The sequence below is a fragment of the Campylobacter peloridis LMG 23910 genome (assembly GCF_000816785.1).
Classification (GTDB): Bacteria; Campylobacterota; Campylobacteria; order Campylobacterales; family Campylobacteraceae; genus Campylobacter_D; species Campylobacter_D peloridis.
This window is the reverse complement of record NZ_CP007766.1, coordinates 749,727-807,397: the sequence shown is the minus strand read 5'-3', so window position 1 is coordinate 807,397 and position 57,671 is coordinate 749,727. Positions and strand designations below refer to the sequence as shown.

The 57,671-nt window shown below is 28.5% G+C and carries 60 protein-coding genes (2 of these 60 cut by a window edge); 20 read left to right on the top strand and 40 right to left on the bottom strand.

What is annotated here, in order from left to right; translation table 11 throughout:
- The 4 genes in view from metG to mobB are tightly spaced (at most 14 nt apart) and all read right to left on the bottom strand, a layout consistent with a single transcriptional unit that may run on beyond the window.
- Positions 1-325, bottom strand: partial view of a methionine--tRNA ligase gene (gene metG / locus CPEL_RS03995; RefSeq protein ID WP_044598709.1) — the 5' portion only. The gene continues 1,562 nt to the left of window position 1, outside the view; the window shows 325 of its 1,887 coding nt (coding positions 1-325); it begins with the start codon at positions 323-325; its stop codon lies beyond the left edge, outside the window.
- 14 nt (positions 326-339) lie between these two features.
- Positions 340-534, bottom strand: a complete 195-nt coding sequence (locus tag CPEL_RS03990; RefSeq protein WP_044598708.1) for a hypothetical protein — start codon at positions 532-534, stop codon at positions 340-342.
- Complete coding sequence (locus CPEL_RS03985; RefSeq protein WP_044598707.1) at positions 534-1,382, bottom strand: class 1 fructose-bisphosphatase; 849 nt, start codon at positions 1,380-1,382, stop codon at positions 534-536. Before CPEL_RS03985 ends, CPEL_RS03990 begins: the two co-directional genes overlap by 1 nt.
- 8 nt (positions 1,383-1,390) lie before the next feature.
- The gene (gene mobB / locus CPEL_RS03980) at positions 1,391-1,870 is read right to left on the bottom strand and encodes a molybdopterin-guanine dinucleotide biosynthesis protein B (protein WP_044598706.1); all 480 of its coding nucleotides are present in this window, start codon (positions 1,868-1,870) and stop codon (positions 1,391-1,393) included.
- Positions 1,871-1,960: 90 nt separating this feature from the next.
- Between mobB and CPEL_RS09110 the strand changes: the two genes are divergently transcribed.
- A complete protein-coding gene (locus tag CPEL_RS09110; protein WP_148308769.1) occupies positions 1,961-2,455 on the top strand; it encodes a hypothetical protein in 495 nt (164 codons plus the stop codon).
- On the opposite strand, the gene CPEL_RS03975 is transcribed toward CPEL_RS09110, so the two are convergent.
- The 3 genes from CPEL_RS03975 to gltX are packed head-to-tail and all read right to left on the bottom strand — an operon-like array spanning position 2,343 to position 5,565.
- On the bottom strand, positions 2,343-3,980 hold the full coding sequence (locus tag CPEL_RS03975) for a soluble lytic murein transglycosylase (RefSeq protein WP_044598705.1): 1,638 nt from the start codon (positions 3,978-3,980) through the stop codon (positions 2,343-2,345). The genes CPEL_RS09110 and CPEL_RS03975 overlap by 113 nt on opposite strands.
- A complete protein-coding gene (locus tag CPEL_RS03970; RefSeq protein WP_012661430.1) occupies positions 3,981-4,268 on the bottom strand; it encodes a YggT family protein in 288 nt (95 codons plus the stop codon).
- Between the two features lies 1 nt (position 4,269).
- A complete protein-coding gene (gene gltX, locus CPEL_RS03965) occupies positions 4,270-5,565 on the bottom strand; it encodes a glutamate--tRNA ligase (RefSeq protein ID WP_044598704.1) in 1,296 nt (431 codons plus the stop codon).
- Positions 5,566-5,703: 138 nt separating this feature from the next.
- Between gltX and CPEL_RS03960 the strand changes: the two genes are divergently transcribed.
- Positions 5,704-6,126: a PepSY-like domain-containing protein gene (locus tag CPEL_RS03960; protein WP_044598703.1), complete on the top strand. Its 423-nt coding sequence runs from the start codon at positions 5,704-5,706 to the stop codon at positions 6,124-6,126.
- Positions 6,127-6,148: 22 nt separating this feature from the next.
- Here the strand turns inward: CPEL_RS03960 and CPEL_RS03955 are convergent, their stop codons facing one another.
- The 5 genes from CPEL_RS03955 to CPEL_RS03935 all read right to left on the bottom strand — a co-directional run bounded on the left by CPEL_RS03955 (position 6,149) and on the right by CPEL_RS03935 (position 13,003).
- Positions 6,149-6,682, bottom strand: a complete 534-nt coding sequence (locus tag CPEL_RS03955) for a HyaD/HybD family hydrogenase maturation endopeptidase (RefSeq protein ID WP_044598702.1) — start codon at positions 6,680-6,682, stop codon at positions 6,149-6,151.
- Positions 6,679-7,371, bottom strand: coding sequence for a Ni/Fe-hydrogenase, b-type cytochrome subunit (gene cybH / locus CPEL_RS03950; RefSeq protein WP_044598701.1), 693 nt, complete (start codon positions 7,369-7,371; stop codon positions 6,679-6,681). The genes CPEL_RS03955 and cybH overlap by 4 nt, the downstream gene beginning before the upstream one ends.
- A gap of 17 nt (positions 7,372-7,388) precedes the next feature.
- The gene (locus CPEL_RS03945; RefSeq protein WP_044598700.1) at positions 7,389-9,104 is read right to left on the bottom strand and encodes a nickel-dependent hydrogenase large subunit; all 1,716 of its coding nucleotides are present in this window, start codon (positions 9,102-9,104) and stop codon (positions 7,389-7,391) included.
- A gap of 2 nt (positions 9,105-9,106) precedes the next feature.
- The gene (locus CPEL_RS03940) at positions 9,107-10,246 is read right to left on the bottom strand and encodes a [NiFe] hydrogenase, small subunit (protein WP_044598699.1); all 1,140 of its coding nucleotides are present in this window, start codon (positions 10,244-10,246) and stop codon (positions 9,107-9,109) included.
- Positions 10,247-10,423: 177 nt separating this feature from the next.
- Positions 10,424-13,003, bottom strand: coding sequence for an ATP-dependent Clp protease ATP-binding subunit (locus CPEL_RS03935; protein ID WP_044598698.1), 2,580 nt, complete (start codon positions 13,001-13,003; stop codon positions 10,424-10,426).
- A gap of 188 nt (positions 13,004-13,191) precedes the next feature.
- Here CPEL_RS03935 and CPEL_RS03930 point away from each other — a divergent pair, with 188 nt between their 5' ends.
- The 10 genes from CPEL_RS03930 to CPEL_RS03885 are packed head-to-tail and all read left to right on the top strand — an operon-like array spanning position 13,192 to position 20,918.
- The gene (locus CPEL_RS03930) at positions 13,192-14,529 is read left to right on the top strand and encodes a S41 family peptidase (protein WP_375154889.1); all 1,338 of its coding nucleotides are present in this window, start codon (positions 13,192-13,194) and stop codon (positions 14,527-14,529) included.
- 1 nt (position 14,530) lies between these two features.
- Complete coding sequence (gene purC / locus CPEL_RS03925; RefSeq protein WP_044598696.1) at positions 14,531-15,244, top strand: phosphoribosylaminoimidazolesuccinocarboxamide synthase; 714 nt, start codon at positions 14,531-14,533, stop codon at positions 15,242-15,244.
- An 8-nt stretch (positions 15,245-15,252) separates the two neighbouring features.
- Positions 15,253-15,489 carry a phosphoribosylformylglycinamidine synthase subunit PurS gene (gene purS, locus CPEL_RS03920; protein WP_044598695.1) on the top strand — a complete coding sequence of 79 codons (237 nt, stop codon included), beginning with the start codon at positions 15,253-15,255 and terminating at the stop codon, positions 15,487-15,489.
- Complete coding sequence (purQ, locus tag CPEL_RS03915; RefSeq protein ID WP_044598694.1) at positions 15,486-16,133, top strand: phosphoribosylformylglycinamidine synthase subunit PurQ; 648 nt, start codon at positions 15,486-15,488, stop codon at positions 16,131-16,133. The genes purS and purQ overlap by 4 nt, the downstream gene beginning before the upstream one ends.
- Complete coding sequence (locus tag CPEL_RS03910) at positions 16,130-17,338, top strand: SH3 domain-containing protein (protein ID WP_049984579.1); 1,209 nt, start codon at positions 16,130-16,132, stop codon at positions 17,336-17,338. Before purQ ends, CPEL_RS03910 begins: the two co-directional genes overlap by 4 nt.
- A complete protein-coding gene (locus CPEL_RS03905; protein ID WP_044598693.1) occupies positions 17,316-18,005 on the top strand; it encodes a lysophospholipid acyltransferase family protein in 690 nt (229 codons plus the stop codon). The genes CPEL_RS03910 and CPEL_RS03905 overlap by 23 nt, the downstream gene beginning before the upstream one ends.
- A complete protein-coding gene (gene crcB, locus CPEL_RS03900) occupies positions 18,002-18,367 on the top strand; it encodes a fluoride efflux transporter CrcB (protein WP_044598692.1) in 366 nt (121 codons plus the stop codon). The genes CPEL_RS03905 and crcB overlap by 4 nt, the downstream gene beginning before the upstream one ends.
- A gap of 12 nt (positions 18,368-18,379) precedes the next feature.
- A complete protein-coding gene (htpG, locus tag CPEL_RS03895) occupies positions 18,380-20,209 on the top strand; it encodes a molecular chaperone HtpG (RefSeq protein WP_044598691.1) in 1,830 nt (609 codons plus the stop codon).
- The gene (locus CPEL_RS03890; protein WP_044598690.1) at positions 20,206-20,541 is read left to right on the top strand and encodes a rhodanese-like domain-containing protein; all 336 of its coding nucleotides are present in this window, start codon (positions 20,206-20,208) and stop codon (positions 20,539-20,541) included. Before htpG ends, CPEL_RS03890 begins: the two co-directional genes overlap by 4 nt.
- 2 nt (positions 20,542-20,543) lie before the next feature.
- Positions 20,544-20,918, top strand: coding sequence for a rhodanese-like domain-containing protein (locus CPEL_RS03885; RefSeq protein WP_044598689.1), 375 nt, complete (start codon positions 20,544-20,546; stop codon positions 20,916-20,918).
- A 12-nt stretch (positions 20,919-20,930) separates the two neighbouring features.
- On the opposite strand, the gene mog is transcribed toward CPEL_RS03885, so the two are convergent.
- The 16 genes from mog to CPEL_RS03805 all read right to left on the bottom strand — a co-directional run bounded on the left by mog (position 20,931) and on the right by CPEL_RS03805 (position 40,268).
- Positions 20,931-21,458: a molybdopterin adenylyltransferase gene (mog, locus tag CPEL_RS03880; RefSeq protein ID WP_044598688.1), complete on the bottom strand. Its 528-nt coding sequence runs from the start codon at positions 21,456-21,458 to the stop codon at positions 20,931-20,933.
- 2 nt (positions 21,459-21,460) lie between these two features.
- Positions 21,461-23,059 (bottom strand): ATP-dependent metallopeptidase FtsH/Yme1/Tma family protein, encoded by a 1,599-nt coding sequence (locus CPEL_RS03875; RefSeq protein ID WP_044598687.1) that lies wholly within the window; start codon positions 23,057-23,059, stop codon positions 21,461-21,463.
- Positions 23,049-24,305 (bottom strand): tRNA (N(6)-L-threonylcarbamoyladenosine(37)-C(2))-methylthiotransferase MtaB, encoded by a 1,257-nt coding sequence (gene mtaB, locus CPEL_RS03870; protein WP_044598686.1) that lies wholly within the window; start codon positions 24,303-24,305, stop codon positions 23,049-23,051. The genes CPEL_RS03875 and mtaB overlap by 11 nt, the downstream gene beginning before the upstream one ends.
- Positions 24,302-25,825 (bottom strand): mechanosensitive ion channel family protein, encoded by a 1,524-nt coding sequence (locus CPEL_RS03865; protein WP_044598685.1) that lies wholly within the window; start codon positions 25,823-25,825, stop codon positions 24,302-24,304. Before CPEL_RS03865 ends, mtaB begins: the two co-directional genes overlap by 4 nt.
- Positions 25,822-26,880, bottom strand: a complete 1,059-nt coding sequence (aroB, locus tag CPEL_RS03860; protein WP_044598684.1) for a 3-dehydroquinate synthase — start codon at positions 26,878-26,880, stop codon at positions 25,822-25,824. Before aroB ends, CPEL_RS03865 begins: the two co-directional genes overlap by 4 nt.
- Positions 26,881-26,887: 7 nt before the next feature.
- Entirely contained in the window at positions 26,888-28,294 is a 1,407-nt protein-coding gene (locus CPEL_RS03855) for a TrkA C-terminal domain-containing protein (protein ID WP_044598683.1), read from the bottom strand.
- A gap of 107 nt (positions 28,295-28,401) precedes the next feature.
- Positions 28,402-31,212 (bottom strand): two-partner secretion domain-containing protein, encoded by a 2,811-nt coding sequence (locus CPEL_RS08850; protein WP_065757276.1) that lies wholly within the window; start codon positions 31,210-31,212, stop codon positions 28,402-28,404.
- A 133-nt stretch (positions 31,213-31,345) separates the two neighbouring features.
- The gene (locus tag CPEL_RS03845) at positions 31,346-32,602 is read right to left on the bottom strand and encodes an MFS transporter (RefSeq protein ID WP_049984619.1); all 1,257 of its coding nucleotides are present in this window, start codon (positions 32,600-32,602) and stop codon (positions 31,346-31,348) included.
- On the bottom strand, positions 32,602-33,429 hold the full coding sequence (locus CPEL_RS03840) for a cysteine ABC transporter substrate-binding protein (RefSeq protein ID WP_044598681.1): 828 nt from the start codon (positions 33,427-33,429) through the stop codon (positions 32,602-32,604). The genes CPEL_RS03845 and CPEL_RS03840 overlap by 1 nt, the downstream gene beginning before the upstream one ends.
- Before the next feature lie 76 nt (positions 33,430-33,505).
- Positions 33,506-34,243, bottom strand: coding sequence for a pathogenesis-associated glutamine ABC transporter, ATP-binding protein (locus tag CPEL_RS03835; RefSeq protein WP_044598680.1), 738 nt, complete (start codon positions 34,241-34,243; stop codon positions 33,506-33,508).
- Position 34,244: 1 nt separating this feature from the next.
- On the bottom strand, positions 34,245-34,904 hold the full coding sequence (locus tag CPEL_RS03830) for an amino acid ABC transporter permease (RefSeq protein ID WP_044598679.1): 660 nt from the start codon (positions 34,902-34,904) through the stop codon (positions 34,245-34,247).
- Positions 34,897-35,544 (bottom strand): amino acid ABC transporter permease, encoded by a 648-nt coding sequence (locus tag CPEL_RS03825; RefSeq protein ID WP_044598678.1) that lies wholly within the window; start codon positions 35,542-35,544, stop codon positions 34,897-34,899. The genes CPEL_RS03830 and CPEL_RS03825 overlap by 8 nt, the downstream gene beginning before the upstream one ends.
- A gap of 43 nt (positions 35,545-35,587) precedes the next feature.
- On the bottom strand, positions 35,588-36,190 hold the full coding sequence (locus tag CPEL_RS03820) for a nitrosative stress-response regulator, Crp/Fnr family (protein WP_044598677.1): 603 nt from the start codon (positions 36,188-36,190) through the stop codon (positions 35,588-35,590).
- Complete coding sequence (gene recG / locus CPEL_RS03815; RefSeq protein WP_044598676.1) at positions 36,183-38,012, bottom strand: ATP-dependent DNA helicase RecG; 1,830 nt, start codon at positions 38,010-38,012, stop codon at positions 36,183-36,185. Before recG ends, CPEL_RS03820 begins: the two co-directional genes overlap by 8 nt.
- Positions 37,993-39,222 carry a M16 family metallopeptidase gene (locus CPEL_RS03810; protein WP_044598675.1) on the bottom strand — a complete coding sequence of 410 codons (1,230 nt, stop codon included), beginning with the start codon at positions 39,220-39,222 and terminating at the stop codon, positions 37,993-37,995. Before CPEL_RS03810 ends, recG begins: the two co-directional genes overlap by 20 nt.
- Positions 39,222-40,268 (bottom strand): dehypoxanthine futalosine cyclase, encoded by a 1,047-nt coding sequence (locus CPEL_RS03805; protein WP_044598674.1) that lies wholly within the window; start codon positions 40,266-40,268, stop codon positions 39,222-39,224. Before CPEL_RS03805 ends, CPEL_RS03810 begins: the two co-directional genes overlap by 1 nt.
- Before the next feature lie 110 nt (positions 40,269-40,378).
- Between CPEL_RS03805 and CPEL_RS03800 the strand changes: the two genes are divergently transcribed.
- Positions 40,379-41,572 carry an MFS transporter gene (locus CPEL_RS03800; protein WP_044598673.1) on the top strand — a complete coding sequence of 398 codons (1,194 nt, stop codon included), beginning with the start codon at positions 40,379-40,381 and terminating at the stop codon, positions 41,570-41,572.
- On the opposite strand, the gene CPEL_RS03795 is transcribed toward CPEL_RS03800, so the two are convergent.
- The gene (locus tag CPEL_RS03795; RefSeq protein WP_044598672.1) at positions 41,569-42,351 is read right to left on the bottom strand and encodes an MCP protein methyltransferase; all 783 of its coding nucleotides are present in this window, start codon (positions 42,349-42,351) and stop codon (positions 41,569-41,571) included. The two genes, CPEL_RS03800 and CPEL_RS03795, sit on opposite strands and share 4 nt — an antisense overlap.
- A 9-nt stretch (positions 42,352-42,360) precedes the next feature.
- Entirely contained in the window at positions 42,361-42,912 is a 552-nt protein-coding gene (locus CPEL_RS03790; protein ID WP_044598671.1) for an MCP protein-glutamate methylesterase, read from the bottom strand.
- Positions 42,913-43,052: 140 nt separating this feature from the next.
- On the opposite strand from CPEL_RS03790, the gene rpiB reads away from it, so the two are divergent.
- From rpiB to ychF, 6 genes are read left to right on the top strand one after another with little or no spacing between them, the layout of a single operon-like run.
- Positions 43,053-43,490 (top strand): ribose 5-phosphate isomerase B, encoded by a 438-nt coding sequence (rpiB, locus tag CPEL_RS03785; RefSeq protein WP_044598670.1) that lies wholly within the window; start codon positions 43,053-43,055, stop codon positions 43,488-43,490.
- Positions 43,487-43,819, top strand: coding sequence for a hypothetical protein (locus CPEL_RS03780; protein ID WP_044598669.1), 333 nt, complete (start codon positions 43,487-43,489; stop codon positions 43,817-43,819). The genes rpiB and CPEL_RS03780 overlap by 4 nt, the downstream gene beginning before the upstream one ends.
- Positions 43,819-44,358, top strand: coding sequence for an adenine phosphoribosyltransferase (gene apt / locus CPEL_RS03775; RefSeq protein WP_044599523.1), 540 nt, complete (start codon positions 43,819-43,821; stop codon positions 44,356-44,358). The genes CPEL_RS03780 and apt overlap by 1 nt, the downstream gene beginning before the upstream one ends.
- Positions 44,359-44,362: 4 nt before the next feature.
- Positions 44,363-44,956 carry a DedA family protein gene (locus CPEL_RS03770; protein WP_044598668.1) on the top strand — a complete coding sequence of 198 codons (594 nt, stop codon included), beginning with the start codon at positions 44,363-44,365 and terminating at the stop codon, positions 44,954-44,956.
- The gene (locus tag CPEL_RS03765; RefSeq protein ID WP_044598667.1) at positions 44,953-46,404 is read left to right on the top strand and encodes a leucyl aminopeptidase; all 1,452 of its coding nucleotides are present in this window, start codon (positions 44,953-44,955) and stop codon (positions 46,402-46,404) included. The genes CPEL_RS03770 and CPEL_RS03765 overlap by 4 nt, the downstream gene beginning before the upstream one ends.
- The gene (ychF, locus tag CPEL_RS03760; RefSeq protein WP_044598666.1) at positions 46,401-47,501 is read left to right on the top strand and encodes a redox-regulated ATPase YchF; all 1,101 of its coding nucleotides are present in this window, start codon (positions 46,401-46,403) and stop codon (positions 47,499-47,501) included. The genes CPEL_RS03765 and ychF overlap by 4 nt, the downstream gene beginning before the upstream one ends.
- Before the next feature lie 16 nt (positions 47,502-47,517).
- Here the strand turns inward: ychF and cmoA are convergent, their stop codons facing one another.
- Genes cmoA through CPEL_RS03715 form a run of 9 tightly spaced genes read right to left on the bottom strand, consistent with a single transcriptional unit; the run spans position 47,518 to position 55,689 of the window.
- Positions 47,518-48,222: a carboxy-S-adenosyl-L-methionine synthase CmoA gene (cmoA, locus tag CPEL_RS03755; protein WP_044598665.1), complete on the bottom strand. Its 705-nt coding sequence runs from the start codon at positions 48,220-48,222 to the stop codon at positions 47,518-47,520.
- Positions 48,212-49,063, bottom strand: coding sequence for a bifunctional riboflavin kinase/FAD synthetase (locus CPEL_RS03750; protein ID WP_044598664.1), 852 nt, complete (start codon positions 49,061-49,063; stop codon positions 48,212-48,214). Before CPEL_RS03750 ends, cmoA begins: the two co-directional genes overlap by 11 nt.
- Positions 49,029-49,751, bottom strand: coding sequence for a 23S rRNA (cytidine-2'-O)-methyltransferase TlyA (gene tlyA, locus CPEL_RS03745; protein ID WP_044599522.1), 723 nt, complete (start codon positions 49,749-49,751; stop codon positions 49,029-49,031). The genes CPEL_RS03750 and tlyA overlap by 35 nt, the downstream gene beginning before the upstream one ends.
- Positions 49,741-51,696 carry an NAD-dependent DNA ligase LigA gene (gene ligA / locus CPEL_RS03740; RefSeq protein ID WP_044598663.1) on the bottom strand — a complete coding sequence of 652 codons (1,956 nt, stop codon included), beginning with the start codon at positions 51,694-51,696 and terminating at the stop codon, positions 49,741-49,743. The genes tlyA and ligA overlap by 11 nt, the downstream gene beginning before the upstream one ends.
- A gap of 2 nt (positions 51,697-51,698) precedes the next feature.
- Positions 51,699-52,841: a dihydropteroate synthase gene (folP, locus tag CPEL_RS03735; protein WP_044598662.1), complete on the bottom strand. Its 1,143-nt coding sequence runs from the start codon at positions 52,839-52,841 to the stop codon at positions 51,699-51,701.
- Positions 52,828-53,484 carry a DNA polymerase III subunit delta' gene (locus CPEL_RS03730; RefSeq protein WP_084083561.1) on the bottom strand — a complete coding sequence of 219 codons (657 nt, stop codon included), beginning with the start codon at positions 53,482-53,484 and terminating at the stop codon, positions 52,828-52,830. Before CPEL_RS03730 ends, folP begins: the two co-directional genes overlap by 14 nt.
- Positions 53,481-54,017: a HobA family DNA replication regulator gene (locus CPEL_RS03725; RefSeq protein ID WP_044598661.1), complete on the bottom strand. Its 537-nt coding sequence runs from the start codon at positions 54,015-54,017 to the stop codon at positions 53,481-53,483. Before CPEL_RS03725 ends, CPEL_RS03730 begins: the two co-directional genes overlap by 4 nt.
- Positions 54,017-55,219: an aspartate kinase gene (locus tag CPEL_RS03720; RefSeq protein WP_044598660.1), complete on the bottom strand. Its 1,203-nt coding sequence runs from the start codon at positions 55,217-55,219 to the stop codon at positions 54,017-54,019. Before CPEL_RS03720 ends, CPEL_RS03725 begins: the two co-directional genes overlap by 1 nt.
- Positions 55,219-55,689, bottom strand: coding sequence for an RNA pyrophosphohydrolase (locus CPEL_RS03715; RefSeq protein ID WP_044598659.1), 471 nt, complete (start codon positions 55,687-55,689; stop codon positions 55,219-55,221). The genes CPEL_RS03720 and CPEL_RS03715 overlap by 1 nt, the downstream gene beginning before the upstream one ends.
- Positions 55,690-55,769: 80 nt before the next feature.
- Here CPEL_RS03715 and hemW point away from each other — a divergent pair, with 80 nt between their 5' ends.
- On the top strand, positions 55,770-56,819 hold the full coding sequence (gene hemW, locus CPEL_RS03710; protein ID WP_044598658.1) for a radical SAM family heme chaperone HemW: 1,050 nt from the start codon (positions 55,770-55,772) through the stop codon (positions 56,817-56,819).
- On the opposite strand, the gene arsB is transcribed toward hemW, so the two are convergent.
- Positions 56,809-57,671, bottom strand: the 3' portion of a protein-coding gene (gene arsB / locus CPEL_RS03705) for an ACR3 family arsenite efflux transporter (RefSeq protein ID WP_044598657.1). Its footprint extends 151 nt past the window's final position; the window shows 863 of its 1,014 coding nt (coding positions 152-1,014); its start codon lies beyond the right edge, outside the window; the stop codon is at positions 56,809-56,811. The two genes, hemW and arsB, sit on opposite strands and share 11 nt — an antisense overlap.

Genomic DNA, 57,671 nt, shown 5'->3' with positions numbered 1-57,671 from the left:
ACATTTTTTTAAAAACTTGTTGCACGCTTAAGATATGATTTTCATCTGTAGTTCTAATAAAATAATCATAAGAAATTTCAAATTCATCCCAAAGTTTTTTAAATTTAGCACTGACTTCATCTGCATATTCTTTTGGGCTAAAATTTCTAGCACTAGCAGCTTGCTCTATCTTTTGGCCATGTTCATCAGTTCCTGTTAAAAAAAAAGTTCTATGTCCTTGCAAACGATAAAATCTAGCTAAAGTATCTGCTATGATAGTCGTATAAGCATGGCCAATATGTGCAACATCATTTACATAATATATAGGAGTAGTTATATAACGCATTTTTACCTCTTTAATTAAAAATCAAAACCACCTGTTTTACCTTTTGACATACTTTTATATACAGCTTCTACATATTCTTTTCTCAAAGAGCATTCAAAAACCATAGAACAAGGTAAACAAGATTTTAAGTTTTTTTCATTTTGACAAACTTGAAGTTCGTTCTTTTTTAGCTCTAAAGCTAGTTCAAATTCATCTTTAACTTCACTCATTAAAGACCTTTATAAGTTTGCTTTAGTTTTTCAATTTCATATTTTGAACCTAAAAAACAAGGAGTACTTGCATGAATTTTTTCAAATTCCAAATCAAGTAAAGAATTATTTTCTCCATTAGTTGAAAACCCACCTGCTTTTTCAAATATAAATGCAAAAGGAAAAACTTCAAAATAAGCTCTTAACTTTCCTTCTGGTGCATCTTTTGTTGCAGGATATGAAAATAATCCGCCACCTTTAAGTAAAATTTGATGCAAATCACTCACCATAGCACCAGAATATCTTAAGCGATATCCTTCATCAAACAAAGTTTTTATAAAATTTCTATGGATATTTGACCAGTTTTTTTGTGTTCCGCCAGTAGCGTTTAATTTTCCTTTTTCATTTAATTTTAAATCTTTTACAAAAATAAATTCATTATTTTGATTTAATCTAAAAAGCTTAGGAGTATCTATACAAACTACAAATTCTAAACGCACCCCATAAATTGCATAAACAGCTGCTTTTAGCTCTTTTGCACTTGCCTTTTGCTCATAAATAGCAAAAATAGAACCTATAGCAAAATTCACATCTACCAAAGAAGAACCATCTAAAGGATCATAAGCAATAATATATTTTTCATTTTCATTAATTAACATTTGCTCTTGTTTTTCTTCGCTAATTAAGCTTTTAACTCCTTTAGTTTGCTTTAAAATTCTAGTAATAATCTCATCGCTTTTAACATCAAGTTTTAATTGATTATCTCCAGTTGCATTTTGAGAACTTGTATAATCAAAATCTGTTAAATATCTAAGCTCGTGTGAAATTTCAATCACAGCTTTTTGTATATCTTTTATAAGCTCTTGCATATTTACTCCTATACTTTTTTTGAATTTTTTAATATAAAATCACAAATACTTTCTAAATCATCTAAATGAAGCCATGTTAAATTTTCACAAGAAATTTTTTCATAACTAGCTATAGCATTAGAATATGCAAAATATGACCTATCTATCTCTTTACAAAAGACACTAATTCTAGGTATAGGTAGAGTTTTTAAACCTTCTACAAATAAAAAATCAAAATCCCCTAGTTTAACTATCGCTTCATTTAAATCACTTGGAGAGTGAGTAAATAAAGTTGTTCTTGTAGGACTCAATACCATCACATCAGCACCACTTTGAAAAAATTTAAAACTATCTTTTTTTGCTATATCAAAACTTGCTTTATCTTTTGGATCATGTTTTATAATACAAACTTTATAATTTTGTTCCATAAAGTATTTAGCAACTTGAGTGATTAAAGTCGTTTTTCCCGAATTAGACGGCCCACTAAAAGCCATTGCTAATCTTTTCACTTTTACATTCCTTAAAACAAAGAAAATAAGTATAATTATATCTTTTTAAAAGTTAAAAGCTTATAATTATAAAAAAATTAGGATAAAAATATGAAAAAACTTTTTACTATTATTTTTTTAACATTTATTTTTACTGCATGTTCATATAAAAATCAAGAACAAAGTATAATAAATTTAAAAAGTCAAACTCTAATGTATGCACAAAAAATAAATTTTCAATATAAAAACGACAAAATAGCAGCTGTATTTAGCTATCTAAACCCTGTTCTTGATGAAAAAAGTCAAAAAGAAATATTTATACTTAGCTTTATACCCAATGCTAATATAGCTCAAGATCAAATTTCTATTCTTATAGATGGTAAAAAAACATTGCTAACACCTCTAAAAAAAGATGATAAATTGTTTAAATATATAATCAAGAGTGATTATGCAAGTTATTATAAAATCACCCTTGATGAATTAATACAAAAACCTATTTTGCAGCTAAATTCCTGTTTTGATAGTCAGTGTTTTGAATTAAAGTTTCAAAAAATTTCGAAATCGGTGTATTATCGTTCAGAAGATGCAAATATACAACATAATTAGCTAAAACTTTTTTAGCATATACCCTACTTTCAGCATAAGGAACAAGTTCCATAGATAAAAATGGTTCATATTTTCCTGTTTTAAACATATCTTCTCTTTTTAACATTCTTGTGGTAAAACCTATACCACCATTATAAGCATATGCCACAAAAACAGGAGAATTAAGCTTAGATTCCAAATAATCTAAATGATGATTTGCAAACATATATGCAGTTTTAGGCTCAAAAAGCATATCCTGATCAAAATTTGGAATTTGTAATTCTTTATTACCTATATGATTTGCTAAAAACGGAATAAATTGCATCATACCTAAAGCATATGAAGTAGAAATGGCTGTTGGTATAAAACGACTTTCTTGTCTAGCTAAAGCTAGTATCATTGCTTGTCTTTGAATACTATAATCTTTTAAAAGATTAAAATATGGCATTATAAAATAATGCTTTTTAAAACCTTCAGCTCTTTCTTTCATATAAGCATAAATAGCAATATTTTCTTTAGTATAAAATTCTTGAGCAAGTTTTTCTAATTCTTTTGGTGAGCTTTGACTAATTTGTTTAGATAGTTTTTGCCAAGCAAATGGATCTTTCATGTCAAAATCATTTTTTTGTTTTTTAGGTTTTAAATTTTCTATTTTAGGTAAAGGCAATCCTTTTAACTCTCTTGCATAAAGACTATATATATTTAAAGATTCACTTTGTGCGAGTTCATCGAGGTATTTTTTATCATGAGTGATTAAATAAAGCCAAAAAGTAGCATTGTCAATTAAAGCTTTACTTTTAAAAGTATCTTTTGCAACTTGAAAAAATTCTAAAGCCTTTTTTTCATCATTTTCTAAAATTGCATTTACACCCAAATAAAATGCATTATCTTGAAAAGTTAGTTTTGCATCAACATTAACCAAAGATTTTCTTATCAAAGGACTTTTTTTCTTAATGATAATTTCTTTAACAAAATTTGTAAATTCCTTTTCTTTGGCAAGTTCATCAACAAAATCTTTTTCTAAGAAAAAATCTTTTTTATCTTTTAAAAAGCTATAAATTTTATAAAAATTGACACTATCATAATTTAAAACTGCATAACTTAAAGGATCTTTAGCATTAAAAGCCTCTAAAAGTTTTGCTAAATTTGAATTATCCTGTGGAATATTTTTTTTTATCTCATTACGCGTTGAAGTATTAAGATCTTGTATAAAGGTTAAGCTATTTAATCTTACAAGCTGACAGGTAACATTAGCATCTAAAATATTTTGCGTATTAAATTTATAACAAGCTTCATATTCTTTATTATAGCCTAAAGGTGGAATAATAGCCTCAATAGCGTTTTTAATACGCCCAGCATAACGATAAATATGCTCTTTTAAACCTTCTATTTCATCTTTTTTAAATTCATTTTTTTCTAATAAACGATATAAATAATAATCCTTAGCCAAAGAATTTGGTTTTTCTTCCAATTCTTTGTAAGAATATACAGCAGAATTTGCAAAAACCACTCCAACTAAGAGCAATGCTATACTTTTTTTTAACACTTATAAACTTCCTAAAATTAAATTTGATAAAAATATTTGTATAAATTTAAGCCCTAAAATTATAATCAAAGGTGCTAAATCAATACTTCCTATAGTAGTAGGAATAAACCTTCTTACAAAAGCATAAGCAGGATTGGTTAAACGATATAAAATTTGCACTATAGGATTATATGGATCAGGTCTAACCCAAGAAATTAAAGCAGCAATAATGATAATCCATACATAAATTTCAATCACTAAAGAAAAAATTTGCACCAAAGATACAATCAAGCTTGTTCCAACTCCCATTTTACTCCTTTATAATTTCTTTAATAAAAGGTTTAATTAAAATATAAATCTCACTCATTTCAGGCCCATGAGTAGCCCCTGTCAATACCAAACGCAAAGGCATAAAGAAATTTTTACCTTTTAAATTTGTTTTTTCCATTAAAATCTTTTTAAATTCATCATAATCTTGAGGCAATTCTAACTCTTTTAAAATTTCTTTAATCAACTTGCATTCATTTTCAAATTCATCATAATTTTTAACTGCAAAAATTGCTTGTATTTTTTCTTTGATTTCATTTAATGTGCTAGCTTCTTGGGTATAAAATTTTGCAAGTTTAGCTACATCTTTGCCTAAATTTAACAAAGTATTTAATTTATCATTATCAAGCATTTTAATATGCTCGCGATTAATTTGCATTAAACGCTTAGTATCAAATCTTGCAGGAGATTTTGAAACTTTTTTCAAATCAAACCATTCTATAGCTTCATCTAAAGTAAAAATTTCTTTTGGAGTTTTATTACCTAAAAGGATTAAATAATTTGCAATAGCACTTGCTAAATATCCATTATCAAGCATCCATTTCACACTAGAGTGAGCCTCTCTTTTACTCATTTTAACGCCTTCTTCATTTAAAATGATAGGCAAATGTGCATAAGTCATGCTTTTATCATAACCCAAACTTGCTCTAATATGCTCTTGCTTAGGAGTATTTGAAACATGATCTTCACCTCTTATAATACAAGTAACACCTTCTAACATATCATCAACTGCACAAGCAAAATTATAAGTTGGAGTTTTATCAGCCCTCATAATCACAAAACTATCAATATCTTCAGGATTAAAACTAATCTCACCTTTAATATAATCAACAAATTTCATTTGTGATTGAGGTTTTTTAAGGCGAATCACAAAAGGTTTTTCACAATTTAATACATCAATATCTGCAAGTTTTTCACAAGTTCCATCATATCTATAGGCTTGGTTTTTACTTTTGGCTAATTCTTTTTTATGAGCTAATTCATCTTCAGTGCAAAAACACGCAAAAGCTTTTTTCTCACTTACTAGTTTTAAAGCCATTTGGCGATGAAATTTCAAATTCTCACTTTGTATATAATAATGTTGCCAAGTTATACCAAATTCTTTTAAAATAGCTTTTATTTCCTCTTCTTTTCCAGCAATATTTCTAGCATTATCAGTATCTTCAATACGCAAAATAAAATCAGTATTTTCTTGTCTTGCTTTAATATAATTAAACAAAGCTGCTCTTAAATTTCCAATATGCATATCTCCAGTTGGCGATGGTGCAAACCTATACATTAAAAAATCCTTTTATATTATTTTTATAATTATACAATTAAATACTTTCTATTTCTTTACAAAAATACACAAAAGTTCACATAAAATTCACTTATAATAAATAATATTCTCAAAACAAATCAATTCAAAGGATAAAAAATGAAAACAAAAATAATTTTAGCGGCTTTAGTTTTATCAAGCGTTGCTTTTGCAAGAGATATTGTTGTAGGCGTAAATGCACTACCAGCAAATTCTAAAAGCTTTATACAAAAATACTTTACAGGTTCAAATATAGCTTTGGTTAAACAAGATATTGATAGTTTTGATGTTTATTTAGACAATGGAACTGAACTTGAATTTTTTACAAATGGAGATTGGAAAGAAATTGATGCTAAATATAGACCAATTGATACTTCTTTTTTAAATCCTAATATTTTAGCAACTATCAAAAAAATGCATCCAAATGCAAGTATAATTAAAGTTGAAAAGGAAATTCAAGGTTATAAATTTAAACTCAATAACATGATGGAAATTTATACAGATATGAATGGAAATTTCTTAGGACAAAAATTTGATGATTAAAAATTAAGCTAAGCTTTTTTGCTTAGCTTTTATAAGAATTTAATGCAAGCTCTTGTATGTTATAATTAGCAATTCTCTCATAAGTAAAGCCTTTTTTCTCTAAAAAATCAAGTAAAATTTTCTCCATTTTTTCTAAAGCATTCAAGACTTCTTTTGAAAGTTCAAAACTTAATGGCTCTATGCGTTTTGGCACACAAGCTAAAATTTGAGTTTTAGGTAAATCTCCCATAAGCTCCATGTATTGTAGAGTTTGAAGCATTTCAACCTCATGTGCACTACCACTCCAATTGACTTTTTTTGGCATTGCATCATAAGGAAAGAAAAATACATCTCCAATATTAGCATCATCTGCTGCAATACAATCAATCACAACCATTTCATCATACTTAGCAATGATATAGCTAAGCTGCAAAGCTAAAGTTCCACCATCTACAAAATCAACACAATCTTTTTCATGATAAAACTTATAATTTTTTTCTAAAAGTTTGCAAAGATGAACGCCTAAGCCCTCATCTGCAAACATAATATTACCAATACCTAAAATCAATAATTTCAATGATTTTCTCTTACAAATTTGTAACCACTAAAGATAGCATCTAAAGCACCATCTTTACCTTTAACTGAGTTGAACACAGCCATATAAATATGCACTGGAACAAAAATTAACACAATCCACATTAAAATTCTATGGTAAGTTCTAACATCAGCTAATCCGCCTAACATTATTTCAATAGGTCTTAAAATATTATACAAAAACCCACCTAAACCTTCATGATATACATGCATATAAAGAATCAAGCCTGTTAAAATAAGTCCAAACATAACAAGATAAAAGAATAAATAAGTCACAAATTGCAAAGGATTATACACACCTTGCAAATGAGGATGTTTTCCTAAAAAAATGTAAAATTTAATTTGCTCTATCCATAATTTTACATTAAAAATATCTCTTATACTTCTTCTTTCATTTGCACTTTTAGAATCAAAAAAGAACAAGTAAGTCTTAAAAATAACACACGCAATCAAAATAAATCCAAAAATTTGATGAACCATGCGATATTTTGCTTGCATAAATAAAGTCGGCTCTGATGATATAGAAGGGGTTTGAAATACATATGAAATATAATATCCTGTTCCTACTAAAATCACAATTGCAACTGCTCTTAACCAATGTGTAAAACGAAGGCCTATACTAAATTCGTATTCGGCCTTTCTATTTGATTTTAAGGAATGTTTAGAATCCATACTAAAGTCCTCTTTCCTTATAAATTTACATTTACTTTATACTCGCTAAGATTATTACCTTTAGTATCCATAACATGCACAGCACATGCTATACAAGGATCATAAGAATGAATAGCTCTTATTACTTCTAAAGGCTGTTTAACATCAGCTAGTTTTGTACCTATAAGACATTGCTCGTAACTTCCACCTACTCCATTTGCATCTTTAGGACTTGCATTCCAAGTAGAAGGAACAACTGCTTGCCAATTTTCAATTACACCATTTTTAATTCTACACCAATGGCTCAATGCACCACGAGGTGCACTACCCATAAATCTACCTTTGTATTCTTTATTTTTATCAATCACATAAGTAGCACAAGTGCTTTCATCTGTTTTTAAATTTTCTACTAAAGAATTAAAAGCTTTTAAACCATGATCAGCAATAATTTTTGCTTCTATTGCTCTAGCACCTGTTCTTCCTAAAGTACTCATCAATGCTTGAACTGGTAAATTTGTAGCTTTTAAGAATGAATCAACCGCTTCTACTACGATTTTATTTCCTTTTGCATAATTTACTAAAATATTTGCTAAAGGCCCTACTTGCATAGGTAAATTTTCATATCTTGGAGCTTTAATCCAACTATATTTTCCTTTGGTATCAAATACTTTACTATGGACCATATTGCCTTTATCATCAATACTTTCACCATCAACCAAGCCTGTGTAGTTTGGATTTGTTTTACCATCATATGGGTGTAATGCTTCATTATCTGCATACCAAGCTCTTGTAGCTTCTTCAGTAATTTTTGCTTCATCTACCTCTTCTACTTTACTTAAATCACCATTTCTAATAATACCACCTTCAAATAACCATTCATCTTTAGAAACTTGGAATTCTTTTTCGGTATAGAAATTATTTACCCCTACATCATTTAGCACACTTGCTTCTTTAGAATAAGCTTTTGCAGCCATAATTAAATCAGGATAATAAGCACGATTAATAAAATCAGCCACTTCTTGGAATTTAACCATATATTCAGCCATTCTAGAAGGATTTAAAAGATCCATAACACAAGTTACACCACCAACGGTTAAACTTTGTGGATGAGGATTTTTAGCACCAAAAATTGCCATTGCTTGTGCTATTGTTCTTTGAATTCTTAAACACTCTAAATAATGTGAAAGCGCTATTAAGTTTTGCTCTGGAGTAAAGCGATAAGTTGCATGTCCATAATAAGCATTAGCAAATGGCCCAAGATTTCCTTTATCTACAAAAGTTTTAAGTCTTTGCTGAACTTCTAAAAGTTTATCTGCACCTGTTGCATAAGGCGTATCAGTATATTTAAATGCTTCGTCACTTGCTTTTTTTACATCAGCGCTTAAAGCACTTACAACATCAACAAAATCAAGCCCATGAAGTTGATAAAAATGAACCGGATGATCATGCATATATAAAGCTGCATTCATTAAAGTTCTAGTTAATACAGCATTTAATGGTGGAGTAATTCCTAAAGCATTTTCTACTGCTATTATACCTGCTCTATAATGAGAGAAAGTACAAACTCCACAAATTCTTTGTGTTAAAAAGCCTGCATCTCTTGGATCGCGTCCTTTTACGATAGTTTCCAAACCTCTCCATAATGTTGAACCTGAATATGCTTCTTTGATGACATTATTTTCATCAACCACCACTTCAACTCTTAAATGTCCTTCTATTCTAGTAAGCGGATCTATAATAATTCTTTTTGACATTCTTAATCCTTATTTTTTTCTAATGAAGCTATAATAGCATGTGCTGCAACCGCAACACCAGTTACACATAAAACACCTATACCGATTTTATCTGAAACACTATCAGCACCCAAACCATAAACGGTGTCAAATAATCTTCCTGCCATTACCTCTTCAAAAGGTCCCATGGTATCCCAAAAATCAGGCTCTGAACAACCTATACAACCATGTCCTGCTTGAATTGGCCATGAGGTATGCTGATTAAATCTTTCTCTTGAGCAATTATTAAAAGTATAAGGCCCTTTACAGCCTACTTTATAAAGACAATATCCATTTTTTGCCCCCTCATCACCAAATTGATGCACAAATTCACCCGCATCAAAACGACCTCTTCTCTCACAAAGATCATGAATTCTAAGCCCATAAGCCCATTTTGGTCTATTGTAAGCATCAAGTGCAGGCAATGTTTGATAGAGTATATAATGTATTACATTACCTATAATATTCTTTTCACTAGGTGGACAACCTGGAACATTAATAACAGCTTTATTTGTTACTTTACTTAAACTTACTGCATTACTTGGGTTTGGTCTAGCAGCTTGTATACCACCAAAAGCAGAACATGTTCCTATAGCAAAAATAGCCAAAGCATTATCACAGGCTTGCTGTGCTATTTGTTTACCTGTTTTACCATGAGGTCCTATAGTTAAAAAATGCTCTGTATTACCTGTTGGTATACCACCTTCTACCATTAAGATATATCTGCCTTTGTATTTTTCCATAGCAGCTTCAAGATTATGCTCTGCTTGCCATCCTGCAGCTCCCATTATAGTTTCATGATATTCTAAAGAAATATGATCAAAAATCAAACTATCAATAGTAGGAGCATCACTTCTTAACAAACTCTCAGAACATCCTGTACACTCAGCCATATGAAGCCAAATAACTGGAAGTCTATCACTAAGTTCAGCTGCTCTTGCAACTACTGGAGTAAAACTAGCAGGAAGTGCTAAAAAAGCTGTCATAGCACCAGCCCATTTCATAAAATCTCTTCTTGAAAAACCTGATTGCTCTAAAGCTTTTGAAATAGAAACTCCATTTTTCAAAAGAGGAAGCTTTTCTAATGCGTCTAAACGGCGATTAAAAACATCTAAATCACTCATTTTATGTTCCTTAAAAATAGAAATATCTTAAAGATTTTAAGATATTTATTGTTAAGAATAGATAAAAAAATAATATTTTTTTAAAAAAATTACAAAATATTTACAATTTAATGTTAATAAGAGTAAAAAAATCTTATTTACCCAAAGTATTTTTGGGTAAATAAACTAAATAGTAATTCATTTATTCTTTTTAATTATTATATCCTCATCGTTTGCATCTATTATTATTGCATCATTTACATTAAGCTCATCAGCTAATATCATATCGCTTAATTTATCTTCTACCATATCATACATAGCTCTTTTTAAAGGTCTAGCCCCAAAATCCACATCAAAACCAACCTTAGCTATAAACTCAGCTGCTTTTTCGCTTAAATTAGCCTTTATTCCTTTGCTTTGAAGATTTTTTTGCAAAGTTTTAAATAATAATTTCACTATCTTAATAGCCTCATTATTACCTAGCGGATTAAAAGTTATGATATCATCTAAACGATTTAAAAATTCAGGTCTAAAAAATTCTTTTAAAGCTTCTTTTATAGCCTTAGCTCTTTCTTCGCCTTTTAAATTCATTATAAATTGAGCGCCTATATTTGAAGTTAAAATTATTATGGTATTTGAAAAATCTACTACAACTCCTTTGCTATCAGTAGCTCTTGCATCATCTAAAATTCCTAAAAGTATATTAAACACATCTTTATTAGCTTTTTCAACTTCATCAAATAATATCACACTATAAGGCTTTCTTCTAACAGCTTCTGTTAATTCTCCTCCTTCTTCGTGTCCTACATATCCTGGAGGTGCTCCTAAAAGTCTTGATACACTATGTTTTTCCATAAATTCACTCATATCAAAGCGTATCATAGCTTTTTCATCATCAAATAAAAACTTAGCTAAAGCTTTTGCACATTCTGTTTTTCCAACTCCAGTAGGCCCTAAAAATAAAAAACTACCTATAGGTTTTGAGCCTTGATTAAGTCCTGCTTTATTGCGTTTTATAGATCTTGCTAATGCTTTTAAGGCTTCATCTTGCCCTACTACACTTTCTTGCAAATGCTCTTGTATATGTAAGAATTTTTGTTTTTCAGAAGTTAGCATTTTTTGCACACTAATTCCTGTCCATTTGCTTAAAATTCCTGCTACTAAATCCTCATCAACTTGATTTTTAAGCAAAACTCCGTCTTTACTCATCTTATCCCATTTTTCTTCAAGTTCTATGACTTCTTTTTCGCATTCTGGAATTTTTCCATATTCTATTTCAGCTGCTTTTTGAAAATCACCTTTATTTTTTGCAAAAATTGCTTCATTTTTTAAAGTATCTATTTCTTTTTTCTTTAAACTTATAGAATTAAATACATTTTTTTCGTTTTCAAATTGAGAATTTAGCTTGCTTTGTTCTTCTTTTAAATTTGCTAATTCTTTTTTAATCTCTTCTATTCTTTTTTCATTTGCTTCGTTTTTTTCCATTTTTAAAGCTTCATTTTCTACTTCTAAACTTTCTATTTGTTTTCTAACTTTTCTTAATGAATTTGGCTCACTTTCTATTTGCATTTTAAGCTCAGCTGCTGCTTCATCTATCAAATCAATCGCTTTATCAGGCAAAAATCTATCAGCTATATATCTTTTAGAAAGCTTTGAAGCCGCTACTAATGCACTATCATTAATGCTAACATTATGATGAATTTCAAGCTTTTCTTTTATACCTCTTAACATTGCTAAAGCTTCATTTATACTAGGTTCATTTACATTTACAGGCTGAAATCTTCTTTGTAATGCTGCATCTTTTTCAAAATACTTTCTATATTCTTTTAAAGTAGTAGCACCTATAGTGTGAAGTTCGCCTCTTGCTAAAGCTGGTTTTAATATATTTGCTGCGTCCATACTTCCTTCACTAGCACCTGCACCTACTATAGTATGAATTTCGTCTATAAACAAAATTATATTTTTATGTTTTATAACTTCATTTACAACAGCTTTTAATCTATCTTCAAATTCACCTCTATATTTTGCTCCAGCTATTAAAGAACTCATATCTAAAGCTATTACCTTTTTATTTTGCAAAGAAGTAGGAACATCTTTTTTTACTATTCTTTGAGCTAATGCCTCTACAACGGCTGTTTTTCCAACTCCTGGTTCGCCTAATAATATAGGATTATTTTTAGTTTTTCTTATTAAAATTTGCATTAATCTTTGTATTTCTTCTTCTCTTCCAATAACAGGATCAAGCTCGTTATTTGCAGCTTTTAAAGTCAAATCTATACCAAATTTTGACAAAGAATCTAAAGTTTCATCACTTGTTTTGCTATCTATTTTATTATCACCTCTAATATTTTCTAATTCTTTTTTAAATTCATTTACATCTAAAAATTTAGATAAAATTTCTTTTATTGTGTTATTGTTATCACATTCGCTAATTAACCAAGTATCAACCGCTATATAATTATCACCTTTTGCACTCATTAACGCTTTTGCATTTTCTAAAGAATTTATAAAATCATTTGAAAATTTTATATTTTCTTTATTTACATTTGAACTTGTAGGTAAATTTGCTATTTTACTTTTTATTTCAAGTTCTAAAGCTTGATTTGAAATATTTAATTTATTTAAAACTTGATTTAATAAACTAGAACTATCTACACTTAAAGCCCAAAATAAATGCAATGGTTTCACTTCATTATTTTTAGAATATATTGCTAAAGATACTGCACTTTCTACATTTGAAAGCATAGAATCTGTTAAAAAATCTTGTATATTTGCCATAACCAACTCCTTTTTTTATTTATATGAGTTATATTATATAACTTTAGTCTATTAATGTCAAGTTTATTTAGTTATACTTATAAATATTATTTTATACCTATACGCTAATATTATAAAATATTTCTTATTATTTACAAATTTTTAAGCAAAATTAACTAAAATTAGATGTTTATTTTATAAAAATACCAATTTGGAGTCTTCCTTTGAAAACAAAAAGAAATCTTATCATTGCAGCTAGTCTTTGTAGCTTACTAACTGCGTCTTTTATATTTACAAATTTACAAGCTAAAAATCCAACCCCTACTGATGCAGAAAAAAAAATAGAAGCTTTATCTAAGCTAACAAGAACCATGTCCATTATAGAACAATATTATGTTGATGATGTAAATTATACTGATTTGGTAGATAAATCTATAGCAGGATTGCTTACAAATTTAGATGCACACTCTTCTTTTTTAGATGAAAAAGGTTATAAAGAACTCAAAGAACAGACAAATGGAGAATTTGGCGGACTTGGATTTACCATCACGCAAAAAGATGGAGCAATTAGCGTAGTAGCACCAATTGAAGGAAGCCCAGCAGAAAAAGCAGGTATAAAAACCGATGATATCATACTAAGAATAAATAATGAATCAACTTTAGGTATGACTTTAAATGAAGCTGTTTCTAAAATGCGTGGAGAACCTAAAACAAAAGTTACGCTAACTATTTACAGAAAAGGTGAAAATAAACCTTTTGATGTTAATTTAAAAAGAGATATTATAAAAGTAGATAGTGTTTATACTAAACTTATAGAAGATGAAAATTTATTGTATTTAAGAGTTACTAATTTTGATAAAAATGTAGTTGATGAAGCTAGTAAAGCTATCAAAAAACATCCAAATGTTAAAGGAATTATACTAGATCTTAGAACAAATCCTGGTGGAATTTTAAATCAAGCTGTTGGATTGGTAAATCTTTTTGTAGATAAAGGTGTAATTGTTTCCCAAAAAGGCAAGATTAAAAATGAAAATGTAGAATTTAAAGCAAATCCTAATAAGAAAATTTCTAATGCTCCTTTAGTTGTTCTTGTAAATGGTGGAAGTGCAAGTGCAAGTGAAATAGTCAGCGGTGCTTTACAAGACTTTAAACGCGCTATTATAGTAGGTGAAAAAACTTTTGGTAAAGGAAGTGTTCAATTAATTTTACCTATGGATGAAAAAGGCACAGAAGGCTTAAGACTTACTATAGCAAAATATTATCTTCCAAGCGGTAGAACCATACAAGCAGTAGGAGTTACCCCTGATATAGAAGTTTTCCCAGGCAAGGTAAGCAAGGAAGAAAATCATGGCTTTGAAATCAAAGAAGCTGATTTAAAAAAACATCTACAAGCAGAGCTTGAGAAAATTGGACATAATCAAGCCAATAAAAAAGACAAAAAAGAAGATAAAAACATCATAACAAAAGAACAAATTAACAATGATATTCAATTAAAAACAGCAATTGATACCATTAAAATCTTAAACATCACTAAAAAAGGAGAGTAACATGACTACAAAATTAGATTTACTATATGAAGGAAAAGGTAAAAAAATGTTTAAAACTGATGATGAAAATTTACTCATCACAGAATTTAAAGACGATCTTACAGCTTTTAACGCAGAAAAAAAAGGTAACGAAGCAGGCAAAGGTGCTCTAAATTGTAAAATTAGTACTGAAATTTTTCATCTTTTAGAAAAAGAAGGAATTAAAACTCATTTAGTAGAAACCATTAGCGAAAAAGAACAAATTGTTAAAAAGTGCAAGATTATTCCTATTGAAGTAATCACTAGAAATGTAGCAACAGGCTCTTTAACCAAAAGATTAGGTATAAAAGAAGGAACTATTTTACCATTTTCTATAGTTGAATTTTGTTATAAAAATGATGATTTAGGCGATCCTATCATTAATGACGAGCATTGTTTAATTTTAAATCTTGTAAAAAGTGAAAAAGATTTAGAGTTAATCAAAAATACAGCTAGACATATTAATTCTATTTTAGTTAAATTTTTTGAATCAAAAGGGTTAAGACTAATTGACTTTAAACTTGAATTTGGTATAGATAGTGAGGGCAATATGATTTTAGCTGATGAAATTAGTCCTGATAGTTGTAGATTTTGGGATAAAAATACCAATGAAAAATTAGATAAAGATAGATTCAGACAAGATTTAGGCAATGTAAAAATGGCCTATGAAGAAGTTTTAAGAAGAATTTTAAGCTAGGATTTTCAATGAAAGTAACCATAAACATAACTTTAAAAAATGGGGTTTTAGACCCTCAAGGCAAAGCCATAGAAAAGGCTTTGCATTCTTTAGATTTTAATAATATCTCTGAAGTAAAAACATCAAAACAAATCACTTTCAATCTTGATGAAAAAGATAAGAGCAAAGCAAAAGAACAAGTAAAAATGATGTGTGAAGAATTGCTTGCAAATACCGTTATAGAAGATTATGAGATAATATTATGAAAGTAGCTATTATAAGATTTCCTGGAACAAATTGTGAATTTGATACTGCTTATGCTTTTGAACAACTTGGCATTAAAGCAGATATCATATGGCATGAAGAGCAAAATTTTAGCGCAGATTTGATTGTCTTACCAGGTGGATTTTCTTATGGGGATTATTTAAGATGTGCTGCTATTGCAAAACTTGCTCCTGCTATGAAAACAGTAAAAGAACATGCCAAAAAAGGAGCTTACATACTTGGAATTTGTAATGGCTTTCAAATTCTTTTAGAACTTGGGCTTTTAAAAGGTGCTATGAAACATAACAATAGCTTAAGTTTCATCTCTAAAATGCAAAAACTTCAAGTTATCTCAAATAACAATGCTTTTTTAAAAAATTTCCAAAAAAATGAAATGATAGACTTACCTATAGCACATGGTGAGGGGAATTATTTTATAGATGATGATGGCTTGAAAGAATTAGAAGATAAAGATATGATCTTGCTAAAATATATTGACAATCCAAATGGCTCAATCAAAGATATAGCAGGAATTTGTGATGAAAACAAAAGAATTTTTGGCCTTATGCCTCATCCTGAGAGGGTTTGTGATGATATATTGGGTTCAAAAATAGGATTAGAAATGTTTAAAGGATTCTTAAATTGATAAAATCCTTTAAAGTATTTTTGATTTTATTATTTAGTTTAACTTTATATGCTCAAGAAAGTAGTGTTTTTCAAGATTATGATAACTTAAAAAAAAATTATAATTCTTTAGACGAACAAGAAAAACAAATTTATAATACCATTGCACCAAGCGATGAGAGTAATTATGATGAAAAAGTTCCTGAGCAATACAATACTACCCCTCAAGGTTCTTTGGTTTTAAATACAAAAGAATATACCGAAAAGGCTTATGTTGATGAAATTTTTTCTATAGATTTAGAAGTAATTACTGATACAAAAGTTAATTTTGATTTAAACATTAGTTTTGATAAGAGTGAAGATATGCTTTGGATTAATCAAAATCCAACTTGGGAGCAAAAAGCTAACTCTTATTACACAAAACTTTGGTTTGAAGCAAAAAGTATTAATGCAACTTTAAATAAAATTATAGTTTCTTTAAGCAGAAATGATCATATTTTTCAAAGTTCTGCTTTAATTGTAAAACCAATAATTTTTGAAAAAATAAATGCCCCTTTAAGTAAATATTCACACATAGTAGCTTCTAATTTAGAAGTAAAGCAAGTTAAAGCAAGCCATTTTGATAATAATAATATGATTTTATTTATAGAGCTTCTAGGCGAAGATACTAATCTAGCCAGCTTTAATATCAAAGGCATAGAAAAACAAGGTGTTGAAGCTATAAAGGGAAATTTTGAAAAGCAAAGTGGGTTTTATTATGCCATTTTGGATAAAAGCAAAACACGCTTTGATTTTTCATATTTTGATAAATCAAAAAAAGAATTAAAAGATTTTTCATTAAAAATAGAATTAAAAGAAGATAGCATTAGCACACAAAGTGATTTAAACCCAAAAACAAATGATTTTTATTTTTATAAACAAGTGTTTTTATGGAGTTTATGCGCACTTTTTGCTTTGTGGTTTGTTTTGAAAAAAAGTTACATAGCATTTGGTTTGGCTATTTTAACTTTAATGGCAAGTTTCTTAGCACAAAATAACATTTATAAAGCTATTTTAAAAGCTGAAAGTAAAGTTCAAATTTTACCAACTTTAAATTCAACACATTTTTATTCTGGAAAATATCAACAAGAAGTAGAGGTTTTAGATTCAAGAGATGATTATAAAAAAATTTTATTTAATAATGGCAAAATAGGCTGGGTTAAAAGTGAAGATTTATCAAAGATTTAAAGCTTTAATTTTTTGGATAGAATTTATTTTTTCTATTATATTTTTATGTATAGCTTTTCTTTTAATACAATCTCAAGATAAAATTTGGAAACTAAGAAAATCGTGGGCGAAATTACAAAAATATATTATTAACTATAAAATTCAAACCCAAGGCACATTAAATTCAAAAACAAATTTGCTTTTAATTAATCACCAAAGTTTGCTAGATATAGTTGCTTTAGAAGATTTATGTCCAAAAAATATTTCATGGATAGCAAAAAAAGAATTAGGCGAGCTTCCTGTTTTTAAAACATTGATAAAAAAACCTAAAATTATATGCATAGATAGAAGCCCAAAAGGCCTAGTAAAACTCTTAAAAGAAGCCAAAGAAAGACTAAAAGAAAACAGAATTTTAGCAATTTTTCCAGAAGGGACAAGATCAAAAACACAAAAACTTTTAAAATTTAAAATTGGAGCTAAAATACTTAGTGAAAAATTAAATTTAAATGTTCAACCTGTGGTTATTGTGGATTCTGCTAAAATTTTAGACACACAACGCTTTAGTGCAAATAGCGGAATTTTAAAAATCATTTTTCTTGATCTTGTTGATACAAGCAAAGAAGACTGGCTTGAGCAAACTAGAAAAAAAATGCAAGAAATACTTGATAAAGAAAGGTTACAAGCTTGATAACTATACTAGCTATAGGCTTTGGAGGTTTTTTGGGTGCAATTACTAGGGTATTAACTAGTAATTTTTTTAATAAAATCATTCCACATGATTTTCCTTATGGAACTTTGATAGTTAACATCATAGGTTCGTTCTTAATGGGTTTATTTTTTTCTTATGCTAACTCAAAAGGCGTTAATTTACTTAGTAAAAGTATAATTAGCACTGGATTTTTAAGTGCTTTTACAACTTTTTCAACTTTTTCTTATGAAAATTTGCTATTTTTGCAAAGTGGTGATTATTTTCATTTTTTCATCAATGTAATTTCAAATATTGCCCTTTGCCTTTTGGCAGTGTGGCTTGGATTTTTAATTTTTAAATAAAGGAGATATAAAATGCAATTTCAAACAGAAGTAAATCAACTTTTACAATTAATGATACATTCTTTGTATTCTAACAAAGAAATATTTTTAAGAGAGCTTATTTCTAATGCAAGTGACGCACTTGATAAACTTAGTTATTTAAGCGTAAGTGATGATGCTTATAAAAATTTAAAATTTGAACCAAAAATTCAAATCAACTTCAATCAAGAAGCAAAAACCCTAACTATAAGCGACAACGGTATAGGGATGAATAAAGAAGATTTGATAAACAATCTTGGAACTATAGCAAAAAGTGGAACAAAAAGCTTTTTAGAAAATTTAAGTGGTGATGCTAAAAAAGACTCTCAACTTATAGGGCAATTTGGAGTTGGTTTTTATTCAGCTTTTATGGTAGCTGATAAAATAGAAGTTTTAAGCAAAAAAGCACTAGATGATAAAGCTTATCTTTGGATTTCTGATGCAAATGGTTATGAAATAGAAGAGGCAAACAAAGATGAACAAGGCACTTGCATAACCTTGCACTTAAAAGATGAAGAATTTTTAAATTCATACCGCATTGAAAGTATAGTTGAAAAATACTCAAATCATATACAATTTCCTATTTTTATGGAAAAAGAAGAGTATTTACCACTAGAAGAAGGTGAAAAAGAACCTAAAAAAGAATTAAAAAACACTCAAATTAACACAGCAAGTGCTTTATGGAGACAAAACAAAGCAAGCTTAAAAGCTGATGATTATGAAAGATTTTATGAGCAAAATTTCCATGATTCAAATAAACCTATGCTTTATATCCATACAAAAGCAGAAGGTTCTATAGAATACAATTCTTTATTTTTTATACCTGCACAAGCTCCATTTGATTTATATAGAGTAGATTACAAAAGTGGTTTAAAACTTTATGTAAAAAGAGTTTTTATAAGTGATGATGATAAAGAATTGCTCCCGACTTATTTAAGATTTGTAAGAGGTATTATAGATGTAGAAGATTTACCTTTAAATGTAAGTCGTGAAATTTTGCAAGAAAATAAAATTTTAAAAAGCGTTCAAGAAGCAAGTGTTAAAAAAATCCTAGCTGAACTTAAAAAATTTAAAGAAAAAGATAAAGAAAATTATCTTAAATTCCATGAAAATTTTGGAAAAGTTTTAAAAGAAGGTTTATATGGTTTTGGTGAAAATAAAGACGCTATAGCTAAGCTTTTATATTTTAAAAACTCAAATAAAGAAGAATTAATTGATCTTGAAGAATATAAACAAAACTTAGCCAAAGACCAAAATGAAATTTTTTATATTAGTGGCAAAAATGAAAAACTCTTAAGAAATTCACCACTTCTTGAAAGTTATAAACAAAAAAATATCAATGTTTTATTGCTTGATGAGGAAATTGATACTATAGTTATGCCTATGATGAATGAATTTGAAGGCTTAAAATTTAGTGCGATTAATCATCTAGCAAGCGAAGAAACTAGCGAAGAACAAAAGGCTGAATTTGCAAGCTTACTCATCAAAATAAAAGAAGTTTTAAAAGATGAAGTTGAAGAGGTAAAACTTAGCCAAAGACTTTCAAATAGTCCAAGCTGTATCGTTTATGATCAGAATAAACCTGATTTTGCTATGCAACAAATTCTTAAACAAATGGGGCAAGAACAACAAGTTAAACCTATACTTGAAATCAATCCTAACCATGAAATTTTAAAAGCTTTAAAAGACAATGATAATCTTACTACTGAGATGGCACATATTCTTTTAAACATGGCTAAACTTAGTGAGGGAATGGGTATAGATAATCCTAGTGAATTTAACAATGCTTTAAATAAAATCGTTTCTAAGGCTTTAGAAAAATGAAAAATATAGCTATTTCTAAAGATATTTTACATGATTTTTGCATTATAGATGTAAGAACTCCAAGTGAATGGAGAAGTGGAGTTATAAAAGAAGCAGAACTTATAGCACTTTGTGATGATAATGGCTTTATGAATGAAAATTTCATACAAGAATTTCAAACAAAAATAGATTATAAAAACAAAAATATAGCCTTTGTATGTGCTACAGGATCAAGAAGTAAGCATACTGCTATAATGATAGAAGATGCCCTAGGTATAGAATGTACCAATCTTGATGGTGGTATGGTAGCACTTTTATCACAAGGCTATGAAGCTACAAAAAAGGAAGGTTGATTATGAAAAAAATATTTTTATCTTTAGCACTTTGTGCTAGTTTTGCCTTAGCAGAAGTTAAAAATGTTAATATTAATGCTGAAATTTTAAAAAATTATCAAGTTATTGATGTAAGAAAACCTAGCGAATGGGAGCAAACTGGAATGATAAAAGAAGCTATAGGGATTAGCTTATATAATGAAAATGGCAGTTTGAACGAAAATTTTGTTGAGGAAGTTAAAAAAGTATCAAGTGAAAAACCTATTGCTATAGTTTGTAGAAGTGGTGCTAGAAGCTCACAGGCGGCTACTTTACTAGATCAAAATGGAATTGATGTTACAAACTTAAGCGGTGGAATGAACGCACTTTTGCTACAAGGCTATGAAACTACAAAGTAAGTCTAACTAGACTTACTTTTTCTTTGGTCTAAATACAGAAATTACCTCTTCGTTATTTTCTATATATGCTCCTCCTATTAAATCCACACAATATGGAATAGCAGGAAATATAGGCTCTATGCATTCTTTTATAGCTTTAGGATTGCCTGGTAAATTTATAATTAGTGATTTTCCTTTTATACCTGCACTTTGTCTTGAAAGTATAGCAGTTGGAACATATTCTAAACTTTTAGCACGCATTAATTCTCCAAACCCTGGAAGCATTTTATCGCATACTACTTCAGTTGCTTCAGGAGTTACATCACGCAAAGCAGGCCCTGTCCCCCCTGTAGTAAAAATCAAATCACATTTTACTTCATCAGCTAAATATATTAATTTATCTATAATCAAATCATACTCATCAGGAATTAATTCATAATAAAAACTTTTTTCGTTTTTTATATATGAATCTAAAATTTTTTCTATCTCAACGCCAGATTTATCCTCATAAACCCCACTACTTGCTCTATCAGAAAGCACTAAAATTCCTATTTTTATCATTTTTACTCCATTATAATTTTTTCAACATCTTGTTTTTCTATTTTTTCATTATCCAAAAGAATAATAGCCAATTTAGTAATTTTATCTTTCATAAGTTCTAAAAATTCCTTAACCTCTTGCCTTTGCTCTTGCAATAAACCTTCACTTGCCATAGCAAAAGTCTCCATAAAATTTAGCAATTCTTTAACTTTTACAAGATCACTTTGTGCATTAGTGTAACTCTCATTAAAAATAAGCTCCATAGCAACTGAACCTGCTAGAAAAACTTTTATTTTATTTAGCAATTGTGATTTGGATTTAATGGTATCTTCATACTCTTTAAATCTATCTTCAATTAAAGTAATTTTTTCAAATTTTACATCAAAATAAAAAGCACACAAAGCTTTAGCTGCTTGATATGTGGCTTGAATTTTTCTTTCGTTATTATTGAGTGAAAAAATCTTTTTCTTGCCTATTAAAACTTTATTAAGAACTGCATAAAAATCATTTTCTTCAATAACATCTGATTTTCTTCTTATTGCATTAATCGCTGCTTCATTAACCAAAGTTTCCAAAGCTGCTCCACTAAAACCCACACTTGTTTTTGCAATTTTTTCCAAATTAACACTAGATTTTTTCTCTTTCATATAATTTTGCAAAATATGCATTCTATCTTTAAAATCAGGTAATGATATAAAAATTCTTCTATCAAAGCGACCTGATCTTAGTAAAGCACTATCCATAAGATCGATTTTATTTGTAGCAGCCATCACTATAACTCCGCTATTATCTTCAAAACCATCCATTTGTGTTAAAAGTTGATTTAGCGTATTGTCTCTTTCTACATTAGAAAAATCACCCCTACTCTTACCTACTGCATCTATTTCATCTATAAAAATAATACTTGGTGCTTTTGATTTAGCTTTTAAAAAAAGCTCTCTAACTCTTTTTGCACCCATTCCCACATAAATTTCTACAAAACTAGCCCCACTTTGGTAAAAAAACGGCACTCCTGCCTCACCTGCTACAGCCTTTGCTATCAAAGTTTTACCTACCCCAGGAGGCCCTACTAGCAAAACTCCTTTTGGCATTTTCACACCAAAATCTTTATATTTTTGAGGATTTTTTAAAAAATCAACAATTTCTAAAAGCTCTACCTTAGCTTCATCTACCCCTGCTACATCTTTAAATTTAACATCACTTACCACTGCCTGTATGGTGTTATTTTGTTCATTTTTTTCTAAGATATTTTTTTCTAAAGAAAGTAAATTTTGTCTATCTTTGTTTTTTTTGTTTAAAAAAAGCAAAAAACTTACAAGAAAAGCAAGCATAATAAAAATTAAAAAAAACTCACTTAAGTTGTAATCTTTTGCATATTCTAAGGGAATTTTTTGCCATAAAGTATTCAAATCTACCACATCTTTTGAAATTAAAAAATTACCATCCTTGCTTTTTAATAATATTTCATTATTATCCAAAATTGCTTTTTGGATTAAATCGTTATTTAAAAGTTCTTCATAAGTGCTTTTGTTGATATATTCTGGTTGATTTTTGACAAAAGCAATAACCAAAAATACACAAAGAAGTAAAAACGACGCTAAAATAATTTTTTTATTCTTCATCTTCTAACCTTGCAAAATTATGCTCTTTTAAGCATTCATAGTTTTTTATATTAATCCATTGTTTTGCAATGTCTTTTTTTGTTTTAATTTTAATCTTATTAAAAAATTGATCATAACCTTCATAAAAATCATCTTTTTTACTTTCTACTAAAATTTCTAAAGCACTTTTTTGATTTTTTCTAAACTCATAATTATTTTGTGCGACTATATCTTTTAAAATATTTAATCTTTCCTTAGCTATTTCGCCATTTATACGCTCACTCATAGAGGCAGAATGCGTTCCATCACGCGGTGAGAAAATAAAAGCATGAATATGCGTAAGTTTAAATTGCTTGAAATTTTCTAAAGCTTCTTTCCATATTTCTTCGCTTTCTCCAGGGTGCGCTACAATAAAGTCTGTTCCTAAAGCAAAACCTTTTTGACTTAATTCATTAAATAAAGCTAAATCATTTTTTGTGTGCGATCTTCTACGCATTATACGCAACATTTTTTCATGTGTATGTTGCAGAGCAATATGCAAATGCCTTTCAAGCCAAGATTCATCTAAAATTTCTTTAAAGCTTGCATCAATTTGCGCGGGTTCTAAACTACCTAATCTTACTCTTTTTATCCCATTAACCTTACCAATTTCTTGTAGCAATCTTCCAAGAGTAGTTTTGTCTTTTAAACCATAGCTTCCTATATTTGTGCCTGTTAATACCACTTCACTATAACCATTTTGTGCCAAAAGCTTAATTTGTTTTATAATCTCCTCACTTGGCACACTTCTTGATTTACCCCTAACACTTGGAATAATACAATAACTACAAGCAAAATCACATCCTTCTTGAATTTTCACAAAAGCTTTAGTATGATTTTCATAATTACTTACGATTTTTGTATCAATAAAGCGTAAATTTCCAAGCTCATAAAAAGATTTATCTTGCGAGATTAGTTCATTGATTTTATTTTTATTTGAAGCTCCTAAAATTCCAAAAACTTCTTTTTTATCAAAAAAATCCTTACCCTTACTTACAGCCGCACAGCCTGTTAGTATAATTTTAACACCATTTTTTTTCATTCCATTAATATAAGCTCTAAGCCCGCTATCAGCACCATTTGTAACCGTGCAAGAATTAATCACAATCACATCTGCTTCTTGCTCATTTTGCGTGATATCATGATCAATTATATAAGTTTTTAACAATTGTGTATCATAGATATTTGTTCTACAACCAAAGGTTTTAAAAAACACTTTTTTTTTCAAATATTTTCCTTATTTTCTATAAATTCATGCTTTGCCATGTAAAGATTTTGCGATGGATAAGCTATTTTTATATCATCATGTTTATTAAACTCACTGATAATTTCTTTGCTAATATTGCTTCTTAATACCAATGCAGCATAGGAATTTGTCATATACCAAGCAGAAATTCTCATACCATAACCCTCTAAAAATGTAAAAAATCTAGGTTCTACTTTAGGGTTTTTAACACTATAATCATTTCTTAGTTTATTCATAGATTCTTTAGCTATTTTTGTGTAACCTTTGGAGGCTTTTATGATTATATCTTCTACTATCATTAAAGCTTTTTGATGATTAGAATCAAAAGTTAAAGTTATATCAAGTCCATCCCAAATAGTTTTCATGCCATGATGAGTATAGTTTGATATAAGATTTGTAAAAATAAAATTATTTGGAATAAAAACTATTCTACCACTTCTTCTATTATCAGTGTAAGTTAAAAGAGTAATATCTTCATATAAAGTTATTCTTAAAAAAGATATATCGATAACATCTCCTATGTATTGATTTCCATTTTGAAAAACTTTTATTCTATCACCAACTCTAAAACTACCACCAAAAACTATCACACACCAACCAAGCATTGACATAAACATATCTTTCATAGCAATAGCCAATCCAGCAGAAGCAAAACCAAGCACGGTAACTAAATAAGTAATATTTTCAATATAACCAAAAAGCAAAATCAAAACAATAACATTAATATTAATGAAATTTATGATTTTATTTGCTGTATAAAAACGATCATTATCGCCTATGTATTTTCTAGCTATAAATTTAAGTAAAAATGCAATAGCTACTACTATAATGATAGCCAAAACGATATTAAAAGCTCTTATACCTTGAATTTTAATTGATTGTGTTGTTTTGTCTATTTCATCTTGAATTTTTTTCTCAAATACAGAAAACGAAATTTCCCCAAAACGCAAAGATTGAGAAAAATCTCTAACCATTTGATTTGATTTTTGCAAATATTCCTCGTTATCTTTACTTGGATTTAATTTAGTTATTTCAGCAATTAATACATTTTCTTTTATAAGCTCATCTAAAGTTTGTTTAAAACTATTTAGCTGATGTATAAATTCTTCTTTATCGCGTTTTAGTTTTTTGATATGAGAATAAGCAGAAATTATCGCCAAAGGATTTGTGATTTTTTCCATTTTTTCTATTTCTTCAGGCGCTAAAATAATTCTAGAAAAGCTGTTGCTTTTATATTCACTTAATAATTCTAATCTTTCTTTTAAAATTAAAATTTGTCTTTCTATAATGCTTTTATTTCTTTCATTTGCCTTCAAATTTTCTTTTTCTAATCTTAAAATTTCCTCTTGAGTTTGTCTATAAATATTAAAATTATTATATTTTATAACCCAAGTATTATAAGATAAACTATTGTGTAAATTACTAAGCTTTTGCTCTAAATGATCACCATCTTGCCCAAAAAGCAGTGAAAATAAAAAAAATAAAATTAAAAATACCCTCATGAAAACACCCTTAATGCATTTAAAACATCTTCTTTAGTTATATCATTTTTTATACAAGCTTTTCCTAATCCACAAGGTAAAATAAAATTGATTTTATAATGATGAGTTTTTTTATCTAAAAAAAATGCCTCGTAAAATTCGTTGATATTGTAAATTTTATAAAAAGTAGGCAATTTAAATTTTTTTAGTAAATTCTCAATCCTTTCACATTCATTTTTACTTAACATTCCAAGATTATAAGCTAAAGTATTTGCCATATGCATACCAATAGCCACTGCTTCTCCGTGTAGATAAGTTTTATAATTTGTTTGATTTTCTATCACATGTGCAAAGGTATGTCCGTAATTTAAAAGCATTCTAACACCACTTTCTTTTTCATCTTGTGAGACAATGTTAGCTTTTAATTCTATACTTTTTTTAATAATATGTTCTAAATTTACATCATCTAGCTTGGCTGTTAAAAATGCATTCTCATCTAAATTTTCTAAAAAATCAAGAATATTTTCATCAAATATTACTGCCATTTTGATAAACTCAGCCATACCAGCACTTAATTCTCTTTGATTTAAGGTTTTTAAAAATTCACTTTGGCAATACACTGCACTAGGTTGATAAAAGCTTCCTATGAGATTTTTTCCAAAATTATTATTTATACCTGTTTTTCCACCCACACTTGCATCTACACAAGCTAGTAAAGTAGTAGGTATGTTAATAAATTTAATCCCTCTTTGATAAATACTTGCTACAAATCCACCCATATCAGAAACAACACCACCGCCAAAGCTTATAAGTAAGCTTTTTCTGTCTAATTTATACTCAAACATTTGGTTTAAAATTTTTTCTATAGTTTGTAAATTTTTATATTCTTCTCCGTCTTTTATCTGTATGATATATAGTTCTTTTGCATGAATTTTTTTCTTTAATGTTTCTAAATGTAATTTTGCTACCACTTCATTAGTCAAAATAACTACTTTGGTATCAAATTCTAATTTTTCCAATTCATTTATATAGACATTATAGCTTGTGTTTTTATCTAAATTCACTTTAATCTGCATTATTTTCTCACAATGATGGAATAAATAATTGATAATTTTTGTTCATTTTATAATACATCGTGTTAAGATCTGTTTTAAAAATCTTTTTTATATTATTTCCTAAAATTTTTTCATTAAATGGAACAAAATGAAGCACATTTTCTTTATAAGAAAAATTAGATATAGGATTATGCTCTTTTTCTTCTATAAGTGTAAACTTCTCATCATGAAGTTTTGCAAGACTTTCAAAATATTGATGATATTCAAAAATTTCTGCTTTATTTATTTTTAAAGCATAATAATACAAAGACAAGCTAAGTTGAATTTGTTTATTAAAATCAAGCATTATAGAAGCTATTCCTTCTACATCTTCAAAATTTGAACTAAGAACTACTGATGATTTTAAATCAGCAAAATCTCCCTTTCCTGCCTTTAAAATAGGAATTTTTAGTGTAAAAAGGAAATTTTTTTCTTTTTCAAAAAGATAATCTTCACATATAATCAAACCTATATTGGTATTTTCTATATAATTTTTAATATTTTTTATATTTGTATTTTCATAATCAAACAGCACTTCTGTGCTATTTTTATTTAAAGATTTTAGTTTATAATACATAGAATTTAAAGTAGGATTAATCACTTTAAAATAAAGTTTTTTACTATTAATTCTTATATGCAAAAGCAAGCTTGCAAAAATGAGTTTTTCTATAGAAAATTCACTCATTTTTTTCATATCAATAATACAAAGTATATTATCTCCAAACGGGGAAGGAAAACGCCCAAGACTAGTTTTAACATTTGAAAATACACTTTGTAAAACCTTAGGATCACCAATGATTAAAATGCTATCATTAGGCATCAAAATAAGCCCTGGACGAGCTAGCATAAATTCATTATTTCTATAAACCATTACTATCTTAAAACGCTTTTGACTAATAGAGCTAATGTGTCTATATGCAAAACTCGAGCCAGCAGGAATTTTTACTTCCATTATCTCACCTTGCCCAAGTCCTATGAATTGTGCCATAGAAGGCATATTATCTAAACATCCAATTAATCTAGTATTTAAAGTATCAAAAACATTTATTACTTCGCAAAAATTATCATCAATTTGTGTATTCCACAAATCCATAATAACAACATTAAGTCTAGGATGAAGTTTTCTTATATTCTTATAAGAACTAATCATATCTGCTTGTTTTTGCATATAAATAATTACTTGTTGATATTTTTCTTGAAGCATATTTTCAAGTTTAACTAAACTCGTAGGATCAAATTTAAAATAAGAAAATTGCTCGTTTTTTAGTTCTAAATCTACACTTTCATCATTATAATACACAATATCTACAGACTCTTTAAAAGCTTTGTTATTGTATAAATTTTTTATAAATTCTTTAGCAAAAAATCCATCAGCTAAAAATAAAATTTTACTCATTTAACCCTCTAAAAATATTAAAATATAATTATATCTTAATATTTTTAAAGTTACTACCTTGCATATATCAATACTTTTTATTCATATTCAAAGTATTATTTAGTTCTTTAATAACTTCCAACCACGCAAGGATTCATAGTTTTAAAATTATCACTTACTATACAAGTTCTAGCTCTTTGAGTTAGTGCTGTTTCTTCTATTTCTTTTTTTTCTTCCTCTTCTTCTATGGCATTATCGCCTATTAAATTAAGTGAAGCAGTTTGTTCAAATACAGGTTGTTTATCACCACCTAAAGAATTATCTATATCAGGAAGAATAGGTTTGGTTAAATCTGTTTTAATGATATTATCAAATTTAACAAAAGCAAATTGTTTATATCCTAATGTTGTATTGATATATTGAGTGTATTGATTTACTTTAGAATTTAACTCACCTATATCATTAGATAAGCTATTATAAGCATTATATGCTTTAGTCCAATTATCAAATGCTTGAGTAAATTTAGGATCATTATAATTTAGCTTACCTTTATTGACTAAATCTAAAAGTTTATTAAATTCAGCTTGGGCTTTAAAATAAGCTTGTTCTTTAATTTTAAAATCATTTTTTATGCTTTCATATTGTTGTAGCTGTGCTATGATATTGTTTTTATTGGTATCTAAATAAGTAATGATTTCTAAAGTATTAAAAACATTAGGTTTGATTTGATTATTGTAAAGCTCTAATGCTGTTTTGTCTAGTTTGTTGTTAAAATTAATTTCATTATAATGCAATAAAAAGCTAATACTTTGAGCTATACTTAAAGCTTTATCATCATCTTTTATACCCAAATGTGTTTTTACTATAGTTTTAATTTCATTTTCATTAGAATCTTTGTTTAATCCTTTAAAAGCTTGTATTAAACTATATAAGTTTTTAATATCAATAGTATATTTTTCATTTCTTATACTATCGATAATACCTTGTATGATATCTTGATGTAAATCATCACTTGCTAAGATAACATCGCTATCACTTGGTTTATTTGGATTATCAGGGGTGGTAGGTTTTTCTATAGTGTCTGCTTTAGATAAAAAGTCTTTATATACACTTTCTTGGGTTTCATCTGTGTAAGTGTGGATATTGATTTTATCTTGGATATAGCCGTTTTGGTTAAAATCGTTATGTCTATATGAATCAATAGTAGCATTAGTTAAATCATTTTCATGATGATAGATGTGGACATTATTAAGCACTGGTCTTCCTTCTCCACTTAATTTTCCAAAGTAACGATTAGAAAAACCTTGTCCACCGATTGTATAACCTTTATCAAAATATATATATACATTTTCTAAATAATTACTACTATATAAAGCACCGGCAAAACCACCTATACTCAAATCATTATGATATCTATTGTAGACAACCGAAGCATAAATACTTCCTATTCCACTTATTGTTATATTTTTAAATATATTTGGTTCTCCTCCAGGATAGTTGCTATTTACAGGATAATTATCCATTCTTCCGCCAAAACCTCCTATCCATACTGTACGCAACTCATTGGATTTGCTATCTACTTTTATGCTTTTTATGTTTTTTATACTTATATTGTTAAAATTACTTGATGTTATATATCCTGCAAATCCACCAACACCTATAGCATTTTCACCAGCAGCAAGCAAATCGCCAATATTTGAGATATTTATATTATAAAAATTTGCATTATGAGTTCTATATGCCATAGAACCTATATATCTAGGAATTCCATTTGTATAATCAAAATTTATTGTATTTATATTTAAATTTCCTATATTAGCTAGCTTTATAACTCCAAATAAGCCACCTTTATTTCCATCAATAAGAAGGTTAGATAAAGTATAACCTTGTCCATCAAGAGTTTTATCAAAAAAAGCACCATTGATACCTATGGGATCCATTAGTTCGTTATTAAAATCGATATTACCTACTAATCTAAATTCATCTATATTTTTAATATCACCCAAACCTTCATTCCAACCTTTTATAAGATATCGCCATTCTATAGCATTAGCTTTTTCATTACCCATATTGCCTATGGTTAGAGCTTTTTTGAAATTAGAACTTCCATAATGTGTTTTATTATCAGAATCTGTATAGTCAATTTTATTTACATTTACACTTTCACCAAAAGAGTAACTATCATTAACAAATTTATCCATTTGTTTTTGTATATAACCATTTATAACAGCCGTAGCGTTAATAGTAGAACTTAATTTTGTATTATCTGCGTCTATATATACATAATTGCCTACTAAGTGTGTTTTAGAATTAGCATTGCCTAATTTACCACCTTGTATATCTACCTTATGTCCTATAAGCAATACATCGTTTGCATTGATATTACCCATATTTACTACGCTACCTGCTTTTTGTGGTTTAAATACAGGAGAAAAAGTTGCACCTTGTTCAAAGGTTTTCATATTAGCAAATTTATTCATATCCTCATTACTCATCGATGAAGTAGAAGCTACAAAGCGATTAGCATTGATATTACCTGTTTTAGTAATGATTACTCCATTAGGATTGATTAAAAATACATTATTACCACTTGCATTTAATACACCTGCTATGGTAGATTTATTTGTTCCATGAGCTATGTTTAAGTAGTTTTTACTATTACCACCAAAATTTACACTTTCACCTTTATTTATATTAAAACCACCACCCCATTGGATAACAGAATTAACTTTATTACCATTTATATGCATATTATTACCACTGACATTTATAGTTCCACTTGTGCCATGAGTAAATTTACCACCACTTGGTAGGGCAAATGCAGGTGAAAAAAGTAATGAAGCAACTATACTTGAAAGTAAGATGTGATTAGTTAGTTTTTTAGAAGGAGTTAAATCAAAATTATTCGATCCCCCCCCCCGTGGAGAAAATACTGCCATAATAAATCCTTTGTTTGAAAAAATTTATGTATGTTAATATTATATTTATAAAAAAATACTTAAGTTAATGGAATTTAATTTAAAAAATAACTATTCAATAATACTCAGAAAGTTTTTCTTTCTGAGTATGTATTTAATAGCTTCCAACCACACAAGGATTCATAGTTTTATTTTTTAAAATTTTTGAAACAAAAAATACGCTCAACAAACTAGAAAAACTAACAAAAATCATATAAACAAACATCCACTCTTTATATAAAAAATTAATCACAAGTGGAATGAAAAATCCTAAAATTGCATAAGAAATATTATAAGCAAAAGAAAGGCCACTAAAGCGTAATTTGGCTGAAAAAATTTGTGTCATAAAAACAGGTGCAAAGGTGATAATTCCTTGAAAAAAACAAACTAATAAATAAAAAATTAAAAAATTTTCATCATAAAAACTAAACAAAACTCCAAAAATAGCAAAAAGCAAACTACAACTAATGCATACTCTATACGCACCCAATATATCAGCTAAATACCCTTGAAACAATGCCCCTAAAATAATGGCCACTATGGCAAAATTTTGATAAAACAAAGCAGTGGTTTTATCTATACCAAGCAAACTTTCAAAATACTGCGGTAAAATCATTAAAGTTGCTACACCACTAGTTAAAACTATAGTTTGTAAAGAACAAACTAACATACTTAATTTATGTGTTTTTAGGGCCTCTTTTAAAGGAAATTTTAAAATTGAATTTTTTTCTTTTAATGCTTTAAATTCAGGAGTTTCATTGAGTTTAGTTCTTAAAAATAAACTTAAAATTCCAAAAACTCCTCCCAAGATAAAAGGAATTCTCCAAGCAAAATTTTCCACCTCTTCTTTAGTAAAATACTCATACACTGCTAAAGTCGCAAGATTGCCTAATAATAAACCTAAAGTTAAAGTTGCTGAAATAAAACCAAGTGCTAAACCTAATCTTTTTTTGCTTACAAACTCACTCACAAAAACCCAAGCACCACTTACTTCAGCTCCAATTGCCAAACCTTGAGTGATTCTTATAATAAACAAAATTAAAGTTGCTAAAATGCCTATGCTTTCATAAGTAGGTAAAAAAGCTAAAATAAAACTTGGCACAACCATTAAAAGCATACTAATATAAAAAACATTTTTTCGTCCTTTTATATCAGCAAAATGTGCCATAACAATAGCACCAAAAGGTCTAGCTAAATACCCTGCTCCAAATGCGATATAAGTATAAATTAATGGCCAAAAATCATCATTTTGTGGAAAAAAAATTTTCGAAAAGACACTTGCAAAAAATATAAATAAAACAAAATCATAAAATTCTAAAATACCACCTAAAGAAGCATAGATGGTATTTTTTAAAGCTTTTTGCTTTTTAATCAAATTTTGCCACCTTCTATCACTACATCATCTGCTTTTATATCATCGCTAAAAAATGGCTTTAAAGTAGCATCATATGCTTTATGAAAAAATTGCTCATTTTCAAGTTTTAGTATCAATTCATTGATAAATTTTAACATAGCTTCATCGCCCTTTTTTACAGCTGGTGCTATAACATCTTTATTACCAAGTTCTTTAATCACTACTTCAAAATTTGGATTTTCTTTAGCCCATGCAAAAAGCAAAGCATTATCATGGCTTAACGCATCCCCTCTTTTTCCAATCAATGCTGCAAAAGTTTCTGTATTTTGGTCAAATTTAATGGTTTTAATTTCAGGCATATTTTTTGTAAAATACGCATCTGCTGTTGTTCCTTTGTTAAGGATTAAAGTTTTGTTTTTTAAATCATCTATGGTTTTAATATCTGTTCCTTTAGGAGCAACCACACCAAGAGCAACTTTCATATAAGGTAAAGCAAAATCAACCACAGCTTCTCTTTCTGGAGTTTTGGTAAAATTTGCTAAAATTACATCTACTTTATTTGATTCTAAAAATTCTACTCTATTAGCTGCTTCAACTAAAACAAATTGTACTTTTGTTTCATCGCCTAAAAGTTCTTTAGCTATGCGTTTAGCAAAATACACATCATAACCTTGATTTTTCCCTTGAGCGTCTAAATAACCAAATGGTGGCTTATCACCAAAAACACCTATACGGACTATGCCTTGCTGTTTTATTCTTTCTAAAGAATTTTCACTTGGTTTAGAGCTAGAGCAAGCACTAAAAATAAGTGCTATAAAAAAAGATAAAAAAACAATTTTTTTCATATATTTTCCTTTAACAAAAATTTAAATTTTTAAACCTTATAGTATTTTTTTAAACAATTTATTTTTTTTAAAATTTTTAACGATGAAAATCAAATAAGTTGAGAAATTTTTTCGCACGCTCGCTTTTTGGATTTTCAAAAAATTCATTAGGATTTGAAATTTCTACTATTTTTCCATCATCCATAAAAACTATCTTATCGGCCACTGCTTTAGCAAAGCCCATTTCATGTGTAACTATAAGCATAGTCATTCCATCTTTTGCTAAATTTAAAATTACATCTAAAACTTCACGCACAATCTCAGGATCAAGTGCTGCTGTAACTTCATCAAAAAGCATAATTTCAGGATTCATACAAAGACTTCTAACTATAGCTATGCGTTGCTTTTGCCCGCCACTTAATTCTTTAGGATAAGCTTTTAATTTATGCAAAAGCCCTACCCTTTCAAGCCAGTATTTTGCTTCTTCTAAAACTTCTTCTTTTTTTCTTTTTTGAACTTTTAAAGGCCCTAAAAGTATATTTTGCTCGACATTTAAGTGATCAAAAAGTTCATAAGATTGAAAAACCATGCCAATTTTTTGGCGAATTTGCGTCCATTTTTTATAGTTTTTATCAACTTTTTCATTATCTATAAATATAGCTCCATCAGCCATTTCTTCCAAACCATTGATACACCTTAAAAGCGTAGATTTTCCACAACCACTTGGCCCAAGAATAACTACTACTTCTTTTTGCTTAACTTCTAAATTTATATCTTTTAAAACATGATGATCATTGTAGTATTTTTGTAAATTTTGTATTTTTAATATACTCATTTTAACTCCATTTTTTCTCTAAAAACTTTGAATATACTGACAAAGGATAACAAAGTATAAAATAAATTAATAAAATCAAACCATATATTATAAAAGCTGCATAAGAATTTTGGAATAAATTTAATTCTATAACTTGCTGACCAACTTTGATAAGCTCTATACCACCGATTAAATAAATCACTGAAGTGCTTTTAATCATTCTTGTAAAAAGATTAATACTCATTGGCAATAATCTTCTTAAAGATAAAGGTATAATGATAAAAATATAAACTTGAAATTTATTAAAACCTAGTGATAATCCTGATTCGTATTGATGTTTTGGTATGCTTGCTAAAGATGATCTTACCAAATCCATCATTTCAAATACACCCCAAATACTAAAAACAATAACACTCGAACCTAAAGCACTTAAATGCCATCCAAACCATTTGGCTAAGCCAAAATGCACTATAAAAAGCCAAACAATTAAAGGCATAATACGCACAAATTCAAGCATAAAACGACAAAAAATATAAAGGTATTTATTCTTAGAATGCATTAAAATTCCAAAGAATACTCCGCCCACTAATGAAACCAAAACGCTAATCAATGAAAGTTCTAAAGTAACCTTTAAACCTTGTGCTAGTCTAAAAAAGGTATCTTGATTTAAAATTTCAAACATAATTTAGCCTTTTTTCTATGCGATTTAGCACTAAAGATAAAGGTAAAATTAAAATCAAATAACAAAGCACTAAAGCAAACAAAGCTTCATTGCTTTTATAATAAAGCCCTATAAGATCTTTAGCTACATATACTAAATCAGCTAAAGCAATAATACTCACTACTGAAGTTTCTTTGAGTAAAAAAATGATATTTGCACTTATACTTGGCATAGCTATACCTAAGGCTTGAGGTAGTATCACATAACGAAAATTTTGAAACGAGTTTAAACCTAAAGAAAGCCCTGATTCGTATTGTTGTTTTTTAACTGCTTCTATACCCGCTCTTAAACTCTCAGCCATATAAGAACCCCCTAAAAAACTAAGTCCTATCACAGCACAGACAAAAGAACTAAGATGAATATTAAATTCAGGTAAAGCATAATATAAAAAGAAAAGTTGGATTAACAATGGAGTGTTTCTTGAAAATTCTATATAAATTTTACAAATCACATTTAACAAAGGAAATTTAAAAAAACTTATGCCAACACAAAATAAACCTACTAAAAATGAAAAAAATACTCCATAAATAGCAAGTTTTAAAGTAAGCCATGTAGCTTGTATAAACATAGGGCTATACTTGATTAAAAAATCAAAATCCATAAAACCTTCCATTTTTAAAATGCAGTATTTTAACAAATAAGACTTAAAAAGACTTAATTAAATTTTGCATTTTTTCTTTATTTAAAATCACTATTTTACCTTTATTTGTGCAAATAAGTTCATTTTGTTTTAATTCTTTTAAAAAACGCGATAAAGATTCTGGTGGCAAATTTAAAATCACAGCTATTTCTTTTTGCTTTAAATTTTGCAATTTTTCCTCATTTTCCAATAAAAAACTAAGTAATCTTGATTTTAAATCTAACGATCTTTGTCTGATGAAATTTTCTAAAATACGAATTTTACTAAATAATGAAGTTAAAAGTAAAAAACTAATCTCTCCATTTTCTAAGCATAAATTTTTAAAATAATCAAACTCAAGCACACAAATTTCACAATCTTGCTCGCAAATTGCATTAGCTGGGTAATTAATCCTTTCAAATACTGGCATCTCTGCTATAAAACTTATAGGATTTAGTGTATGCAAAGTTAATTCAAATCCTTTAGTATTTACTTTATATATACGCACTTTGCCACTTAGTAGTATCAAAATTTTACTAGCTTTTTCACCTTCAAAAAATAAAATATTTCCTTTTTTAAAATGAATTTTTTTACCCATAGAAGTTAAGATTTCAAAGTGTTTATCCATTTGATTTTTCCATATTTTTAATACTTTCTTTTGCTTTTACCACTAAAGCTTCATCATCACTAAAATCAAAAAATTTAAAATGATTACCATGTTGAATTTTTCCATCAAGTAAATCTCCGCTCAAACGATTTTTTAAATCAAGTTCAGCTATTTTAAATCCATCTAATGTTTTAGCAAATTCAAGCAAACGCGATGGAATTTCTTTTGATTTAGTGTATAAATAACAAAAACTCTCAATCCCTACTCTACCAACTCTTCCTCTAAGTTGGTGTAAGGTTGCAAGTCCAAGTCTTTCAGCACCCACTATAACAATCACACTAAGTCTTGGCAAAGAAATACCCACTTCCACCACCGTAGTGGATAGTAAAATATCTCCATTTTCTCTAAATTCTTGTAGAATTTGTTCTTTGTTTTTATCTTTGCCATGAGTAATATAAACATTTTTATATTTATTTAACCAATAAGACTTTGCTTCCTCTAAGGAAAGATAATCCATATTCTCACTTTCATTTACCAAAGGGTATATGATAATAATTTGATGTTTTTTAGCCAATTCCTCATCAATTTTTTTCAGCAAATATTTAAAATCTTTCTCTTGTATGCAAAAAGTTTTGATATCTTTTTTAAAAGGCATTTGTTTAATAAAACTAAAATTTACAAGCTCACTTTGAATCATAGAAAGTGTTCTTGGTATAGGAGTGGCAGAAAATTGCACTAAATGAGGAGAATATTTCAAACCCTTACTAAGCTCTGCAATCTTTTGCCTTTGATTAGAGCCAAAGCGATGTTGTTCATCTATCATCACTAAAACAGCTTCAAAATTTTCCTGATGAATTAATGTGTGTGTGCCTATGATAAAATGGGCTTGCTCTTTTAGAATTTGTAAATTTTTTTCCTTTTTGCCACCTTTCAAAAATAAAACATTAACAAAATCAGGCAGAAGTTTTTTTGCTTCATTATAAATTTGCTCTGCTAGTATGCTAGTTGGTGCCATCAAAATAGCCTTTTTAGGATACACTAGCAATGCTGCAGCAAGTATCACTAAAGTTTTACCACAGCCTACATCACCCATTACTACGCGTCTTTTAGCTTCTTGGCTTTGTAAATCTTTTTTTATATCTTCTATGGCTAAAATTTGATCATTTGTAGGAGTAAAATCTAAATTTTTAAGCCAAGATGAAATATCAAAAATATCCACTTCATAAGCTTTTTTTGTAGTTTTTTTACCCTTTAATCGCCTTAAATGGTTAAGAATTTCAATATATTTTAAATCTTTGATTATGGTGTTAAAATTTTCATAAAGCATGAAAGAATTATCGTTGTATGCATGTAAATTTAAAAGCAGGTTAATGTATTTTTGCTCTAAATTGAGTGATTTTAGGTTTTCTTCATTGACATATTTTAAAATAAGTTTTTTTATACTTTCATCTTTTATACCATTAATTTGATATCTTGGTATAAGTTCTCCGATATTTTTAACAATTTTTGGATTCACAAACTGCCATGAGCCATTAAAAAAATTCATTTTTGCATTAATACAAATTAAGTTATTGTATTTAAAAACCTTAAAATGCCATTTAGTAGGATGAAATATAACAACACTAGCTTTTATACCCCATTCTATACACTCACAAAGCATAAAAAGTTGAAAATTTTTATTTTGCATACTTGTTATTTTTATATTTTGAGTGCAAAAACCATCTTTTGGAAATTTTGAAATTCGAAAATCATCAAATTTTTTAGGTAAAATCAAAGCCAAATCAATGCAGTTTTTAACTCCTAAAGAATGAAGTAATTTTAAATCACTTTCTTGAACTTTCATTTTCTATACTTGCAAAACTCAATTTTGAAATTTCTTTATGCATTTTAATAAAATCATTTAGCGTATCCAAAGAAGCGTTTTTAATTTTTTGTATTTCTTCTTTTAAATTGCCTAGTTTTAAATTTTGCAAATATTCATTAAGCATAATCTCTAATCTTTTGCCTAAATTTTCATATCTTAAAGGCATGGAGCCTACTAAAAATTGTTTTGCTAATTTAAATTCTTTCTCATTTACCCCATTTTGTGTAAAAATTTCAAAAACTTCTTTAACTAATTCTTTGGCTTCAATAGCACTTTCATTTTTAGTTTGTAAATAACCAAAAATTCTACTATAGTTTAAATTTACATCAAGCATAGCATATGCTGAATATGCTAAACCCCTCTTAACACGCACTTCTTCCATTAAACGCGAGCCAAAACCTCCTTGACCTAAAATAAACAAGGCTATTTTAGCTAAATACATTTTTTCATCATCTACTTGTATATTAAAAGGCGAGCAAAAATAAATATAAGCTTGTTCGGTGCTTTTATAATCAACAACTTCTACACATTTATCGATAAGTTCAAATCTTTTATTTTGATTTAAAGTGCTTTTTTTTAATTGAGAGCAAATTTTTTGTGTGATAGTTTTTACTTCATCTTCTTTTACATCTCCACCAAAAACAAATAAAGCATTATCAAGCACTAAATTTTCATCCATAAAATCTTGTAATTTTTTCAATGTAATTTTTTCTATACTTTCTTTACTTCCATCAAGTCCACTAGCAAAAATTTCCTCTTTAAAAACACTTTTATTTAAAAGTCTTTTTGCTTGATAATCATAATCTGTATTTAAACTTGCAAGTTCTCCTAAAGTTAAAATTTTTAGTCTTTGTAAAATCTTTTCATCAAAACGCACATTTAATAATAATTCTTGTAATTTTTCTATAGCAAAATCAAAATGTTCTTTTAAGCATTTTATGTTTATTTGAAAATGTTCAAAACTAGCTTTAGCATAAAGTTCAATAGCTTGGTATTCTAAATTTTTAAAAAACTCATCATTACTTCCTTCGTTAAAAAACCTTGCAAGCATACTTGCAATACCTGCATCATTTTTTTCTGCTATTTTGCCACTATTTTTGAAAATTAATTTAAAAAAGACTATAGGAAGTTCATTTTCATATTCGTATATAATATCAACATTTACACCATTATGATTTAAATTTAGCATTAAAACCTTTCTAAAATATTATAAGCTGTATCGCGTTTTGCAGGAATTTCTCCTATATCTTTTATAAGCTCTATCATTTGCTCTTGATTCATTCTATATTTTGCACCAGCTGCTGAAACTACATTTTCTTCCATCATAGTTGAGCCTAAATCATTTGCACCAAATTTTAAAGCAAGTTGGCCTATTAATGAGCCTTGAGTTACCCATGAACTTTGCAAATTTTTAAAATTATCCAAATATAATCTTGCCAAAGCTAATAATCTTAAGTATTTATTTGAACTTTGCTTGATGATTTCAGGATGTTTTTTAATCAAAGGGGTATTTTCGCTTTGAAATGACCATAAAATAAAAGCTCTAAATCCTCCTGTTTTATCTTGCAATTTTCTTAAATGCTCAAAATGATCTATAAGTTCTTCGTTGCTTTCAACCGTTCCAAACATCATAGTAGCAGTGCTTTTCATGCCAATATTATGTGCACTTTCATGCACCTTAAGCCAAGTTGCTGTGTCGCATTTGTGTGGGGCTATGATATCTCTTACTCTATCACTTAAAACTTCAGCTCCTGCTCCAGGTATAGAAAAAAGTCCCTTAGCTTGAAGTCTTTTTAATACCTCTTCTATAGAAATTTTAGAAACCCTTGCTATATATGCTATTTCAACTGCTGAAAAACCATGCACGGTGATAGCAGGGTAATTTGTCTTTATATATGAAAGCAAATCTTCATACCATTGTATCTTAAGCTTAGGATGAACCCCACCTTGAAATAAAATTTGTGTTCCACCTATAGCTTGTAATTCTTCGATTTTCTTTCCTATTTCTTCATATTTTAAAATATAGGAATCCTCATCTTTTTCTTTTCTACAAAATGCACAAAAATCACAATCAATACAGCAAATATTTGTATAATTAATATTTCTATCTACTACAAAAGTGGTGATTTTTTCGGGATGAAGTTCTAATTTTTTTTCATATGCTCTTGCACCTAATTCGTATAATGGTGCATTCTCAAGCAAATCTAAAGCTTCTTTTTTACTTAATCTACTCATTTATAACCTTGTTTTTGTGTAAAAGATAATTATAATCACTTAAATGTAAAATAATCTTAAAAACGATATAATCAAATCTTTTAATTTTAGCAGATTAAACTAGGAATATTATGACTTATAGAACTTTACTTAAAAACAATAAAACTTTTAGACTTTTAGCTACTGTTCAATTTATAAGCTATTTTGGCGCATGGTTTTCTCAAGTTGGAGTTTTTACACTTTTAACAAAAGAACTTCAAGCACCAGCAAACATCATAGGTTTTTCAGCTATTTTTGTTTTTCTACCTTCTATTATACTTGCACCAATAAATGGTGTTATAGTAGATAAATTTAAACCTAAAAATCTACTTTTAACCATGATTAGCATAGAAATGATTTCAATTTTTATGCTAATTTTTGTTAATTCGCTAGCTATGCTTTGGTTTTTGTATTTTTTAACCTTTGTGCGTATGGCGGTTGCTTCTATGTATTTTCAAACAGAAATGTCTGTTTTACCTAAAATTTTAACCCCACAAGAATTAAAACTAGGCAATGAACTTCATAGTATCATATGGGCTGTTTCGTATGCTTTGGGTATGGCTGCAGCTGGAATTTTCATTGATATTTTTGGTGTAAAACCTGCTTTTATAGCAGATTCTTTAATGTTATTTTGCGCCTTACTTATACTAAAAACTTTAATTTTACCCGATGAAAAAAATACAACACAAAATAATGTTTTTATACTCATCAAAGAAGGTTTAGTTTATGTTTTTAGTAATAAAAAAATCATTCATTTGATTTTACTTCATGGAGTAGTAGGGATTACTGCATATGATGTTTTAATCACACTTTTAGCAGAATATCACTACGCTCAAATCATTTCTATACCTTTAGCTATAGGATTATCCAATGCAATTAGAGCAGTTTCTTTGCTTGTAGGGCCTTATATTTTAAGTCCATATATCAATAAAAATACTCTAGTTTATTTATATCTTGGACAAGGTATAGGTATAATGCTATGGGCTTGCTTGCAGTTTAATTTTTATCTTGCTTTTATAGGATTAATTACAGCAGGTTTTTGCACCTCTTCTTTATGGAGCTACACTTATACACTTTTACAGAATGATTGTGATAAAAGATATTATGGTAGAGTTATTGCATATAATGATATGGTTTACTTAACATTTAGTGCTATTATTGCTTACTCTACAGGATATTTGTTTAAATTTTATGCATTAAAGTTAAATTATTTTACTTTTGGGTTAGGGCTGTGTTTTATCTTTGCAGCCCTTTATTGGTGGTGGTTTAATAAAAAATATAATTAATTAGCTCTACTATAATAAACCCCGCCTGCTGAAAAGTTTTTATCAAAATATGCAGTTTCAGGAACAAGATCAGATTTTCCAGGATAAATTCTTCCTTCTTTGTTTAAAATTTTATAAAAACGCTCCATTAGTCTTATTTTAAAATCTTGATCAAAATATATCATCATATTTCTTGAAAAAATCACATCAAATTTACCAAGCTTAAATAAAGAATCATCAAACACATTGCAAAGATCAAAACGACATCTACAAGCCAAAGTTTCCTTTTTTAAATGATACATTCTATCTTTTATATCAAAATAACGCGATTTTTGCATAGTGTTTAATCTAGCAACAGAACGCTCTGAATAAATCATTTCGTTGCATTTATCTATCATTTTTTTATTTATATCTATACCAACAATATTCATACCTTTTATAAAATTTTCACTTGCTAAAATCGCTAAAGAATAAACCTCTTCACCGCTTGAACATGGTGCACATAAAACATTTACTGGGCGATCAAGTGATTTTATATAATAAATTACATCTTTTAATTGCTCTAATTCTCTAAAAAAATAAGTCTCACAAACTGTGATAAAATCCATTGTTTCTTGTTTTAAATTTCTTTGAAACTGTACTTTATCGTTTAATTCGCTAAGACTATTTAAACCCAATTCCTGTAAAAATTTTGGTAATTTTATAAATAAAATATCTTTTTTGGTGCTAAGATTATTTCCACTAATTTGCTCTACAACTTTTATAAAATCATTTAATTCATTTTCATTAATTTTAATCATTTCTTTTTCCTAAGAATTTACAAAATTTACTATTTCTTTTTTAAGCTCAATTAAACTCATTGGCTTTAAATTTGGATTTAATTCTCTTGCTTTTTTAGGCATTCCATATACTATAGAATCAGCCTCATTCTCACATAAGCACCTTACTCCAACTTTATAAAGCTCTAATAAAGATTTAGCTCCATCATCTCCCATTCCAGTCATTATCAAAGCTAAAATTTTATTATACTGGCAAAGTTTTGTAGCAGAATTAAATAAAACATCAATACCTGGATTAAAACTGCTTGTTTCTTCAGTTGTATTCAAAACTAAAGTATTATTTCCACTTAAAATCATATTTTTTTGACAAATATAAATTTTATTTTTTACCACTTCTTTATCATTTGCCATAACAACTTCACTTATGGCTTCTTTGTTAAACTGATTTACAAATGATGGTATAAAAGCAGGATTCATATGCTGAGCAATAATCACTCCACAATCTTTTAAATCAACATCATTTAGTAAAAATTTTAGCTGGCTTGGACCACCCGTTGAAGAACCAATTAAAATAAGTTTCATTTTTCACCTTAAAATTATAATATCATCATTATATCAAATTATGCATTTGAAAATATAAGCCAAATTATAGAAAAGAAAGAAAAATTTTAATTAAATATGATAAAATAAAATCTTTAAATCCAAAAAATAAAGTTAAGTTAATGTTAAGAGAAAAAATTTTTATAGCAAGTGATCATGCTGGTTTTGCCTTAAAACAAGAAATACTAAAATTTTTAAATAACAAAAATATAATCTTTGAGGACTTAGGTGCTTTTGATGACAACCGCTGTGATTATCCTGATTATGCACATTTGTTAAGTTCTAGGATTAATGAAAATAGTTTTGGAATTTTAATTTGTGGTTCAGGTATAGGTATGAGTATAGCGGCTAATCGCCATAAAAATATACGCTGTGCTTTATGCAATGAAGCATTAAGTGCTAAACTTTCAAGAGAGCACAATGATGCAAATGTTTTAGCTCTTGGAGCAAGATTAATCGGTGCAGATATGGCTTTTGAAATCATCTTAAATTTCATTAACACTTCTTTTAGCGGGGGAAGACATTGTGTAAGAATTAGCAAAATAGAGGAAAATTTATGATAATAAGCTGGCTTGTTTTAACTATATTAATTTGTGTAAGTATTTATATGACTATAATGCTACTTTATTATAAAACCTTGCTTCATAAAGAAAAAATCGCAAAAGAATTTATAAAAAACAATCTTGATGATACTGAAATTGTTATAAGAAAATTGCAAGTGCAACTTCAAAGAAGCCTAGGTAATATTGACATACTAACAGAAGAGCTAAATAAAAGCAAGGCAGATTTAACCTCCCTTAGAACAAGAAATTCTCAATATCGTATAGAAAATGAGAAACTTAGACAAAGAATTAAAGAATTAGAAGCAAAAATCGAGGCATTATTATGATGAAAGAACAAGATAAAAAATACTTATTAGATAGCATTAGAGCGATTAAGGATTTTCCAAAAGAAGGGATTATTTTTAGAGATATTACTACTTTGTTAAACAACAAAGAAGCTTTTAGTTTTTTAATAGAACATTTAGCTACAAGATATGCAAAAATGAATATAGATTATATAGCAGGCATTGAAAGTCGCGGTTTTATTTTTGGTGCAGCCTTAAGTGCAAAATTAAATTTAGCTTTTGTTCCTATTAGAAAACCAGGAAAACTACCTTTTAACTGCCTAAAAGAATCATATAGCCTAGAGTATGGACAAGATACCATAGAAATTCATACTGATGCTTTCAATAACACCAAAAACGCTAGAGTTTTACTCATTGATGATTTAATAGCCACAGGAGGAACTGCTTTAGCAGCTGTAAAACTCATTCATAGATTACAAGCTCAATGTGTTGAAGCATGTTTTTTACTAGAATTACAAGATTTAAGTGGAGCTAAAGAATTAGCTAATTTAACTAGTGTATATAGTGTATTAAAGGTGTGAAAATATGGAAGAATTTTTAAAACAACTTTTATATGATTATAAAAATTGGGCATATATCATTGTTTTTTTATGGTGCATGCTTGAAGGAGAACTTGCACTTATTTTAGCAGGGATATTTGCACATGAAGGGCATGTTAATCTAGGTTTAATCATTTTTGTTGCTGGTTTAGGTGGTTTTGCTGGAGATCAAATTTATTTTTATATAGGAAGATATAATAAAAAATATATACAAAAAAAATTACGTACTCAAAGGCGTAAATTTGCTATAGCACATTTACTCTTGCAGCGTTTTGGCTGGCCTATTATTTTTGTTCAAAGATACATGTATGGCTTTAGAACCATAATACCTATGAGTATAGGTTTAACTCGCTATAGTGCTAAAAAATTTGCCTTTATTAATCTTATAAGTGCATGGGCTTGGGCGGCTATTACGATATTGCTTGCATGGTTTTTTGGAAAAGAAATTTGGCTTGCAGTAGAATGGGCTGGGGCGCATTGGTATTTTGCCGTGCCTATTATCGCATGTTTTTTACTTGCTTTATTTTTAGGTATGAAACAAATAGAAAAATCTATACTTAGAAAAAGGACTCATAAATGATTTTTAATTTTAAAGAAGAAGATATTAATTCTATTAATGCTGATTTTGAAATAATTTTAATACAAAATAAAAATTTAAATAATTTTTCTCAAAGTCAAGAACTTTTTAAACTTTCAAACTATAAAGGTGAAGGGATTTGCCTTGATTTACAAAATAAAGTTCTTTATAGTGAACTTAAAAGCTTGGATTATGAAGATATAAGACTTGCTTTTGCTAATGCTTATAAAGCATTAAAAAAACTAGACATTCAAAGTGTAAAAACCAAATGCGTTATAGGACAATGCATTGTCAATAGCTTTAATGCTATGATTCAAGGTTTTAGTTTTGGGGCATATGAATTTAATAAATACAAAAAAGAACAAACATCTTCTAGTTTAAAAAATATTTTTATTTCAAAAGATGAAATCAATAACAAAGACTACAATATCCAAGAAGCATATATAGGCTTAAACTATGGACAAGTATTTTCCAATGCCTGTGATTTTGCTAAAAATATAGTTAATGAAATTCCGCAAATTTACACCCCTGTAAAAATGGCTGAAGATGCTCTAAATCTAAGCCAAAATGATTCTAAAATCTCATGTAAGATTTATGAAAGTGATTTTTTAGAGCAAGAAAAAATGCAAGCATTTTTAGCAGTAAATCGCGCCTCTGTTCATCCTCCAAAACTTATACATCTTTCTTATAAACCACAAAATGCAAAAATGAAAGTAGTATTTGTAGGCAAGGGTTTAACTTATGATAGTGGTGGACTTAGTTTAAAACCAGCTGATTACATGTTAACGATGAAATCAGACAAAAGCGGTGGTGCAGCTGCAATGGCTATTATTAAAGGAGCAAGTGAGTTAAACCTTGATATAGAAGTTCATTCTATCATTGGTGCAACTGAAAATATGATAGGTGGAAATGCTTATAAACCAGATGATGTGCTAATCTCAAGAGAAGGCGTTAGTATAGAAGTTAGAAACACAGATGCTGAAGGAAGATTGGTTTTAGCTGATTGTCTTTCTTTTGCACAAGATTTAAAACCTGATTTACTTATAGATCTTGCTACCCTAACTGGAGCTTGTGTGGTTGGTCTTGGAGAATACACAAGTGCAATTATGGGAAATAATGAAGATTTGCAAAATGATTTTTTCAAAGTAAGTAAAAAAAGCGGAGATTTAGCAACTATTTTACATTTTAATCCGCACTTAAAAGAACTTATAAAATCAAATATAGCAGATGTTAGCAATACCTCTTCAAGTCGTTATGGTGGAGCTATTACTGCAGGATTATTTTTAAATTCTTTTATCAGAGAAGAATTTAAAGATAAATGGCTACATTTAGATATTGCAGGTCCTGCTTATTTAGAAAAAGCTTGGGGTTATCATAGTTTTGGTGCAACTGGTGCAGGTGTTAGAATGTGTCTTTCTTATTTACTTTATCTTTCAAGGAATAAAAAATGAGTTTATCAGTAGGAATAGTAGGACTTCCAAATGTTGGAAAATCTACAACTTTTAATGCACTAACAAGAGCACAAAACGCTGAAAGCGCAAACTATCCATTTTGCACTATAGAGCCTAATAAAGCTATAGTTCCTGTCCCTGATCATCGCTTAAAAGAATTAGCAAAAATAGTCAATCCACAAAAAATTATACGCTCAAATATAGAATTTGTTGATATAGCAGGTTTAGTTGCTGGTGCTAGCAAAGGTGAAGGCTTGGGAAATAAATTTCTTTCAAATATACGCGAAACAGAAATGATTTTGCATATTGTGCGTTGCTTTGATGATGAAAATATTACTCATGTTGCAGGTAGTGTTAATCCTGTGCGTGATGTGCAAATTATCGAAACAGAACTTATATTAGCAGATATTGAACAACTTAGCAAAAAAATTGAAAAACTCTCAAAAGGTGTAAAGGCTAATGAAAAAGGCGCAAAAGAAAGTTTAGCTTTAGCCAATGAACTTTTAGAACACTTAAATCAAAACAATAGCGCAAGTTCTTTTGCCAATAAAAACGAAGTTTATCAAGCTCTCATAAAAGAATTAAGATTGCTTTCTGCCAAGGAAGTAATATATGGAGCTAATGTGGATGAAAATTCACTTCTAGAGGACAATGATTATGTAAAAGATTTAAAAGAATTTGCAGCAAAATCAGGCCATGAAGTTATTAAACTTTGCTCTAAAATAGAAGAAGAAATGATTGCATTAAGTGATGAAGAAAACTATGAATTTTTAAAATCTTTAGGAGTTGAGCGTAGTGGGCTTGAGGTAGTTATACGCACAGCATTTTCTAAACTTAATTTAATTAGCTATTTTACCGCTGGAGAAATTGAAGTTAGATCATGGACTATACAAAAAGGATGGAAAGCACCAAAAGCAGCTAGTGTAATTCATAATGATTTTGAAAAAGGTTTTATTAAAGCTGAAGTTATTTCCTATGAAGATTATATTCATTATAAAGGTGAAAGTGGTGCTAAAGAAGCAGGAAAACTACGCCTTGAAGGTAAAGACTATATAGTTGCAGATGGCGATGTAATGCATTTTAGATTTAATGTTTGATTTTAATCAAACATTTTTATTTAAAAGCAATAAAAGTTTCAAAATTTACCCATTTAAAAACGCTTTCTATTTTTGAAAAGCCAGCTTTTTTAAGCATGGTAATATTCTCATTTTGAGTATAAGGAATAAGCACATTTTCCAAAGCTTGTCTTTTACTTGAAATTTCTAATTTAGTATAGCCTTGCTCTAGTTTGTATTGCTCATAAATTTGTATCATTTTATTGGCTATTATCGCATCTTCATAAAGAATTTTTTCACTTAATACAAACATACCATTTTCATTTAGATTTTTATAAATTTTATCAATAAGTTCTTGTCGTTTTGGTGGGCGGATAAATTGCAAAGTATAAGTAGCTATAAAAGCATCATTTTTAAAAAAATCAAACTCATCTAAATTTTTTTCAAAAAAATCTATCTTAGCTCCAAAAGCTTTACTTTTGCTTTTTGCAATCTCAAGCATAGCTCTTGCTTCATCTACTCCGCTTAAGCAAAAATCCTTTCTTTTTTCAAAAAGAGCTAACAATAAATTCGCAGTAGAACAGCCAAGATCGCAAATTTTAGCATTTGCAGGCATAAAATGATACAAAAGTTCGCTAATTAGCTTTAAATTCTGCGTATAAAAAGGCACAGATCTTGAAACCATATCATCAAAAACGCTAGCTACGCTTTTATCAAATTCAAATTGTTTGTTTAATTCTTTTTTAAAAATTTCATCTTTCATCTACAACCCTTAAAATTTCTTTTGCTTTTATAATATCTTTAGCAATTTGCACTTTTAATAAAGATAAATCATCAAATTTCTTATTAGCTCTAATATAATCTACAAAACTAAGTTCTACAAATTTTTCCTCAGTATTTTTGTAATTTTCATCTAAAATGTGTGTTTCTAATGAAAAATGATTATCACTTGATCTAATACCTAAAAAACTAACGCTATTATAAGTTTTATCTCCAATTTTAATCAAACTTGCATAAACCCCATTTTTAGGCAAGAAAAAATCTTTACTTTGTAAATTTAAAGTTGCAAAAAGCTCTTTTGCCCCTATTCCTTGGCCTTTTATGATTTTTGCTCTTATATTATAAAATCTACCAAGAAATTCTCGTGCTTTTTTTGCTTTGCCATTTTCAAGCAAATGCTTAATCAAGCTTGCATGCACGCTTTGGTTTTGAATTTTAAACTCATCTACTATAATGGTTTTTAAAGAACAAAGTGCTTGTATATCTTTAGCTTCCCATTCTCGATTTTTACCAAATTTAAAATCATAACCAACGATGATTTTTTCTAAATTAGGAAATTCTTTTTTTAAATAAGTTAAAAATTCCTTACCATTTAAATTTTTAATCTCTAAAAAATCACAAAAAATCAAAGGATGTTTTGCCACATTCACTCTAAATTCCTTAGGTGTTAGCTCATTACATTCTGTTTTATAAATAATAAAAATTGCCCCATTTTCATCTAAATGTTTAAAAAGCTCAAAATGCCCCAAATGCATACCATCAAAGCAACCTATGGCTAAATTAGTGATTTTATTTTTTTGTATAGGCATAGAAAAACTCAACATTACCTTCTTTTCCTTTTAATTGCGATTCTTGACTAACTTGCAAAATCCATCCAAGTTTTGCACAAGCTTTTTCAAAATTTGCTTTAGCTAAAATAATAGCCTTTGGATCTTTTACAACCCCATTTTTATCGCGTTTAGCATTTTTACCCACTTCAAATTGGGGTTTAAAAAGCAAGATGATAAGATTTTTAGCAAGTTTGTCTATATGAGAGATTAAATGCATTAAAGAAATAAAACTCACATCACAAGTAATCACATCGTATAAAATTTCACTTTTAAACTCACGCAAATCAGTATTTTCATAAATTTGGATATTTTCTAAATTTCTTAAACTCTCATGAAGTTGGTTAGAACCTACATCTAAAGCACTAATATGTTTAGCCTTTTTTTGGTGTAAAATTTGCACAAAACCCCCAGTTGATGAGCCTATATCTAAGCAAATTTTATCTTTGATGATAAATGCATGCTCTTGTAAAAAATGTTTGAGCTTAAAAGCAGCCCTGCTTACAAAAAGCTCTTCTAAAAGCATGAGTTTTAAGCTCTCATCTTCTAAGGGATTTTGAGTTGTGATTTTAAAAGAGCTTTTTTTAAACTCATTATTAAGTAAAATTTGTTTATTTTCTATAAGCTCACAAGCTTTATTGCGTGAAATGTTTAACTTTGTACTTACAAAAATATCAAATCGCATCATCACTGCCTAAAAGGGCATTAAATTCACTCTCATTAATACATTTAACCCCTAAACTTTGAGCCTTTTGTAATTTTGAACCCGCTTCCTCTCCATATAATACAAAATCAGTTTTTTTAGACACACTTGAACTTACTTTTGCACCAAAACTTTCGATTAATTCTTTAAAATGATCGCGTGATTTGCTTAAAGTACCCGTTATAACAAAGGTTTTCTTAGAAATATTTTCATTCAAAGCAAGCTCTTTTTTCTCATCTTCTAAATGCAAAATTTCATAAAAATGTTTAATGCGATTTGCATTTACATGGGCAAATTCCTCTAAGCTTTTAGCCATTTGTGTGCCAAAACCTTCTAAATTTGCATAAGTTTCATAGCTTTGCATAAACCATTCAAAACCAAAAGCTTGAGCTAGTTTTTTAGCCGCTACTTCGCCAATATGCTCTATACCCAAAGCATTGATAAATCTTGATAAAGAGCATTTTTTAGCATTTTCAATAGCATTTAAAAGATTATTGATTTTTTTCTCTTTAAAGCCTTCCAAACCTTCAAAATCGCTGTATTTTAAGAAAAATATACTTTCTATATTGGTGATTTTTCCTTCTTTAAATAAAAGCTCGACAATGTTTTCTCCAAGGCCGTCTATATTTAAGCATTTTTTAGACACAAAATAAATGATAGAATTTACAAGCCTTGCTTTGCAATCTAAATTTTGGCATTTTAAAAAAGCACCCTCATCTAAAAGTTCGCTAAAGCATTCAGGACAAAGAGTTGGCTTAGCGATTTCACTTTCTAAACCATCGCGTCTTTGGGTAAAAACTTTAGTGATTTTAGGTATAACATCACCGCTTCTTATCACACTTACACTATCGCCTATCATTACTCCAAGTCTAGCTATCTCATCAAAATTATGTAAAGTAGCAGATTTTACTATAACCCCATCTAAATTTACAGGTTCCAAAACCGCCACAGGGGTAATCACCCCACTTCTTCCCACTTGCAAATTAACCCCAAGTAAAGTGGTGGTTTTTTCTAAAGCTGGAAATTTAAAAGCAGCCATAAATTTGGGAAATTTCACCGTATAGCCTAAAAGCTTACAATGAGCTAAATCATTAACCCTTACAACCATACCATCCATCATCATAGGCTTTTGATCTCTTTTTTCTAAAAGCTCATGATACTTTTTTATAACCTCATCTAAAGTTTTCACACAAAAAACAAAATCATCTTTTAAAAAACCAAGACTTCTTACAAACTCCATCACTTCAGAATGTTTGCTAAATTCTAAAGAATTCTCCCCCACTCCCCAAGGATAAAATTTCAAATTCCTTTCTTTGGTAATGCTTGTATCAAGCTGTCTTAAAGAGCCACTTGCTCCATTGCGTGGGTTTGCAAACAAGCTTAAACCCTCTTTAGCTCTTTTTTCATTGATTTTTTCAAAATCTTCTTTTAAAATCACTACTTCACCGCGAATTTCTATCTTTTTTTTATAAGGTATGGTTTTTGGGATATTAGCAATTTCTCTTACATTTAAAGTAACATCCTCACCTACTTCTCCATCACCCCTTGTAGCACCGCTAATTAACACACCATTTTCATATGTTAAATTTAAGCTTGCTCCATCAAATTTAGGCTCTATAAAAAAATCAAACTCACATTTAGCTCTTTTTGCCCAAGCTCTAAGCTCAGCTTCATCAAAAACATCTTCCATAGACCACATTTTTGCACTATGTGTAATTTTATAAAACTCACTTTGTATAGTTGGGGCAATATTTTGTGTTGGAGAATCTTTGGCAATTTTTTCAGGATATTTTGCTTCAAATTCTCTTAATTTTCTAATAAGTTTATCATACTCCTCATCACTTGCTAAAGGCTCATCATCTTCATAATAAGCCCTCATCCATTCATTTGCTAATTTTACTTTTTCTAAATACTCTTGATAAATCATCATTACTCCAAAGAAAGTTCATCCATAGCTTTTGCAAGTTCAAACATTTGTTTATGTTCATATACATCATGCACTCTTATAATGCTTGCTCCGTTTTTAAAAGCTTCTAAATGCAAATAAAGCGTGCCAGCTAATCTTTGCTCAACGCTTGAGTTAAAATACGCATTTATCACACTTTTTCTGCTAGCTCCAATTAATAGTTCTTTTTCAAAGCGTAAAAAATGCTCTAAATGCTTAATTAGCATCATATTATGCCATGGGCTTTTTCCAAAACCAATACCAACATCTAAAATCACATCTTTTAAACCCAATTCACTTAATCTTTCTAATTTTTGTGCAAAAAATTCATCAAGCTCGGCTAATACATCTTCATAGTAAGGATTATCTTGCATATTTTGTGGGGTATTTTGCATATGCATAAGTATATAAGTAGCTTTGTATTTTAAAGCAAGTTTAGCCAAATTTTCATTTTTAAAACCGGTAATATCATTAATAAGCTTAAAACCTTTGTTTAAAGCATATTCTAAGCAATACTCATCAAAGCTATCTAAACTAAAAATACATTTTTCATAAATTTTTTCTTTATAAATTAAATCTAAGGCATTTTTCAAACGCTTAAATTCTTCTTCCTTTCCACAATACACACTCCCAGGCCTTGAAGATACCGCACCTATATCTATATAATCAGCTCCTTGAGAAATAAAAAGTTCTATTTTTTCTAAAAGTGCGTGCTCATCTACCCTGCTTTTTGCATTAAAGCTATCTGTGTTTATATTAATTACACCCATGATTTTTGCTTTTTTTGCTTTATTAAATTTTTGCTCTAAAAATAAAGCTAAATTTTTTAAACCAAAATCTTGCAGCTTTTCTTTTTGGATGAGTTTTTTAATTTGTTCTTTTGTAACCATTAGCAAAGCATTGGTATGTTCTTTACCCAATATAACTTCTTTATGCGTTACAAGTTCAGCTCCAATTCTTAATGCATCTTGCTTGAGTATATTCACAGCAGGTGCTCTTAAATTTTTGATGAGAAAAAAATGAATTTGAGTTTTTTTACTCATGATTTTTTCACCCATTTTATGGGGTTTTATAAATTGAGTTATTGATTTAAAATCAGTATTTGGGTTTATTTTAATGATTTTCATTTTTTCTCTCATATATAATCAAAGCTATCACACTTAGTAAAATAGCTGGTTTTGCATTTAATTTTGCCAACTCATAAGCTTTATAAAAAAAATCAATTTCTTCATCATTTAGTTTTAAATCTTGTTTTAAACATTCATAGCTTAATGTGCTAATTAATTCTAAGCACTCTTGTTTGTCTATATTTTCATATTTTTTTAACAAAGATAAAATTCCTAATAAGTCTAATTTCTTAAGATCAAAATCCAAAACCATTTTTTCTTTTTGAATTTTATGTTTTTCTACGATAAATCTTGAAAGTATAGTGGGTAAAAAAACATTTTTAGATGGTGCAACAATGATGAAATAAATATTCTTTGGAGGCTCTTCAAAAAGTTTTAGTAGAAAATTTTGTGCTTCTTCGCGAAAACTTTTTGCTATGATTACTATAATTTTTTCATTTGCTTCTGCTATATAACTTTCTTTCATAATAGCTCTTGCAGTAGCTTGAGCATTTTTATCATAGCTTGTATCGTTTAATCTTAACTCTAAATCAGGATTCTTAGGTATAAAAAATCTTATTTTTTTTTGCCCATATTCTTTTATAAGTTTTTCTTGTATAAATTCAAAATCATTATGGATAATGATTTTATTTCTAATACTCAAATTTCTACCTTAGAAAAAAGAACTGCGTCTAAACTTTTATCAAAAATTTTATATAAAGAAATCAGTTTATAATCAAGATCTTTATCCAAAGAAGATAAATAAAAACTATTTTGCAATTGCTCATCAAAAAGCCAAAGCAGGCTATCTTCTTTTGATTTTGCAATTTGTGCTTTAGGATCTGAATTTTTTCCTATATAAAAATACACATAACCATTAGGAAATGATATGCTTAAAAGATCATTAAGCAAAGCGATCTCCTCTTGAGTATTATAGTTTTTGTTGCAAATTCCTTTTAAAGAAATAAAAGGAAGCATAGGTCTAGTAGCTTTTTTATTAATTTGACTCAAAAAATATTCTTCATACCAAGCTCTTTGTTCATCTGTGATAATTATAAATGTATAACCTTGTAAAAGTAAAGAAAGTTTTGAGGCAACTAAAGGCGACCACTCTAATCGCCTTTCTTCTAGCCAACTCATATAAGCACCATTTTGCCTAATTTGCTCTAAACTAAATTTTAAAAAATTATTGCTCATTATACATCTAACTTATACACTTCGTGCAATACTCTTACAGCTAATTCTCCATATTTTTCATGCACAATTACTGATATTTTAATTTCACTAGTTGAAATCATTTGTATGTTTATATTTTCATTTGCTAAAGCTTTAAAAGCTGCAGAAGCCACCCCAGAATGAGACTTCATCCCAACCCCTACAACAGAAACTTTAACAACAGCACTATCTGTTTCTATATTAGCATTTGCTCCTAAAACTTTTTTCATAGCATCAGTAGCCAAATCAAGCTCGTTTTCAGGCACGGTAAAACCTAAATTAGTCGCTCCATCTACTCCAACATTTTGAATAATCATATCCACATTGATATTCTCATTTGCTAAAGTTCCAAAAATTTCAGCTGCTATTCCTGGTTTATCATCGATATTTCTTAAAGTAACTCTTGCTTGGTTTTTATCAAGTGCTATACCACTAACCAAAGCTTGTTCCATATTTTCCTCCTTAGTAATAATCGTCCCTTCATTTTCATTAAAACTACTTCTAGTAACTAATTTTACATTTAATTTTTTAGCAAGCTCTACTGAGCGATTTTGTAATACTTTAGCCCCTAAACTTGCAAGTTCTAACATTTCCTCATAAGAAATTTTATCAAGTTTTTTGGCCTTTGGTTCAATCCTAGGATCTGTTGTATAAACCCCATCAACATCTGTATAAATTTCACACAAATCAGCATCAAGCGCTCCAGCTAATGCTACTGCACTTAAATCGCTTCCTCCACGACCCAAAGTAGTAACATTACCCATTTTATCAATGCCTTGAAAACCCGCAACTACTACAATATATCCTTCATCTAAAGCTTTATTAATATTTGTAGTATCTATATGCTCAATTCTTGCTTTGGTATATACATCATCTGTAATAATTCCAGCATTACGCCCTGAAAATGCCACCGCTTTTAAACCCATCTCATTTAAAGCTATAGCAAGTAAAGACGAAGTTACGCGTTCACCGCTACTTAAAAGCATATCCATCTCACGACCTGATGGGTTTTTGCTAAAATGATGTGCAAAATCGATTAATTCATTTGTCACTCCACTCATTGCAGAAACAACGACTACTAATTTATCACAATTTTTTTTACTTTTTGCAACTCTTTTAGCAACTTCATCTATTCGCTCAAGCGTTCCAACGCTTGTTCCTCCATATTTTTGAACGATCAGCATTAAATATACCCCTTTTCTTTAAAGTATTTTAAAACCTTAACATAAATAGGTTTTTTAAAATGATTTATAGTATTAAAAACCTCATTTAATGATATAAATTTAAAAGCATTAAATTCAGGATGTTTGGTATTTAAATTTATTTTTGCACTACTTTTTAATTTTACTAAAAAATATTTTTGATTTTGCCCATCATAAGGATACATTTTTTGTGCAATTTTTGCTGGAAAATCATAACTAATCCATTCTGGATATTCAGCTAAAATCTCAACCTCATCTGTGCCAATTTCTTCTTTTAATTCTCTAAAAAGTGCGTTTTTAGGGCTTTCACCCTCATCAATACCACCTTGAGGAAATTGCCAAATATCCTCCATATCATTACGCTTTGCAATAAAAAATTTACAATCAAAAGGATAAGCAGGTGATAACACAACAACAGCAACATTTGGTCTGTATTTTTTTTCTTCTTTCATAATTTTCTTATCCTTTGATATTTAAAATGTTATAATTTTAACAAAAAAATACCAATTTGTTATTAATATAAAGAAAGTTTATGCATTTATACATTCATATACCATTTTGCGAAAGCAAATGCTTTTATTGCTCTTTTACTTCGCTTAAGAAAAAAGACTTTGAAAAAGATTATCTAAATGCATTAATGCAAGATATAAAACATCAATTAAATTTTTTCAAAGTTGATAAAAATTCTTTCAAAAGCATTTTTATAGGTGGAGGAACCCCTAGTTTAATGGAGATTAGTTTTTATGAAACAATCTTTACTTTTTTGCAAGATTATATAAAAGATAATAGCGAAATAAGCATAGAAGCAAACCCTAGCTCAAGCAATCTTTCATGGCTTAAAGGTATGAAAGATTTGGGTGTTAATCGCATATCTTATGGCGTGCAAAGTTTTAATGAGCATAAACTAAAATTTCTTGGACGCAATCATGATCAAAAAAGCATTTTTATGAGTATAGAAAATGCAAAAAAAGCCGGATTTGATAATATTAATTTAGACTTAATTTACGATACAAAATTAGACAATACTAAAATGCTTGATTATGAGCTTTTAAATTTAGCATTGTTAAATATTTCTCATGTAAGTGCTTATAATTTAACCATAGAAGAAAAAACAAGATTTGCGAAAAAATTTCACTTTAAAAAAAATGCTCCAAGATTAGCAAAATACTTCATAAAAGGTATTGAAAATCTTGGGTATAAACAATATGAAATTAGTAATTTTGGACAAATTTGTAAGCACAATCTTGCTTATTGGCAAGGCAAAGATTATATAGGTTGTGGTTTGAGTGCTGTAGGATTTTTAAAAAAGCAAAGATTTTACACTAAGAAAAATTTAAAAGATTATATAGCAAATCCTTGTTTTAGAGAAGTAGAAAATCTAAATTTAAAAGACTTGCATTTAGAGCATATTTTTTTAGGCCTTAGAAGTATTGTAGGGGTAGATGAAACAAAGCTAGAGCCTTTGGAAAAAGAAAAAGCACTTTTTCTTAGCAAAAAGGGAAAATTAGTTTATAAAAATGGAATTTTTTATAATACTAATTATCTTTTAAGCGATGAGCTTGCTTTGTATATTAATACTTAAATTTCAAAGCCCATTTAACAAGTAAAATCAAAACAGGAACTTCAATCAATGGCCCTATAATAGCAGCAAAAGATTGCAATGAGCTTATACCAAAAGATGCAATGGATATAGCTATAGCAAGTTCGAAATTATTACCACTAGCACTAAAACTAATAGCTGTATTTTTTTTATAGTTTAACCCTAGTTTTTTACTTATAAACCAAGAACTATAAAACATTATCACAAAATATAAAAACAAAGGAATGCAAATTTTAAACACATCTAAAGGTAAGTTAAAAATATCACTTGATCTATAAGAACACATGATGATAATAGTAAAAAGTAAAGTAACAAGCGTGATAGGACTTATCTTAGGTAAGAAATTTTGATCAAACCATTCTTTGCCTTTTAAACCAATAAAAACCACCCTGCTTAAAATTCCTAGTAAAAAAGGCAAACCAAGATAAATTGCTACATTTTGTAAAATGTCACTTATTTTTATCTCCAAATCATTTTCGAAACTAAAACCCAAATAAGAAGGAAAAAATTCTAAAAACAAATATACATAAAAGGCAAAACATAAAATTTGAAAAATCGTATTAATACCTACCAAAGCAGCAGTGTATTCCTTATTAGCTTTAGCTAAATCACTCCAAACTACTACCATAGCTACACAACGAGCTAAACCTATAATGATAATACCTTGCATATAATCAAGATCATTTTTTAAAAATATCCAAGCTAATATAAACATCAAAATAGGACCAAAAATCCAATTTAAAAACAAAGAAAGTATTAAAGCTTTAAAAGAATGAAAAATCTTAAAGATTTTTTTATACTCAACCTTAGCCAAAGGTGGATACATCATTAAAA

Bases quoted from the DNA above. Each gene is read 5' to 3' on its own strand.
- apt (WP_044599523.1), top strand. From the start codon at position 43,819: ATGAAAGAACAAGATAAAAAATACTTATTAGATAGCATTAGAGCGATT.
- CPEL_RS03935 (WP_044598698.1), bottom strand. From the start codon at position 13,003: ATGGCAAATATACAAGATTTTTTAACAGATTCTATGCTTTCAAATGTA.
- CPEL_RS03820 (WP_044598677.1), bottom strand. From the start codon at position 36,190: ATGGATAAACACTTTGAAATCTTAACTTCTATGGGTAAAAAAATTCAT.
- CPEL_RS03885 (WP_044598689.1), top strand. From the start codon at position 20,544: ATGAAAAAAATATTTTTATCTTTAGCACTTTGTGCTAGTTTTGCCTTA.
- CPEL_RS03890 (WP_044598690.1), top strand. From the start codon at position 20,206: ATGAAAAATATAGCTATTTCTAAAGATATTTTACATGATTTTTGCATT.
- tlyA (WP_044599522.1), bottom strand. From the start codon at position 49,751: ATGCGATTTGATATTTTTGTAAGTACAAAGTTAAACATTTCACGCAAT.
- recG (WP_044598676.1), bottom strand. From the start codon at position 38,012: ATGAAAGTTCAAGAAAGTGATTTAAAATTACTTCATTCTTTAGGAGTT.
- CPEL_RS03765 (WP_044598667.1), top strand. From the start codon at position 44,953: ATGATTTTTAATTTTAAAGAAGAAGATATTAATTCTATTAATGCTGAT.
- CPEL_RS03825 (WP_044598678.1), bottom strand. From the start codon at position 35,544: ATGGATTTTGATTTTTTAATCAAGTATAGCCCTATGTTTATACAAGCT.
- CPEL_RS03780 (WP_044598669.1), top strand. From the start codon at position 43,487: ATGATAATAAGCTGGCTTGTTTTAACTATATTAATTTGTGTAAGTATT.
- cmoA (WP_044598665.1), bottom strand. From the start codon at position 48,222: ATGAAAGATGAAATTTTTAAAAAAGAATTAAACAAACAATTTGAATTT.
- CPEL_RS03800 (WP_044598673.1), top strand. From the start codon at position 40,379: ATGACTTATAGAACTTTACTTAAAAACAATAAAACTTTTAGACTTTTA.
- CPEL_RS03810 (WP_044598675.1), bottom strand. From the start codon at position 39,222: ATGCTAAATTTAAATCATAATGGTGTAAATGTTGATATTATATACGAA.
- CPEL_RS03715 (WP_044598659.1), bottom strand. From the start codon at position 55,689: ATGAAAGAAGAAAAAAAATACAGACCAAATGTTGCTGTTGTTGTGTTA.
- purQ (WP_044598694.1), top strand. From the start codon at position 15,486: ATGAAAGTAGCTATTATAAGATTTCCTGGAACAAATTGTGAATTTGAT.
- folP (WP_044598662.1), bottom strand. From the start codon at position 52,841: ATGAAAATCATTAAAATAAACCCAAATACTGATTTTAAATCAATAACT.
- CPEL_RS09110 (WP_148308769.1), top strand. From the start codon at position 1,961: ATGAAAAAACTTTTTACTATTATTTTTTTAACATTTATTTTTACTGCA.
- CPEL_RS03790 (WP_044598671.1), bottom strand. From the start codon at position 42,912: ATGAAACTTATTTTAATTGGTTCTTCAACGGGTGGTCCAAGCCAGCTA.
- purS (WP_044598695.1), top strand. From the start codon at position 15,253: ATGAAAGTAACCATAAACATAACTTTAAAAAATGGGGTTTTAGACCCT.
- CPEL_RS03805 (WP_044598674.1), bottom strand. From the start codon at position 40,268: ATGAGTAGATTAAGTAAAAAAGAAGCTTTAGATTTGCTTGAGAATGCA.
- CPEL_RS03750 (WP_044598664.1), bottom strand. From the start codon at position 49,063: ATGTTGAGTTTTTCTATGCCTATACAAAAAAATAAAATCACTAATTTA.
- hemW (WP_044598658.1), top strand. From the start codon at position 55,770: ATGCATTTATACATTCATATACCATTTTGCGAAAGCAAATGCTTTTAT.
- CPEL_RS03795 (WP_044598672.1), bottom strand. From the start codon at position 42,351: ATGATTAAAATTAATGAAAATGAATTAAATGATTTTATAAAAGTTGTA.
- CPEL_RS08850 (WP_065757276.1), bottom strand. From the start codon at position 31,212: ATGGCAGTATTTTCTCCACGGGGGGGGGGATCGAATAATTTTGATTTA.
- CPEL_RS03835 (WP_044598680.1), bottom strand. From the start codon at position 34,243: ATGAGTATATTAAAAATACAAAATTTACAAAAATACTACAATGATCAT.
- cybH (WP_044598701.1), bottom strand. From the start codon at position 7,371: ATGGATTCTAAACATTCCTTAAAATCAAATAGAAAGGCCGAATACGAA.
- CPEL_RS03865 (WP_044598685.1), bottom strand. From the start codon at position 25,825: ATGAGGGTATTTTTAATTTTATTTTTTTTATTTTCACTGCTTTTTGGG.
- CPEL_RS03855 (WP_044598683.1), bottom strand. From the start codon at position 28,294: ATGAGTAAAATTTTATTTTTAGCTGATGGATTTTTTGCTAAAGAATTT.
- CPEL_RS03945 (WP_044598700.1), bottom strand. From the start codon at position 9,104: ATGTCAAAAAGAATTATTATAGATCCGCTTACTAGAATAGAAGGACAT.
- CPEL_RS03840 (WP_044598681.1), bottom strand. From the start codon at position 33,429: ATGAAAAAAATTGTTTTTTTATCTTTTTTTATAGCACTTATTTTTAGT.
- htpG (WP_044598691.1), top strand. From the start codon at position 18,380: ATGCAATTTCAAACAGAAGTAAATCAACTTTTACAATTAATGATACAT.
- ychF (WP_044598666.1), top strand. From the start codon at position 46,401: ATGAGTTTATCAGTAGGAATAGTAGGACTTCCAAATGTTGGAAAATCT.
- CPEL_RS03985 (WP_044598707.1), bottom strand. From the start codon at position 1,382: ATGCAAGAGCTTATAAAAGATATACAAAAAGCTGTGATTGAAATTTCA.
- CPEL_RS03990 (WP_044598708.1), bottom strand. From the start codon at position 534: ATGAGTGAAGTTAAAGATGAATTTGAACTAGCTTTAGAGCTAAAAAAG.
- CPEL_RS03970 (WP_012661430.1), bottom strand. From the start codon at position 4,268: ATGGGAGTTGGAACAAGCTTGATTGTATCTTTGGTGCAAATTTTTTCT.
- CPEL_RS03830 (WP_044598679.1), bottom strand. From the start codon at position 34,904: ATGTTTGAAATTTTAAATCAAGATACCTTTTTTAGACTAGCACAAGGT.
- CPEL_RS03725 (WP_044598661.1), bottom strand. From the start codon at position 54,017: ATGAGCAATAATTTTTTAAAATTTAGTTTAGAGCAAATTAGGCAAAAT.
- gltX (WP_044598704.1), bottom strand. From the start codon at position 5,565: ATGTATAGGTTTGCACCATCGCCAACTGGAGATATGCATATTGGAAAT.
- CPEL_RS03770 (WP_044598668.1), top strand. From the start codon at position 44,363: ATGGAAGAATTTTTAAAACAACTTTTATATGATTATAAAAATTGGGCA.
- mog (WP_044598688.1), bottom strand. From the start codon at position 21,458: ATGATAAAAATAGGAATTTTAGTGCTTTCTGATAGAGCAAGTAGTGGG.
- CPEL_RS03940 (WP_044598699.1), bottom strand. From the start codon at position 10,246: ATGAGTGATTTAGATGTTTTTAATCGCCGTTTAGACGCATTAGAAAAG.
- ligA (WP_044598663.1), bottom strand. From the start codon at position 51,696: ATGATTTATCAAGAGTATTTAGAAAAAGTAAAATTAGCAAATGAATGG.
- CPEL_RS03875 (WP_044598687.1), bottom strand. From the start codon at position 23,059: ATGAAGAATAAAAAAATTATTTTAGCGTCGTTTTTACTTCTTTGTGTA.
- CPEL_RS03960 (WP_044598703.1), top strand. From the start codon at position 5,704: ATGAAAACAAAAATAATTTTAGCGGCTTTAGTTTTATCAAGCGTTGCT.
- CPEL_RS03720 (WP_044598660.1), bottom strand. From the start codon at position 55,219: ATGCTGATCGTTCAAAAATATGGAGGAACAAGCGTTGGAACGCTTGAG.
- rpiB (WP_044598670.1), top strand. From the start codon at position 43,053: ATGTTAAGAGAAAAAATTTTTATAGCAAGTGATCATGCTGGTTTTGCC.
- purC (WP_044598696.1), top strand. From the start codon at position 14,531: ATGACTACAAAATTAGATTTACTATATGAAGGAAAAGGTAAAAAAATG.
- aroB (WP_044598684.1), bottom strand. From the start codon at position 26,880: ATGCAGATTAAAGTGAATTTAGATAAAAACACAAGCTATAATGTCTAT.